58 protein-coding genes (1 of these 58 running past the window's edge) are annotated in these 55,598 nt (G+C 71.8%); 34 read left to right on the top strand and 24 right to left on the bottom strand.

Annotated elements, in window-relative coordinates:
* Positions 1–153 precede the first annotated feature (153 nt).
* The 5 genes from DJ010_RS18780 to DJ010_RS22800 all read right to left on the bottom strand — a co-directional run bounded on the left by DJ010_RS18780 (position 154) and on the right by DJ010_RS22800 (position 3,564).
* Positions 154–1,404, bottom strand: coding sequence for an MFS transporter (locus DJ010_RS18780; protein ID WP_146207401.1), 1,251 nt, complete (start codon positions 1,402–1,404; stop codon positions 154–156).
* The gene (locus DJ010_RS18785; protein WP_146207402.1) at positions 1,401–2,024 is read right to left on the bottom strand and encodes an ArsR/SmtB family transcription factor; all 624 of its coding nucleotides are present in this window, start codon (positions 2,022–2,024) and stop codon (positions 1,401–1,403) included. Before DJ010_RS18785 ends, DJ010_RS18780 begins: the two co-directional genes overlap by 4 nt.
* 70 nt (positions 2,025–2,094) lie before the next feature.
* The gene (locus DJ010_RS18790) at positions 2,095–2,670 is read right to left on the bottom strand and encodes a dihydrofolate reductase family protein (protein WP_109696656.1); all 576 of its coding nucleotides are present in this window, start codon (positions 2,668–2,670) and stop codon (positions 2,095–2,097) included.
* Between the two features lie 37 nt (positions 2,671–2,707).
* A complete protein-coding gene (locus tag DJ010_RS22795; RefSeq protein ID WP_245927707.1) occupies positions 2,708–3,196 on the bottom strand; it encodes a SigE family RNA polymerase sigma factor in 489 nt (162 codons plus the stop codon).
* Positions 3,193–3,564 (bottom strand): hypothetical protein, encoded by a 372-nt coding sequence (locus tag DJ010_RS22800; protein WP_245927708.1) that lies wholly within the window; start codon positions 3,562–3,564, stop codon positions 3,193–3,195. The genes DJ010_RS22795 and DJ010_RS22800 overlap by 4 nt, the downstream gene beginning before the upstream one ends.
* 377 nt (positions 3,565–3,941) lie before the next feature.
* Between DJ010_RS22800 and DJ010_RS18800 the strand changes: the two genes are divergently transcribed.
* Together DJ010_RS18800 and DJ010_RS18805 are read left to right on the top strand one after the other, a co-directional pair.
* A complete protein-coding gene (locus DJ010_RS18800; RefSeq protein ID WP_109696660.1) occupies positions 3,942–4,883 on the top strand; it encodes a VTT domain-containing protein in 942 nt (313 codons plus the stop codon).
* A complete protein-coding gene (locus tag DJ010_RS18805) occupies positions 4,847–5,293 on the top strand; it encodes a mycothiol transferase (RefSeq protein ID WP_245927709.1) in 447 nt (148 codons plus the stop codon). The genes DJ010_RS18800 and DJ010_RS18805 overlap by 37 nt, the downstream gene beginning before the upstream one ends.
* A gap of 6 nt (positions 5,294–5,299) precedes the next feature.
* Here DJ010_RS18805 and DJ010_RS18810 read toward each other — a convergent pair whose 3' ends face one another.
* Positions 5,300–5,902, bottom strand: a complete 603-nt coding sequence (locus DJ010_RS18810) for a M15 family metallopeptidase (protein WP_109696662.1) — start codon at positions 5,900–5,902, stop codon at positions 5,300–5,302.
* A gap of 90 nt (positions 5,903–5,992) precedes the next feature.
* On the opposite strand from DJ010_RS18810, the gene DJ010_RS18815 reads away from it, so the two are divergent.
* Together DJ010_RS18815 and DJ010_RS18820 are read left to right on the top strand one after the other, a co-directional pair.
* Positions 5,993–6,685, top strand: coding sequence for a response regulator transcription factor (locus tag DJ010_RS18815; RefSeq protein ID WP_109696663.1), 693 nt, complete (start codon positions 5,993–5,995; stop codon positions 6,683–6,685).
* Between the two features lie 10 nt (positions 6,686–6,695).
* The gene (locus DJ010_RS18820) at positions 6,696–7,781 is read left to right on the top strand and encodes a sensor histidine kinase (protein ID WP_281271149.1); all 1,086 of its coding nucleotides are present in this window, start codon (positions 6,696–6,698) and stop codon (positions 7,779–7,781) included.
* Here the strand turns inward: DJ010_RS18820 and DJ010_RS18825 are convergent.
* The 3 genes from DJ010_RS18825 to DJ010_RS18835 are packed head-to-tail and all read right to left on the bottom strand — an operon-like array spanning position 7,747 to position 10,030.
* On the bottom strand, positions 7,747–8,970 hold the full coding sequence (locus tag DJ010_RS18825) for an NAD(P)/FAD-dependent oxidoreductase (protein WP_109696667.1): 1,224 nt from the start codon (positions 8,968–8,970) through the stop codon (positions 7,747–7,749). The two genes, DJ010_RS18820 and DJ010_RS18825, sit on opposite strands and share 35 nt — an antisense overlap.
* A complete protein-coding gene (gene folE, locus DJ010_RS18830; protein WP_109696669.1) occupies positions 8,967–9,608 on the bottom strand; it encodes a GTP cyclohydrolase I FolE in 642 nt (213 codons plus the stop codon). Before folE ends, DJ010_RS18825 begins: the two co-directional genes overlap by 4 nt.
* Entirely contained in the window at positions 9,605–10,030 is a 426-nt protein-coding gene (locus DJ010_RS18835; RefSeq protein ID WP_109696671.1) for a hypothetical protein, read from the bottom strand. The genes folE and DJ010_RS18835 overlap by 4 nt, the downstream gene beginning before the upstream one ends.
* An 88-nt stretch (positions 10,031–10,118) precedes the next feature.
* Here DJ010_RS18835 and DJ010_RS18840 point away from each other — a divergent pair, with 88 nt between their 5' ends.
* Entirely contained in the window at positions 10,119–10,802 is a 684-nt protein-coding gene (locus DJ010_RS18840) for a helix-turn-helix transcriptional regulator (protein WP_109696673.1), read from the top strand.
* On the opposite strand, the gene DJ010_RS18845 is transcribed toward DJ010_RS18840, so the two are convergent.
* The 3 genes from DJ010_RS18845 to DJ010_RS22160 form a co-directional block, all read right to left on the bottom strand.
* Positions 10,795–12,099: an NAD(P)/FAD-dependent oxidoreductase gene (locus DJ010_RS18845; protein WP_109696675.1), complete on the bottom strand. Its 1,305-nt coding sequence runs from the start codon at positions 12,097–12,099 to the stop codon at positions 10,795–10,797. The genes DJ010_RS18840 and DJ010_RS18845 overlap by 8 nt on opposite strands.
* A complete protein-coding gene (locus DJ010_RS18850) occupies positions 12,096–12,680 on the bottom strand; it encodes a TraR/DksA family transcriptional regulator (protein WP_109696677.1) in 585 nt (194 codons plus the stop codon). Before DJ010_RS18850 ends, DJ010_RS18845 begins: the two co-directional genes overlap by 4 nt.
* Positions 12,681–12,829: 149 nt before the next feature.
* A complete protein-coding gene (locus DJ010_RS22160) occupies positions 12,830–12,985 on the bottom strand; it encodes a hypothetical protein (protein WP_158283063.1) in 156 nt (51 codons plus the stop codon).
* A 154-nt stretch (positions 12,986–13,139) separates the two neighbouring features.
* Between DJ010_RS22160 and DJ010_RS18855 the strand changes: the two genes are divergently transcribed.
* Genes DJ010_RS18855 through DJ010_RS18865 form a run of 3 tightly spaced genes read left to right on the top strand, consistent with a single transcriptional unit; the run spans position 13,140 to position 15,557 of the window.
* A complete protein-coding gene (locus DJ010_RS18855; RefSeq protein WP_109696679.1) occupies positions 13,140–14,468 on the top strand; it encodes an FAD-binding oxidoreductase in 1,329 nt (442 codons plus the stop codon).
* Complete coding sequence (locus DJ010_RS18860) at positions 14,465–14,845, top strand: VOC family protein (protein WP_109696681.1); 381 nt, start codon at positions 14,465–14,467, stop codon at positions 14,843–14,845. The genes DJ010_RS18855 and DJ010_RS18860 overlap by 4 nt, the downstream gene beginning before the upstream one ends.
* Before the next feature lie 43 nt (positions 14,846–14,888).
* Positions 14,889–15,557, top strand: a complete 669-nt coding sequence (locus tag DJ010_RS18865; RefSeq protein WP_109696683.1) for a methyltransferase — start codon at positions 14,889–14,891, stop codon at positions 15,555–15,557.
* Between the two features lie 22 nt (positions 15,558–15,579).
* Here DJ010_RS18865 and DJ010_RS18870 read toward each other — a convergent pair whose 3' ends face one another.
* The 5 genes from DJ010_RS18870 to DJ010_RS18890 all read right to left on the bottom strand — a co-directional run bounded on the left by DJ010_RS18870 (position 15,580) and on the right by DJ010_RS18890 (position 22,287).
* Positions 15,580–16,275, bottom strand: coding sequence for an HAD family hydrolase (locus DJ010_RS18870; RefSeq protein WP_109696685.1), 696 nt, complete (start codon positions 16,273–16,275; stop codon positions 15,580–15,582).
* The gene (locus DJ010_RS18875; RefSeq protein WP_109696687.1) at positions 16,272–17,282 is read right to left on the bottom strand and encodes an LLM class F420-dependent oxidoreductase; all 1,011 of its coding nucleotides are present in this window, start codon (positions 17,280–17,282) and stop codon (positions 16,272–16,274) included. The genes DJ010_RS18870 and DJ010_RS18875 overlap by 4 nt, the downstream gene beginning before the upstream one ends.
* Before the next feature lie 64 nt (positions 17,283–17,346).
* Positions 17,347–19,800, bottom strand: coding sequence for a GcvT family protein (locus DJ010_RS18880; RefSeq protein ID WP_109696689.1), 2,454 nt, complete (start codon positions 19,798–19,800; stop codon positions 17,347–17,349).
* A complete protein-coding gene (locus DJ010_RS18885) occupies positions 19,797–20,702 on the bottom strand; it encodes a choline kinase family protein (protein ID WP_109696691.1) in 906 nt (301 codons plus the stop codon). Before DJ010_RS18885 ends, DJ010_RS18880 begins: the two co-directional genes overlap by 4 nt.
* 4 nt (positions 20,703–20,706) lie before the next feature.
* Entirely contained in the window at positions 20,707–22,287 is a 1,581-nt protein-coding gene (locus tag DJ010_RS18890; protein WP_109696693.1) for an amino acid permease, read from the bottom strand.
* Positions 22,288–22,441: 154 nt separating this feature from the next.
* Between DJ010_RS18890 and DJ010_RS18895 the strand changes: the two genes are divergently transcribed.
* From DJ010_RS18895 to DJ010_RS18915, 5 genes are read left to right on the top strand one after another with little or no spacing between them, the layout of a single operon-like run.
* The gene (locus DJ010_RS18895) at positions 22,442–23,188 is read left to right on the top strand and encodes a FadR/GntR family transcriptional regulator (protein WP_211318883.1); all 747 of its coding nucleotides are present in this window, start codon (positions 22,442–22,444) and stop codon (positions 23,186–23,188) included.
* A 10-nt stretch (positions 23,189–23,198) separates the two neighbouring features.
* Complete coding sequence (locus tag DJ010_RS18900) at positions 23,199–24,563, top strand: glutamine synthetase family protein (RefSeq protein ID WP_109696695.1); 1,365 nt, start codon at positions 23,199–23,201, stop codon at positions 24,561–24,563.
* 11 nt (positions 24,564–24,574) lie between these two features.
* Positions 24,575–25,933: an aldehyde dehydrogenase family protein gene (locus tag DJ010_RS18905; RefSeq protein ID WP_109696697.1), complete on the top strand. Its 1,359-nt coding sequence runs from the start codon at positions 24,575–24,577 to the stop codon at positions 25,931–25,933.
* Between the two features lie 23 nt (positions 25,934–25,956).
* The gene (locus DJ010_RS18910; RefSeq protein ID WP_109696699.1) at positions 25,957–26,724 is read left to right on the top strand and encodes a 3-oxoacyl-ACP reductase; all 768 of its coding nucleotides are present in this window, start codon (positions 25,957–25,959) and stop codon (positions 26,722–26,724) included.
* A 2-nt stretch (positions 26,725–26,726) separates the two neighbouring features.
* The gene (locus DJ010_RS18915; RefSeq protein WP_109696701.1) at positions 26,727–27,437 is read left to right on the top strand and encodes a gamma-glutamyl-gamma-aminobutyrate hydrolase family protein; all 711 of its coding nucleotides are present in this window, start codon (positions 26,727–26,729) and stop codon (positions 27,435–27,437) included.
* 33 nt (positions 27,438–27,470) lie between these two features.
* On the opposite strand, the gene DJ010_RS18920 is transcribed toward DJ010_RS18915, so the two are convergent.
* Positions 27,471–27,824 (bottom strand): winged helix-turn-helix transcriptional regulator, encoded by a 354-nt coding sequence (locus DJ010_RS18920; RefSeq protein ID WP_109696703.1) that lies wholly within the window; start codon positions 27,822–27,824, stop codon positions 27,471–27,473.
* A gap of 65 nt (positions 27,825–27,889) precedes the next feature.
* Here DJ010_RS18920 and DJ010_RS18925 point away from each other — a divergent pair, with 65 nt between their 5' ends.
* Positions 27,890–28,828 (top strand): imine reductase family protein, encoded by a 939-nt coding sequence (locus tag DJ010_RS18925; RefSeq protein ID WP_109696705.1) that lies wholly within the window; start codon positions 27,890–27,892, stop codon positions 28,826–28,828.
* Between the two features lie 62 nt (positions 28,829–28,890).
* Here the strand turns inward: DJ010_RS18925 and DJ010_RS18930 are convergent, their stop codons facing one another.
* Complete coding sequence (locus DJ010_RS18930) at positions 28,891–29,622, bottom strand: SDR family oxidoreductase (protein ID WP_109696707.1); 732 nt, start codon at positions 29,620–29,622, stop codon at positions 28,891–28,893.
* 34 nt (positions 29,623–29,656) lie between these two features.
* Here DJ010_RS18930 and DJ010_RS18935 point away from each other — a divergent pair, with 34 nt between their 5' ends.
* Positions 29,657–30,259 carry a hypothetical protein gene (locus DJ010_RS18935; RefSeq protein WP_109696709.1) on the top strand — a complete coding sequence of 201 codons (603 nt, stop codon included), beginning with the start codon at positions 29,657–29,659 and terminating at the stop codon, positions 30,257–30,259.
* Between the two features lie 19 nt (positions 30,260–30,278).
* On the opposite strand, the gene DJ010_RS18940 is transcribed toward DJ010_RS18935, so the two are convergent.
* A complete protein-coding gene (locus DJ010_RS18940) occupies positions 30,279–32,132 on the bottom strand; it encodes an acyltransferase family protein (RefSeq protein WP_158283064.1) in 1,854 nt (617 codons plus the stop codon).
* A 71-nt stretch (positions 32,133–32,203) separates the two neighbouring features.
* Positions 32,204–32,623 (bottom strand): SRPBCC family protein, encoded by a 420-nt coding sequence (locus DJ010_RS18945; protein WP_109696713.1) that lies wholly within the window; start codon positions 32,621–32,623, stop codon positions 32,204–32,206.
* A gap of 40 nt (positions 32,624–32,663) precedes the next feature.
* On the opposite strand from DJ010_RS18945, the gene DJ010_RS18950 reads away from it, so the two are divergent.
* A complete protein-coding gene (locus DJ010_RS18950) occupies positions 32,664–33,656 on the top strand; it encodes a phosphotriesterase family protein (protein WP_109696715.1) in 993 nt (330 codons plus the stop codon).
* A 1,106-nt stretch (positions 33,657–34,762) separates the two neighbouring features.
* Here DJ010_RS18950 and DJ010_RS18955 read toward each other — a convergent pair.
* A complete protein-coding gene (locus DJ010_RS18955; protein ID WP_109696717.1) occupies positions 34,763–35,767 on the bottom strand; it encodes a TIGR03617 family F420-dependent LLM class oxidoreductase in 1,005 nt (334 codons plus the stop codon).
* Positions 35,768–35,840: 73 nt separating this feature from the next.
* On the opposite strand from DJ010_RS18955, the gene DJ010_RS18960 reads away from it, so the two are divergent.
* The 12 genes from DJ010_RS18960 (at position 35,841) to DJ010_RS19015 (ending at position 48,228) form a co-directional block, all read left to right on the top strand.
* Complete coding sequence (locus DJ010_RS18960) at positions 35,841–36,719, top strand: hypothetical protein (protein WP_109696719.1); 879 nt, start codon at positions 35,841–35,843, stop codon at positions 36,717–36,719.
* A gap of 73 nt (positions 36,720–36,792) precedes the next feature.
* Positions 36,793–37,449 (top strand): TetR/AcrR family transcriptional regulator, encoded by a 657-nt coding sequence (locus DJ010_RS18965; protein ID WP_211318884.1) that lies wholly within the window; start codon positions 36,793–36,795, stop codon positions 37,447–37,449.
* Entirely contained in the window at positions 37,446–38,357 is a 912-nt protein-coding gene (locus tag DJ010_RS18970; RefSeq protein ID WP_109696723.1) for an oxygenase MpaB family protein, read from the top strand. The genes DJ010_RS18965 and DJ010_RS18970 overlap by 4 nt, the downstream gene beginning before the upstream one ends.
* 92 nt (positions 38,358–38,449) lie before the next feature.
* Positions 38,450–39,148, top strand: coding sequence for a response regulator transcription factor (locus tag DJ010_RS18975; protein ID WP_109696725.1), 699 nt, complete (start codon positions 38,450–38,452; stop codon positions 39,146–39,148).
* Positions 39,145–41,742 (top strand): DUF4153 domain-containing protein, encoded by a 2,598-nt coding sequence (locus DJ010_RS18980; RefSeq protein ID WP_109696727.1) that lies wholly within the window; start codon positions 39,145–39,147, stop codon positions 41,740–41,742. The genes DJ010_RS18975 and DJ010_RS18980 overlap by 4 nt, the downstream gene beginning before the upstream one ends.
* Positions 41,743–41,806: 64 nt before the next feature.
* Positions 41,807–42,238 (top strand): Fur family transcriptional regulator, encoded by a 432-nt coding sequence (locus tag DJ010_RS18985; RefSeq protein WP_109696729.1) that lies wholly within the window; start codon positions 41,807–41,809, stop codon positions 42,236–42,238.
* A gap of 25 nt (positions 42,239–42,263) precedes the next feature.
* On the top strand, positions 42,264–44,534 hold the full coding sequence (katG, locus tag DJ010_RS18990; protein ID WP_109696731.1) for a catalase/peroxidase HPI: 2,271 nt from the start codon (positions 42,264–42,266) through the stop codon (positions 44,532–44,534).
* A 187-nt stretch (positions 44,535–44,721) separates the two neighbouring features.
* Complete coding sequence (locus DJ010_RS18995; RefSeq protein ID WP_109696733.1) at positions 44,722–45,396, top strand: hypothetical protein; 675 nt, start codon at positions 44,722–44,724, stop codon at positions 45,394–45,396.
* Between the two features lie 118 nt (positions 45,397–45,514).
* The gene (locus DJ010_RS19000) at positions 45,515–46,354 is read left to right on the top strand and encodes a sigma-70 family RNA polymerase sigma factor (protein WP_158283065.1); all 840 of its coding nucleotides are present in this window, start codon (positions 45,515–45,517) and stop codon (positions 46,352–46,354) included.
* A 58-nt stretch (positions 46,355–46,412) separates the two neighbouring features.
* Complete coding sequence (locus DJ010_RS19005; protein WP_146207403.1) at positions 46,413–47,072, top strand: PAS and ANTAR domain-containing protein; 660 nt, start codon at positions 46,413–46,415, stop codon at positions 47,070–47,072.
* A gap of 315 nt (positions 47,073–47,387) precedes the next feature.
* Positions 47,388–47,885: a DUF6328 family protein gene (locus tag DJ010_RS19010; protein WP_109696738.1), complete on the top strand. Its 498-nt coding sequence runs from the start codon at positions 47,388–47,390 to the stop codon at positions 47,883–47,885.
* Positions 47,886–47,961: 76 nt separating this feature from the next.
* Positions 47,962–48,228, top strand: coding sequence for a Rho termination factor N-terminal domain-containing protein (locus DJ010_RS19015; protein WP_109696740.1), 267 nt, complete (start codon positions 47,962–47,964; stop codon positions 48,226–48,228).
* A gap of 72 nt (positions 48,229–48,300) precedes the next feature.
* Here the strand turns inward: DJ010_RS19015 and DJ010_RS19020 are convergent, their stop codons facing one another.
* Both DJ010_RS19020 and DJ010_RS19025 read right to left on the bottom strand, forming a co-directional pair.
* Positions 48,301–48,849: a hypothetical protein gene (locus tag DJ010_RS19020; protein ID WP_146207404.1), complete on the bottom strand. Its 549-nt coding sequence runs from the start codon at positions 48,847–48,849 to the stop codon at positions 48,301–48,303.
* Entirely contained in the window at positions 48,849–50,705 is a 1,857-nt protein-coding gene (locus DJ010_RS19025) for a dolichyl-phosphate-mannose--protein mannosyltransferase (protein WP_109696944.1), read from the bottom strand. Before DJ010_RS19025 ends, DJ010_RS19020 begins: the two co-directional genes overlap by 1 nt.
* Positions 50,706–50,709: 4 nt before the next feature.
* Here DJ010_RS19025 and DJ010_RS21860 point away from each other — a divergent pair, with 4 nt between their 5' ends.
* From DJ010_RS21860 to rsmA, 6 genes are all read left to right on the top strand, one after another.
* The gene (locus DJ010_RS21860; protein ID WP_146207405.1) at positions 50,710–51,150 is read left to right on the top strand and encodes a hypothetical protein; all 441 of its coding nucleotides are present in this window, start codon (positions 50,710–50,712) and stop codon (positions 51,148–51,150) included.
* Entirely contained in the window at positions 51,147–51,989 is an 843-nt protein-coding gene (gene rsmI / locus DJ010_RS19030) for a 16S rRNA (cytidine(1402)-2'-O)-methyltransferase (RefSeq protein WP_245927711.1), read from the top strand. The genes DJ010_RS21860 and rsmI overlap by 4 nt, the downstream gene beginning before the upstream one ends.
* Positions 51,979–52,827 carry an alpha/beta fold hydrolase gene (locus tag DJ010_RS19035; protein WP_109696744.1) on the top strand — a complete coding sequence of 283 codons (849 nt, stop codon included), beginning with the start codon at positions 51,979–51,981 and terminating at the stop codon, positions 52,825–52,827. Before rsmI ends, DJ010_RS19035 begins: the two co-directional genes overlap by 11 nt.
* Before the next feature lie 12 nt (positions 52,828–52,839).
* Positions 52,840–53,688 carry a TatD family hydrolase gene (locus DJ010_RS19040; RefSeq protein ID WP_109696746.1) on the top strand — a complete coding sequence of 283 codons (849 nt, stop codon included), beginning with the start codon at positions 52,840–52,842 and terminating at the stop codon, positions 53,686–53,688.
* 289 nt (positions 53,689–53,977) lie between these two features.
* A complete protein-coding gene (locus DJ010_RS22955; protein WP_281271150.1) occupies positions 53,978–55,150 on the top strand; it encodes a resuscitation-promoting factor in 1,173 nt (390 codons plus the stop codon).
* A gap of 29 nt (positions 55,151–55,179) precedes the next feature.
* Positions 55,180–55,598, top strand: partial view of a 16S rRNA (adenine(1518)-N(6)/adenine(1519)-N(6))-dimethyltransferase RsmA gene (gene rsmA / locus DJ010_RS19050; RefSeq protein WP_109696750.1) — the 5' portion only. The gene runs 463 nt beyond the window's last position; only the first 419 of its 882 coding nucleotides appear in the window; it begins with the start codon at positions 55,180–55,182; the stop codon falls past the right edge of the window.

Raw genomic sequence — 55,598 nt, forward strand, 5'->3', positions numbered from 1 at the left:
GGACATTTCCTTAGTGACGACCTTCAGCACGGCGACCCTGGCTTTCGACATGCCCAGGAACTGTCGCCTATGTCCCGACTCAGGTGTCGCGTGTCAGTTGTCGCCTATGTCGTGAACCCAGACACCCTCAGCTCCACCAGCGCGGCTCTCCGATCAGGTCGGGGAGTCGCTTTCAACGGGGCTCGGCCGGATGTGAGCGAGCTCCGGTCGGGTCGCGAACCACAGGCACAGCGACGCCATCGCCGCTCCGAAGGCGATCGTGGTCGGCAACAGTCCCACCGCACCCGCGGCGAAGCCGAGGAGGGGCACCGACAGCGGCAGCAGAGCCATGTCTCCCAGGGCCGTCACGGACGAGACGCGCCCGACGTACGCCGGGTCGATCGTCGCCAGGAACGCTGACGACAACCAGACGGACGCCAATCCGGCGGTCACCCCGACCACGAACATGCCGGCCATCACTCCCGGCTTCCAGGACGCGCCGATGCACGCGAGCGCGAGCCCCTGCACGACCAGGACGCGGAATCCGGCGGCAGCGGAGCGCGCAGGTAGCCAGCGGATCGCGGCGAGGCTGCCGAGGATCGCGCCCGCGGCGAGGGCGCCGTCGGCCAGGCCGAGCCAGTGCGACCCCCACCCGGATCCCTCGACGCGCAGCGCGAGGCCCAGTGCGGTGATCGGCGTGACGAACACGTTGAGCGCCGTCAGCCCGACGACCAACAACCGGGCCGAGGCCGTGGCGCGCAGGTAGCGCACGCCGGCCGTGAACGACTGCCGCCACCGCGCTTCGGTGGCACGCGGCAACGGGTAACGCGGCCGGACGACGCAGCCGATGACGAGCGCGATCGCGAGGAAGGTGGTTGCGTCGAGCAGCATCGCGGCGACCGGGCCCCCGATCGCGACGACCACGCCGCCGACCGGTGCGCCGATCAGCCGCATCACCCGGCCGCTGACCTGGTTCCACCCCATGACCGCCCCTAGGTGCTCGGGCGCCACCAAGGACCGGATCAGCGCACTCCCTGAGGGGATCGTCAACCCGGCGGCGACGCCGAAGCTCAGGGCCACCGCCCCCAGCGTGGCCGCGCCGTCGAGGCCCGAGTGCCACGCCGCAGCGCCGGCGACCAGCACGACGGCGCGCGCGAGGTACCCCGCCAGGAGCACCCGGCGCGGATCGAACCGGTCGGCGACCACGCCACCGACGAGGACGAGCCCGGCCTGCGGCACCATCTCCGCAGCCAGGACCACGCCGGCGAGACCCGGCGACAAGGTGTGCGCTGCGGTCCAGGCAAGGGCGACGACCCAGACGGCGTCGCCGAACCACGAGACGGCGACACCCATCAGCCAGGTCAGCACCATCGGATCGCGCGCAGGTGTCGGCGAGGGACGATGGGTGACTGCCGCTGCGGTCACGGGTGCACCGCCTCGGTCGGGAAGGTGCGGACGACGACGCGGACGGGGCGCCGTTCGCGCTGGGGTCGCTCGGCGGCGTCACGAACGCACTCGTCGGCCCAGGCGACCATGACGTCCTGCAGGCGACTGCTGAGGTCGCGCAGCTGGGCGGCGGTCGCTCGCGTGGTCGTGTCCGCGGACGTCGCCGCGCGGCGCCACTTCTCGGGTGCGGAGGAGGCGCGCGTCATCCACTGCTGCACCGCGCGGACCTGGTGACGGAAGTTCTCGACCTCTGCCCGGTCGGCCACGAGCCGCCCCGGGGTGTCGGCCAGGAAGTCGTCAGCGCTCCAGCTCAGCTGTCGCGGAACGACGCGCCACCAGCTCTCCCGGGTGTCCCTGGCCAGCTCCGGTGCAGGCTCGACGAAGCCCTGCTGGTGCAAGGGCTTCAGATGGTGGCTCACGGACCCGACCGCGAGGCCGGTCCGCCCGGCGAGACCTCCCACGCTGGCAGGCCCCTCGAGGGCCAGGATCTCGTGCAGCCACCGGCGGGTGGGGTGGTGGAAGGCGATCAGCACGTCGACCAGCTCTGAAGGTCGGTCGTCCGGCAGGTGGTGCCGCTCCGCGGCGGGCTTCCGAGGCATGCCGCCCACCCTGACGTCGGGCGAGATCAACGCACAAGAGGTCTTGTATAACTGTCGACCAGTGGCGTGCTCAGTGACGAGTCGGGACGAACACCAACTCCTGGCTGCGCCCGTCGAACGTGCGGCTCGAGACGAGCTCGAGGTCGAAGTCCTCGGTGTCGTGGAAGACCCGGTCGGTGCCGGTGCGCCCGCTGATCACGGGAAAGATGGTCAGCTGGACGAAGTCCACGAGGCCTGCCGCCATCAGGGAACGATTGAGGGACAGGCTCCCGTGGGACCGGAGAGGCACGTCGTTCTCGGCCTTCAGACGCCGTACGAGGTCAGCGGCTCCGCCCGCGTGGATGGTCGCGTTCGGCCAGCCGCGCGTCTCGCGCAGTGTGGACGACACGACGGTGACCGGCGAGGCGAAGATCCTGCGGTTGGCCTCGTCGAGGTTGTCGGCACCGAGGTCCGCGAAGATGCCGGCCATCTCCCGGAAGGTGGTGGAGCCGAGCACGACCCGCACGTCCGAGTCGTAGGCCGCGAGCCTGTGCGCAAGGAACTCCGGTCCGTCCTTGCTCCAGTAGCCGCCCCAGACCCCGTCTGCCGCGTACGATCCCCAGCCGTCGACGGTGGAGAAGACGTCCCAGGTGTAGGTAGCCGTCACCGTTGCTTCCTTTCCGCTCTCTCGATGTACGTGTCGGTCACAGCTCGCAGGGCAGGACCGACCTCAGCTTGGACAGGCCGCGCGAGGCATGGCTCTTCACGGTTCCGGTCGACACGTCCAGCTCGGCGGCGGTCTGTTCGACGGAGAGGTCGAGCCAGTAGCGCAGCACCACCGCCTTCCGCTGCATCTCCGGCAGACCTCGGATCGCGGTGAACAGGTCGTCCTGACGGTCCTCGGGGTGGTCGGTGACGGCGATCGCGTCGGCCACGACGCCGCGGCTCACCTCGCGCCGCCAGCCTCGGCGCGACTCGTCGATGCAGGTACGGACGATGATCGTCCGCAGGTAGGACTCCTCACCGCCCTTGCGGGTGACGCGCGGCCACGCCACGTAGAGCTTCACGAGCGCCGTCTGCAGCACGTCCTCCCCGCGGTGGTGGTCACCGGTGATCGCGTGTGCCAGTCGCAGCAGATGTTGGTACCGGGCGCTGACGAACTCGCTGAACTCGGTGTCGCGCGTGCTCCTCACGGGCCGCAGGCTCCTTCGCAGACGGGCGTCCGCGCCTTGTCGTCCACCCACTCCTCGAAGGTGGTGCGGGGCAACGCCTTCGTGAAGAACCCGCCCGCCACGCGGGCCGAGTCCTCGACGAAGTCGAACTTCCAGACCTCCTCGTCGCCGCACCTCGCTCTGAACGCGACGTGGTCGTCCCCCTCGAGAACGACGAGCCCCGGCGTCGACGTCCAGTCCGCCGACCGATCGCCGAACGTGATGACGTACTGACGGTCCGGACCCGTCTTCACCACCTTCAGACGAGGAACGGCGTCCGGCGCGCAGACGTCGAACAGCGCGGCGCCCGGGACGCTCTGCCGTGTCGCAGCCGTCGCCGGGTCGGCCACGCTGGGTCCGAGGTCGCGAGGATTCGACGCTGTCGGCGACGCAACCAGGACGAACCCCACGGCACCGAGCCCCAGGCCCAACACGCCGACGGAGGAGATGACGGCCCGGTGGCGGTTCCGGGCTCGGTGTCCGGCGCGAAGGAGCCCTCCGCATCCGGAGACGCGCCCTCGTGCATCGGAATCGCTCTGTCCAAGTCGTCTCGCAGAACGTTCATGGGATCGCGTCCCCTCCCTAGGCAGCACTGGCACCCCTTGAGACGGATGCCCGTGCCTCGGCGGTTGTCACTGCTCAGTCCTCGCCAACGGATTAAACTGTACAACAGTGTACGAGATGTGGTAGTACTCAAACATATCTGTTCGAGTTGCCGGGAGGCGTCATGGCGAAATCGGTTCGGACGGCGCGCACCCGCCGGCCCGGTCGCTGGCTGTGGCCCGAGAGCTTCCGACCGTGGGACGGCACGGCCGCTCGCGCCGACCTCGTCCTGCTCGGCGGGTTCGCAGCCGTCATCCTGCTCGGCTTCGCCCTGCGGCCGGCCAAGCCGTTCCTCGTCGCTGAGCACCCGGTGGCGCTGCAGCTCGTCAGCGGTGACCTGCTCGCCACCGGGGCGGCTGCCGCGTTCGCCCGCGCGGGCGAGGTGCCGCTCTGGCTCGTGGTCGCCGCCGGCGTGGTCGGTACGGCGAAGCTCGACTGGCTCCTGTGGTGGGCCGGCCGGCGGTGGGGAGAGGGGATGATCCGGATGATCGCCGCTCCGCAGCAGGCGGCGCGCTACTCCGCGCGGGCCAGGAACCTGAGTCCCTGGGTCGTCCGCGTCGCGGTGGCCCTCGCTGTGCTCCCCGGGATCCCGACGCCGGTCGTCCTCGTCGTCGCCGGGATGGCCGGGATGCGGCTGGTCACCTTCCTGGCCCTCGACCTCGTCGCCGCCCTGCTCGTGACGAGCCTGGTGGCCGGACTGGGCTACGCGCTGGGGCAGCACGCGGTCGACCTGGTCCTGGTCATCGACCAGCACGCCTCCCGCATCAGCCTCGCCCTCCTCGTGCTCGCGTTCCTGGTTCCGTGGGTGCGGGCGCTGCTCCGGCGTCGGCGGCGCCGCCGCCGGGAACGGCCGGCTCTGTCGGGCACGCAGCCGGGAAGTGGGGTGGTGTCGAGGAAAGGGGCGCCGACGCGGGCGCTGTCGACAACGGTCGTGAACGCGCAGCCCGTCGGCCACAATGCCGTGTGGACATCATCGGTGAGACCTACGACGTTCATGTCGCGGACGAGCGAACCCAGCTCGAGGCGTTCGTGCGCACCTACCGCCGGGCGCTGCGCGCCTCGTTGACCAGCGTCAGCGAGGCGGAGGCCCGGCGCCGGCTGGTCCCGTCGAAGACCACGCTGCTGAGCCTGGTGAAGCATGCGACGTACGTCGAGCGGATCTGGTTCGGTGAGACCGTGACGGGGACGCCGCGCGCCGACCTCGGGTTGCCGCCGACGGTCGACGACTCGTTCGACCTCGACCCTGACGACACGATCGCGAGCGTGCTGGCCCGGCACGAGGAGGCGGTCGCCGCTTCCGAGAGCGCAGCGCGTCAGCTGGCGCTCGACGACGAGCTGACCGGACACCCGAGGATCGCCGCCGTGACCCTGCGGTGGGTCTATCTGCACATGGTCCGTGAGCTCGCGCAGCACGTCGGCCACGCCGAGATCCTCCGGGAGCAGCTGATCGCGCAGCGGGACAGCGGCGGACGCTGACGTGGGTCACCGCCGCGCCAGGCGGGGATCCCAGGTCGGGTCCGGATAGGTCGGGGGGCAACCCACCTCGGGCGCGTCGGGTCGCAGCTCGTAGTGCCACGGCTCGTTGTCGTAGACCCGGCACAGCCCGTACGACGCCCCGTGGTCCGTCAGCCACGCCTGCGCATCGGAGCCGCCGATGTCGACGGCGTCGCCCGACACGTGCGGGGAGGTGTCCGGGGTCGCGACCCAGCGGGCGGCTTCCTCCTCGGAGCCGTGCTCGGCGATCGCCTCGCGGAGCAGCTGTGCCTGGTAGCTCCTCGACCGCCAGCCGCTGTTGACCTGCAGCACCACGCCGTCGCGTCCCGCCTCCGTCCCGGCTTCCTGCAGGGCACCCCGCAGGTCAGGGTCGAGCCGGGCGATGGCTGGGTAGTGGTCGTCGAACACCGTCGCGCCGTCCGGGACGTCACCGTCCGCGGTGGTCCGGCCGTTCCCGCGATCCGCGCCCATGTCCAGGTCGAGCCCGAGCGAGGACGCTGAGGGGAAGGGCTTCAGCAGCACGAGGGCGAGCAGGGCGCTGAGCGCGAAGGCGGCGACGAGAGCGAACCGGCCGACAGGTTGAGAGAACATGCCGAGCAGTCAAGGGAGCGCGGCGTTGTCAGGGCGTATCCGATTTCGCATACGCCGGCGATATGTTCCCGGCCTAGCATCGTGGACACCATGCGCGTGCTGATCGTCGAGGACGAGCCCTACCTGGCCGACGCCATCCGCGACGGACTCCAGCTCGAGGCGATCGCCGCGGACGTCGCCCGGGACGGCGACGCGGCGCTGGAGATGCTGAGCGTCAACGCCTACGACATCGCGGTCCTCGACCGCGACATCCCTGGGCCCTCCGGCGACGAGGTCGCCGCGCACATCGTGGGCACGGGCAGCGGCATGCCGATCCTGATGCTCACTGCCGCAGACCGGCTCGACGACAAGGCGTCGGGGTTCGAGCTGGGCGCCGACGACTACCTCACCAAGCCGTTCGAGCTGAGGGAGCTGGTGCTGCGGCTCCGCGCTCTCGACCGGCGACGCGGGCACCACCGCCCTCCGGTGCGCGAGATCGCCGGCCTGAGGGTCGATCCGTTCCGGCGCGAGGTCTTCCGCGAGGGCCGGTACGTCGCGCTGACGCGCAAGCAGTTCGCCGTGCTCGAGGTGCTGGTCGCCGCCGAGGGCGGGGTGGTGAGCGCGGAGGAGCTGCTCGAGCGGGCTTGGGACGAGCACGCGGACCCATTCACCAACGCCGTGCGCATCACCGTCTCCGCGCTGCGCAAGCGGCTGGGCGAGCCGTGGGTGATCGCGACCGTCCCCGGGGTCGGCTACCGGATCGACGTCGGGACGTCGGCGGTGCAGGAGCAAGAGGGTGGCTAGACCTCCGGGCTTGAGCGCCCGTCTCAAGCTCACCCTGAGCTACGCCGGGTTCCTGATGGTCGCCGGCGTCCTGCTGCTGGCGGTGGTCTGGGTGTTCCTGCTGCGCTACGTGCCCGACGGCAACCTCGTGTCGGAGTCGCCCGGAAGCCGGCCCGCGCTCTTCGTCCCGAACCGGTCCGACCTCGAGCGGGCCTTCGTGCCCCGCGCCGCCGCTGCCCTCGGGTTCCTGCTGGTCCTCGGGCTCGTCGGCGGGTGGGTGCTCGCCGGACGGATGCTCGCGCCGCTCGCGCGGATCACCGACGCCACCCGACTGGCGGCGACCGGGTCGCTGTCCCACCGGATCCGGCTCCCGGGACGCAAGGACGAGTTCCGCGAGCTCGCCGACGCCTTCGACGGGATGCTGGCGCGGCTCGAGGCGCACGTGGCCGAGCAACAGCGGTTCGCGGCCAACGCGTCCCACGAGCTGCGCACACCGCTGACGGTCACCCAGACCCTGCTCGAAGTGGCGCGCAGCGAGCCGGGGCGCGACCCCGCCGAGCTGGTCGAGCGGCTGCACACCGTCAACGCGCGCGCCATCGACCTCACCGAGGCCCTGCTGGTCCTCAGCCGAGCGAACCAGCGCGCGTTCGCGGAGGAGCACGTCGACCTCTCACTCCTGGCCGAGGAGGCGACCGAGACCCTGCTTCCGCTCGCCGAGAAGGAGGGCATCGCGATCGAGACGAGCAGCGGCCCGGCGCCGACCGCCGGCTCGCAGCCGCTGCTGCTGCAGATGGTGACGAATCTCGTGCACAACGCGATCGTCCACAACCTTCCGGCCGCCGGGGTCGTGCGGGTGCGGACTACGACTGACAGCTCGGGCGTGCTGCTCACGGTGGCGAACACGGGGCCCGAGATCGCACCCGCGCTGGCGGCCACCCTGACCGAGCCCTTTCAACGCGGCGCTGAGCGTCGGCACTCCGAGCACGCCGGCGTGGGACTGGGTCTGGCGATCGTCGAGAGCATCGTCGGTGCCCATGACGGCACTCTGCTCATCGAGCCGAGGCCCGGGGGCGGGCTGCTCGTCAGCGTCCGCCTCCCGGCGTCGGCTCGCCGATGACGAGCTCGGCGAGCGGGACGGCAGGGTCGCGGAGCTCGTCGGTGGCCTCGCGCCCGACCCACGCCCGGATCGGTTCGATGGCGTCCCAGTCGTTGGTGTGCATGCCGGCCAGGACCCGACCCTTCCGGATCCAGAACGTCGTCGTGACGCGGGAGGCGAGATCACCACGGACCACGACCTCGTCGTACCCCTCGGGGCCCACGTGCCCGACGTGCTCCATGCCGAGGTCGTACTGGTCGGTGAAGAAGTAGGGCTGCCGGTCGTAGGGCTCGTCGTCGCCCAGCATGGTGCGCGCGGCGTGCCGGCCCTGGTGGATCGCGTTGTCCCAGTGCTCGACGCGGATCCGGCCGAGGAGCGGGTGGTCGTGGGTGGCGACGTCGCCCGCCGCGAAGACGTGTGGGTCGCTGGCGCGCAGCCAGCCGTTGACGAGGACACCGTGGTCGTGGACCAGCCCGGCAGTGACCGCGAGGCGGTCGTCGGGCACGGCGCCGATGGCGACGAGGACCAGGTCGGGCGAGAGCTCGTGGCCGTCGGAGAGCCGCACCGTCGTCCGGCCGCGGGAGTCGTCGATCGCGTCGACGGCCGTCCGTAGCCGGAGGTCGACGCCGTGCTCGCGGTGCAGGTCGGCGAACAGGCCGCCGAGCTCGGGACCCAGGGCGTTGCCGAGCGGGAGGCTGGTCGCCTCGACCACCGTGGCGGTGCCTCCCGCGGCGCGGACGGCGGCCGCAACTTCGAGCCCGATCCAGCCGGCGCCGACGATGAGCACGTGCTCGGTGAGGCGGTCGCCGAGGGCAAGCGCGTCGTCGAGAGTCCGGAGGTAGCGGACGTCGGCGCCGGACCGGTCGGCGAGCGGGAGGTGCCGGGGGGTGGCGCCGGTGGCGAGGAGCAGGCGGTCGTACGGCAGCCGCCGGTCGCCGATCAGGACGTGGCCGGTGTCGAGATCGATGCCGGCGACGGCGGTGCCGGTGAGAAGCTCGACCTGTTGCTCGTCGTACCAGGTGGCGTCGTGGACGAAGACCGAGTCCGGCTCGGCGCTGCCGAGCAGCAGGCCCTTGGAGAGCGGCGGCCTCTCGTAAGGCGGGTGCGGCTCCGCGCCGATCAACGTGATGTCGCCGGTGTGGCCCTGCGTGCGCAGCTCCTCGACGGCGCTGATGCCGGCGAGCCCGCCGCCGACCACCACGACCTTCATGACGCGCTCCTCGTGAGGGCGAGGAACTCCGCGCGGCTGCGGTGGTCGTCCCGCAGCCGGCCGAACAGCGCCGAGGTCGTGGTGCGAGCACCGGTCGCCCGCGCGCCGCGCAGGCTCATGCAGGTGTGCTCCGCCTCGATGACCACGCCGACGCCGCGCGGTCGCAGCACGCCCTCGAGGTGGTTGGCGATCTGCTGGGTCAGGCGCTCCTGGGTTTGGGGCCGGCGCGCGTGCAGGTCGACCATCCGGGCGAACTTCGACAGGCCGAGGATGCGATCGCCCGGCAGGTAGCCGATCTGGGCCCGCCCCACGAACGGCAGCACGTGGTGCTCGCACACCGACTGCAGCGGGATGTCCTTGACCAGCACCAGCTCGTCGTACTGCTGCTCGTTGGGGAAGGTGGTCAGCTCGAAGTCGGGCCCGCTGGTCATCTCGATGAGCGCGAGAGCCATCCGACGCGGCGTCTCGGCGAGGTTCTCGTCAGTCAGGTCCAGCCCGAGCGCGGTGAGCAGGTCGGCGGCCGCTCGCTCCGCCGCAGTGGCGTCGACCTCCGGACGCGGGCGGGTGGCCCGCGGCCGCCAGGACCGCCCCTCGGTCGTGGCGGCCGACGGTTCGGTGGGGACGGTGGCAGTGCTCACGCCGTCGCCCGGCCGCGGTCGAAGGCCAGGGCGGCGAGAGCGAGCGCACCGACGAGGAGGCCGAAGTCGCGCAGCGCGACGTCGTAGAAGTCGCCCATCGTCACCAAGTTGAGGATGATCCCGCCCAGCCAGCCGGCGACGAGGAGCGAGCCGAAGCGGGGTGCGACGGCGACCACGATCCCCGCGACCACCTCGATGACGCCGACGGCCAGCATCGCGTCGTGGGCGCTGCCGGGGACGAGGTCGTCGATCCAGGGCGCGAGGTACTGCTCCCAGTCGGTGAGCAGCTCGGCGAACTTGTCGAGGCCGAAGGCGATCGGCGCGACGGTGAAGACGGTGCGCAGGAGCAGGAAGGCCCGGTCGGGGCCGGACCGGGAGTGATGTGTCGTGAGGGGAGCGGCGGGGTCGGTGTCTGTGGCCATGGCCAATCCTTTCTAAAACAGAGGTATCTCTGCATTACACGCTCGACCAAGTCTTGTGTCAAGAGCGTTCTGTTTTAGACTTTCGACCATGGACCTCAGCGCACAGGCGTCCGGCATCGGCGCCCTGGCCGACGACACCCGCAGGGCGCTCTACGAGTACGTCGCCGCCGAGAGCGCGCCGGTCGGGCGCGAGCAGGCCGCCACGGCCCTGGGGCTCGCGCTGCACAACGTGAGCTTCCACCTCGACCGGCTGGTGGCCGAGGGGCTGCTCGAGGTGGAGTACCGGCGGCTGACCGGGCGGACCGGCCCGGGTGCGGGCCGGCCGAGCAAGCTCTACCGTCGCGCGGCCCGGGAGTTCGCCGTGTCCCTGCCGCCCCGGCGCTACGACCTGGTCGGCGACATCCTGGCAGCGGCGGTGACGCAGGCCGGTGAGGGCGTGCCGCTGGACGAGGCGCTCGCGGGGTCGGCACGGAGCGAGGGCCTCTCCCTGGCGCAGGAGGCTGCCGGCGCCGTACGTCCGGGGACCCTGTCCGTCCTCGCCGAGGTGCTGCGCAGCCAGGGCTTCGAGCCACAGATCGGCGACGAGGTGGTCGAGCTCGCGAACTGCCCGTTCGACGCGCTCGCCCAGAAGCACACCGACCTCGTGTGCGGTCTCAACCAGGCGTTCGTGCAGGGCGTCGCAGACGGCCTCGAGTCCGAGGTGACAGCCTGCCTGGAGCCCGAGCCGGGCCGGTGCTGCGTCAAGGCCAGGCCGACCGCTGCCCTCACCTGAGCGGGTCGAACGGCCGCAGAGCCCGCGGCTGGAGTCCCGTCGCGATCTGCTCCGCGAGCAGCTTGCCGGTCGCCGGGCCGAGGGCCACGCCCCACATCCCGTGACCGCCGGCGACGAAGACCCGCGACGAGCGCGTCTCCCCGACGAGCGGGAGGCCGTCGGTCGTGCACGGTCGCGAGCCGACCCACTCGTCGGTGCGGTGGTCGAGGTCGACACCGGGCAGCAGCGCGCGGGTCGCCTCGACGATCGCCTCGATCCGGCGCGGGTCCAGCGGCTCGTCCGCACGGCGGAACTCCATCATCCCGGCGACCCGGAGCAGGGGAACGTCGTCGTCCGCGAACGGACCCGGCGGCAGGGCCGCCGGCTCACTGAGCGGGGTGCAGGCGACCCGCTGGGCCGGGAAGTAGATCGGGCTGTCCGGCACCTGCTCGCCGGTGACCATGAACGAGTAGCCGCGTCCGGGGTGCACGACCCGTCGTACTCCGAAGGGACGAGCGAGCCGGCCGAGAGCCGCTCCGGTCGCCAGCACGACCGCGTCGTGGCGGCGCCGCCCACCGTCGCTGTCGAGGAGGCTGGCGCCCTCGCCGTCGGTCTCGACGCCGGCCACGTGGACCAGCTCGCGGAGCTTGCCGCCCCGCGCGACGACCGAGTGGGCGAGCGCCCGGACGAACGCCGGCGGGTGGATGTAGCGCTGGCCTCGGAGCAGCACGGCGGCGCCGATTTCCGTGCCGACCGCGGGCTGCGCCTGCTGGACCTGCGGACCGGTGAGGTAGTCGTAGCGGACGGGCTGGCCGGCGCGTTCGATGCGGTCGAGCTCCGCGATCAGGGTGCCGGCCTCGGCGGCGGTGCGGAAGCAGGCGAGGAACGGCCGAGCGCGGTGTGCGCGCGGCGTCGCGCCGGCGTCCGCGAGGTCCTCGAACGCGCGGATCGCCAGCTTGTTGATCGGCGCGTAGGCGGCCATGCCGCGGTCCCACCGGGCTTGCGTGCAGTGCCGGGCGAAGCCGATGAGGAAGCGCCACAGGGACGGGTCGAGCCGCGGCGGGACGTAGACGGGCGAGGTCGGGGTGAGTGCCGAGCGCACCCCGTAGCGGAGGACATCGGGCTCGGGCAGGGGAGCGGTGAGCGCGGGCGTCAGCCAGCCGGCGTTGCCCCACGAGGCGCCGCTCGCCGCCTGGTCGCTGTCGTAGACGGTGACGGTGAAGCCGCGCTCCTGGAGGAACCACGCGGTGCTGAGGCCGACGATGCCGGCGCCGACGACGGCGACGTCGGCGAAGTCGTGGTTGCTGGGCCGGGTCATCGCCCGCTCACCTCCGGCTCGTCGACGCGCCTGCGGACGGACGTGAGGTCGGCCGCGCACCAGGCGCAGACCGTCGCCCACGGCTTCTCGGTGAGCGTGGTCAGCGAGATCGGCTCGGCGCAGTCGGTGCAGGTTCCGTAGGTGCCCTCGTCGATCCGCGCGAGGGCGTGGTGCGCCGCGCGCAGGGTGGTGAGCAGCTGCGTGCGGTAGTGGAGGGTACGGCGACCGAGGTCCTGCGGCGGCGGCAGCGCCCGCAGCCGCAGGGTCACCGACTGGATCGTCGCGGCGAGCCGGCAGGGCGTGTCGACCGGCCATGCGACGGTGTCGTCGAAGCGCCGGCCGCCCCGGGTGGGGAAGACGGGCACGAAGAGGTCGACGCGCTCGTCCTCGGTCGGCCGGCGTGGCGGTGCGTTGGGCTTGCGCGGTGCGGACGGCTTGCGCGGTGCGACGGCGCGGGCGTTGCGGGAGAACCAGACGGACGCGAAGAGGGCGGTCCAGCTGCTGGCAGCGAGGGTGGTGGTGGGTTCGGAGAGCATGGCGATCTCCTCCTGGAGGTGGCGCGACGGAGGGCGCGTCGGCACGGAGCAGACCGTGCGGGCGGACGCGCGAGGGCGTCGCACGACGCTGACCTCAGACGCGACGGGTCGCGCGGGCGCGTCGTACGGACGGCGAAGCGAGGCACCTGCTCCCGCAGAGCGGTGAGCAGGCGTGAGCGCTCGGGCTCAGCGGGTCACGCAGGCGGTGCGCGGTCGACGCTGCGTCGCAGCACGTCGAGCCCGCGGACCCCGCGGGCCTGCTCGCTGAGCTCGATGGCCAGGAGCGCGGCACCCGAGGGAACGTGCGCCGGACCGGCGGTTCCCTGTCGCGTCTCGAAGATCGGTGCCATGTCTCGGACCATAGCAGCGAGGCGGTCACGGCGTGCCGTCCGCGGAGAGCCGGGACGAATCAGGCTGCCGGGTAGTCCGACCGCCGCACCACCGCTGATTTCCGACCGCGCTGTCGGTCCATGTCGGCAGGATGTCCACGGACAGGAGCGAGACATGGCAGAGAACGACGGCCTGCTGCGGCCGGGCGCCGACGGGTACGACGACGCGCGCCGGGTGTGGAACGCCATGGTCGACCGCCGTCCGGCTCTCATCGCCCGCTGCCGCGATGCGCAGGAGGTCGTCGCGGCCGTGCATCGCGCCCAGCGGGAGGGCCTCGAGATCGGGGTCCGTTGCGGTGGGCACAGCGTCGTCGGGCTGGCGGTGCCCGAGGGCGGGCTGATGATCGACCTGACGCCGATGGGCGCGGTCCGCGTCGACCCCGAGCGGAGACGGGCCCGGGTGCAGGGCGGTGCGCTGCTCGGTGCGCTCGACGCGGCTACCCAGCCGTCCGGGTTGGCGACCACTGCCGGCAACGTGTCGCACACAGGCGTCGGCGGGCTCACGCTCGGTGGCGGGATGGGCTGGCTGGCCCGCAAGCACGGCCTGACTTGCGACAACGTGGTGTCCTTCGAGCTGGTCACCGCGGCCGGCGACGTCGTCCGCGCGTCGGCCGAGGAGAACACCGAGCTCTTCTGGGGGCTGCGCGGGGGCGGTGGCAACTTCGGCGTGGTGACCGAGTTCGAGTTCCGTCTCCATGACACCGGCACCCGGGCGCTCAGCGTCGAGCTCGACTTCCCGGTCGGGGACGCACGGGAGGCGCTGGCGCGGTGGCGCGATCTCGGTGTGACCGCGCCGCGGGAGGCGACGTACGCCGCGACCGTGCTCGGCGGCACCGCGACGCTCGGCTTCGTGTGGGTCGGGAATCCGGACGAGGGCCGGCAGCACGCGGCGGGCCTGGAGGCGCTCGGTCGTCCCGCCGAACGGCGCGTGGCAGAGCTGTCCTACCTCGAGCTCCAGCGTCGGGAGGACACCCTCGAGGGTCACGCCCTCCGGCGGTACTGGAAGGGCCACTACTTCGAGGAGCTGTCCGACGGTGCGCTCCAGGCGCTGCTCGCGCACGATCCCGCCGTGGCGGCCAGCGTCCAGACCTACGGCGGTGCGATCGCGGACGTGCCCGACGACGCGACGGCGTTCAGCCAGCGCCGGACCGCCTTCGAGTACGTCGGCTCGGCCCGCTGGGTGGACCCGTCCGAGGACGCGGACCGGATCGCCGCGGCGCGCGTGAGCGCGGCCGCGCTGGCGCCGTACTCGAGCGGTGTCTACGTCAACGCGCTCGGCGACGAGGGGCCGGCCGGCGTACGGCGCGCCTACCCGGAGGCCAAGCTCGCGAGGCTGACCGCGCTCAAGGACGCCGTCGACCCCGCTAACGTCTTCCACCTCAACCAGAACATCGCGCCGAGCCGGCAACCGTCGGCGCCCGGCGGGACGGGAGATCGCCGATGAGCATTGCGCTGAACCACACGATCGTGCACGCATCGGACCGCGATGCCACCGCGACGTTCCTCGCCGAGATGCTCGGGCTCCCCGAGCCGCAGGAGTACGGGCCGTTCCGGGTCGTCGAGCTCGCCAACGGCGTGAGCCTCGACGTGATGGCGGACCGTGGGACGTTCCAGCCGCAGCACTACGCGTTCCTGGTGGGCGAGGACGACTTCGACGCCATCCTCGCCCGGATCGAGGAGCGCAGCCTCGCCCACTGGGCGGATCCGGCCCATCAGCAGGAGGGTCGGATCAACCACCACGACGGCGGCCGCGGCCTCTACTGGGAGGGCCCCGACGGCCACAACCTGGAGATCATCACCGTCCCCTACGGCGGCTTCTGAACTCCTGGGTCTGGTCCCCGACCGGGTTGGGTACCGGGGCGCCATGCTCCCTGCCGAGACCACCACCGACCACGACGCGACCGGATCGGAACAGGTCGCCGACTTCGGCGGCCTGGAGATCCGGTGGGACTCCCGCGTGCTGCGCCCGCGGCCGTGGACGACCGCGCAGAGCCATTGGATCGCCGCCCTTGCGGACGGCGGAGCGCCGGGCCCGATCCTCGAGCTGTGCTGCGGGGCGGGCCAGATCGGGCTGCTGGCCGCGTCGCTCACCGGCCGGGACCTGGTCCAGGTGGACCGCGACCCGGTGGCGGCCGACTACGCCCGCCGCAACGCGACCCTGGCCGGTGTCGCTGCCGACGTGCGGGTCGGCAGCCTGGCCGACGCCCTGGAGCCGGGCGAGCTGTTCGGCCTCGCGATCCTCGACCCGCCGTGGGTGCCCTCGGCCGACGTGCCGAACTTCCCCGAGGACCCGGTGGGCGCGATCGACGGCGGTCTCGACGGCAGCGACCAGCTGCTGCTCGGGCTCGGCGTGGCGCTGCGGCACCTGGCGCCGGGCGGCTACCTGGTCGTCCAGGTCGGCAGCCACGAGCAGGTCAGCATCGTCGAGCGGCTCGTCGACGGCATCCAGGGCGGGAGCTCGGGCTGGCGCGTGCTCGAGGTCCGCGACTACCTGCCGGGCGGCCTGCTGGTCGCGATCGGCGACCAGCGCTGACCGGTTGAGCCGGTCGGCCCGCTCAGCCGGACCGGCCGGGCGCCGACCACAGGCCGGCGTCGGTCCAGTCGATCTCCAGCAGGTCGGCGACCAGGTCCACGATCCGCAGCGCGCCGGCGTCCTCCAGCTCGGCGTGCCCGAACCCGCCGGAGCGTACGGCGAGACAGCCGATCCCCGCGCGCGAGGCGGACTCGATGTCGTAGACCGTGTCGCCGACGAAGACGGCCGACTCCACCCCGTCGAGCCGCCCGAGCGTCTCCTCGAGCAGGTCGGGGTGCGGCTTGGACTCGTCGACGTCGGCGGAGGTCAGCAGCGCGGAGATGGCCGCCCCGACGCCGAGGAGCTCCACCGCTTCCTTGCTGAACTCCGGGTCACCGGACGAGGCGAGCGCGACCGCGAACCCGTCGTCGGCCAGCCGCCGCACCAGCTCGGCCGCGCCCGGGAGCGGGAGCACCTCCGCACGGATCTCGGCGTACTCCTCCCGCCAGGCGTCGCGCAGGTCGTCGCCGTGCTTCTCCTCGACCTCGTCGCTCGTCACGGCCGCGACCAGCCGGTCGCCGCCCATCCCGATCGCGCGGTGGAGGCGCCAGATCGGCGGCACGTCGGTGATCCGTGCGAAGGCGCGGTGCCACGCGACGGCGTGGTGGTAGGTCGAGTCGACCAGGGTGCCGTCGATGTCGAAGAGGACGGCCCTGCCCTGCCCGGCCTGGCCGGTCATGCGGCCGATCCCGCCGACCCCGACGGGGCCGCCGCCCGCAGCTTCTCCAGCAGCGGGCCGGCCGCCTCGCTGAGGAACCGGTCCTGCCCGTCGTCGCCGACCTGCACGAGGGCGACGTCGGTGAACCCGGCCTCCCAGTAGGCGCTGACCGCCTCGACGATCGCGTCGAGGTCGGGGCCGCAGGGGATCGCGTCGGCGACGTCCTCGGGGCGCACGAACTGGGTGGCGCCCTCGAAGCCGGCGGGCGTCGGCAGGTCGGCGTTGACCGCCCAGCCGCCGCCGAACCACCGGAACTGCTCGTGCGCGCGCTTCACCGCGGTGTCCTCGTCGGTGTCCCAGCAGATCGGGAGCTGTCCGATCGCGCGGGCGTCCGTGCCGATCTGCTTCGCACCGTCGACCGCGTTCCAGTCCTCGACCAGCGACGACTTCGGCTCCACGCCGATGAGGTGGTCCCCGAGGGGCGCGAACGTCTCGATGGCCCGGTCGCCCGCGACGGCCATCCCGAGCTCGACGCCCTCGTCGGGCACGTCCCAGACGCGGGCGGAGTCGACCTGGAAGTAGTCACCGCGGAAGTCCACCAGCTCGCCGGTGTGCAGCGCGCGGATGATCTCGGTCGCCTCGCGCAGCATCAGGTGGCGGTCCTGGATCGCCGGCCAGCCCTCGCCGACGACGTGCTCGTTGAGGTTCTCGCCGCTGCCGAGCCCGAGGGTGAACCGGCCCTCGGCCAGGATCTGCAGGGTCGCTGCCTTCTGCGCCACGACCGCCGGGTGGTAGCGCATCGTCGGGCAGGTCACGTAGGTCATCAGGCCGACCCGGGACGTCGCCTGCGCCACGGCGCCCAGCACCGTCCAGACGTACGGGGCGTGCCCCTGCTCGACCAGCCACGGCGAGTAGTGGTCGCTCGCGACCTCGAAGTCGAAGCCGACCTCCTCGGCCGCCCGGGCGTACCGCACCAGCTCGCGCGGACCGCTCTGCTCGGTCATCAGGGTGTAGCCGAACTTCGTCATCGAACGCCTCCTCCGTCGTCCCTGGCGCGTTACCCGGGAGGCGTGGTGGCATTCCCTCGCCGGTTCAGCCCTTGACCGCCCGGCCCTCCGGGTCGACGAGCGGGCGGAGCGAGACCGAGATCGGGTGGGTGCCGGACCCCGACGCGACGTCGTACGACGCCGCCCGGACCCACGCGGCGTCGACCGGACCGCCGTCGGCGTCCCACAGGTAGGCGAGCCCGACCGCGCTGCCGACGGTGGCGCCCCAAGCGGCCGAGGTGACCTGCCCCGCCGGCACGCCGTCACGGCGGACGAGCTCGCCGCCCCACAGCATCGCGTCGGGGTCTTCGACGGAGAACGACACCAGCGTGCGCCGCGCGCCGGCCGCCTTCGCGCGCTCGAGGGCCTCGCGGCCGAGGAACGGGATGTCGGTGCGCAGCTTGCAGGCGAAGAGCAGGCCGGCGTCGACGGGCGTGTGGTCGGGCGTCAGCTCGCGGCCGAACGCGCGGTAGCCCTTCTCGAGCCGCAGCGAGTCGATCGCGTAGTAGCCGCCGTTCGCCACGCCGAGGTCGGCGCCCGCGGCCATCAGGTCCTCGTGGACGCCGACCGCGAACTCGGTCGGCACGTAGAGCTCCCACCCGAGCTCGCCGACGTAGGTGATCCGGGTGGCGCGGACCGTCGCGTAGCCCAGGTCGATCTCCCTGCTGGTGCCGAACGGGAACGCCTCGTTCGACAGGTCCGCGCTGCTGACCCGCGTCAGCAGGTCCCGCGACCGCGGCCCCATCACCCCGAGCACGGCGTACGACGACGTCAGGTCGACGACGGAGACGGCCGCTCCGGCGGGGAGGTTCGAGCGCAGGTGGTCCTGGTCGCGCTCGGTGGTGGCCGCGCTGCTGACGACGAGGTACTCGGTCGGGCTGAGCCGGGTGACGGTCACGTCGGACTCGTAGGTGCCGCGCGCGTTGAGGAGGCCGGTGTAGACGGTGCGCCCGGCCGGGACGGCGACGTCGGCGGTGCAGAGCCACTGGAGCGCGGTCTCGGCGTCGCGGCCGACGACGAGGTACTTGGAGAAGGACGTCTGGTCGAAGATGGTCACGCCGGTGCGGGTGTTCTCGTGCTCGGCCGCCACCCACGGCAGCCACCCCGGCTTCGACCAGGTGTAGTCGATGCCCGGGGGGGTGCCGGGCGGGGCGAAGAAGATCGGCCGCTCCCAGCCCATCTTGCTGCCGAACCGCGCGTCCGCCTGCTCCAGCACGTGGTAGAGCGGTGAGCGCCGGAACGGCCGTGCGGTCCGCATCTCCCGGTTCGGCCACGGGATCTCGTAGTGCAGGCCGAGCACCTCGGCCACCCGGTCGTGGAGCCAGCGGTTGTTGCCGTTGAACCGCGCGAACCGGCGGATGTCGACGGCCGTCAGGTCGGAGGTCGGCTCGCCCTCGACGATCCACTCGGCGAGCGCCCGGCCGGCACCGCCGGCCGACGCGATGCCGACCGAGTTGAAACCGGCACCGACGTAGAAGCCGCGCACCTCGGGCGCCGGGCCGAGGATGAACTGGTTGTCAGGGGTGAAGCTCTCGGGCCCGTTGTAGAACTTGCGGATCCCGGTCTCATGCAGCGCCGGGATCCGGTGAAGAGCGCTTTCCATCAGGACCGAGAAGTGCTCCCAGTCCTCCTCGAGCAGCTGGAACTCGAACGGGTAGGGGATCGCGTCCGGCGCCACCCACGGCTTCGCCTCCGGCTCGAACCCGCCGACGACGAGGCCACCGACCTCCTCCTTGAAGTAGGTGTAACCGTCGGGGTCGCGGAGGATCGGCAGGTCCGGCCGGACGCCGGCGAACGGCTCGGTGACGACGTAGAAGTGCTCGGCGGAGTGCAGCGGCACCGTCGCGCCGACCATCGCGCCGACCTGCTTGGCCCACTGTCCGGCGCAGTTGACGACGACCTCGGCCTCCACGTCGCCCGCATCGGTGCGGACGCCGGTGACGACGCCGTCCTCGACCAGCACGTCGAGCACCCGCACCCGCTCCCGGACCACCGCGCCGCGCTGTCGCGCCCCCTTGGCCAGCGCCTGCGTCAGGTCGGTCGGGTTGGCCGTCGCGTCGCCGGGGAGCCAGATCGCACCGACCACGTCGTCGACCTGCATCACCGGGTAGCGCTCCCTCGCCTCCTCGGGCGTGAGCAGGGTGCACTCCAACCCGTAGGCGTCCGCGCTCGCTGCGGTACGACGCAGCTGGGTCATCCGGTCCTCGGTGCGCGCCACGGTCACCCCGCCGCACCGCTTGTAGCCGGTCGACAGGCCGACCTCGGCCTCGAGCTCGGCGTAGAGCTGCGTGGAGTACTGCACCAGCCGGGTGCCGCTCTCCGAGGCCCGCAGCTGGCCCACCAGCCCGGCCGCGTGCCAGGTCGTGCCCGACGAGAGCCGGCCCTGCTCCAGCAGCAGGACGTCGGTCCAGCCCAGCCTGGTCAGGTGGTAGGCGACGCTGGTGCCGATCACGCCGCCACCGACGACGACGACCCTGGCGCGGGTGGGGAGGTCGCTCATGAGACTGCCTCCGTCAGCAGCTGCCGCAGGCGCGGGCTGCGGAACGTGGCCTCCGCCTTGTCGAACCGCTCCTGTCCCCACGCCGTGAAGTCGTAGTCGATCGGGCTGGTCGCCGCCTGGATGAAGCCCCAGAGCGACCAGCCGTACTCGCTGCACAGCGCCTGCAGGCGGACCTGCGCGAGATCGGCCCGGGACGGGGAGGAGCCGAGGTAGGCCTCGACCCAGGCGTCGATCTGCGCCTCGTCGAAGTCGCACTCGGTGGTGGTGTTGCCGAGCTCGAAGTAGGGGTCGTTGTTGCCGGAGTATTCGTAGTCGATGAGCCACACCCGGTCGCCGTCGTCGATGTAGTTGGCGGCGAGGAGGTCGTTGTTGCAGGGCGCCGCCGGCCGTCCGGACCGGCCGAGCACCCGTCGTACGTCGGCCCACGCGTCCGCGTGGTCGTCGTAGGTGGGCGGCAGCGCGAACCCGTGCTCGCGGACCGACGCCCGGTAGGTCTCCTGCCGCGCGAACATGTCGAAGGTGCCCGTGAACGCCGGGCCCGCGTGCAGCCGCCGGCAGGCGACGGCCGCCCGCCCGAGCACGGCGGCGTCCGCGAAGTCGGCGTTCTCCAGCGGGCGCCCCTGCAGGTACGAGATCACCAGCATCCCGAGGTCGGGGCGGTACTCCAGCACCTCGGCGCCGACGCCGGCCGCCGCGGCGTGACGGGTGTTCTCGTGCTCGGCGTCGCGGTCGATGCCGAGCAGGCCGGCGTCGCTGGAGGAGCACCGCACCACCAGGTCGAGCGGCGGTCCGTCGTCGGTGGTCCGCACCCGCAGGTTGTGGTTGGTCAGCCCGCCCGGCAGGTCCGAGGCGTGCCAGGACCGCCCCGCCAGCACGGCGAGGCGGTCCAGGTCGGACGTCACCCGGTCAGCTCTCGTCGAACGCCTTCACCACGGCCGGGTCGATGTTGGTGATCGGCCCCGTGAACCACTTCTTCGCCGAGGCGTGCCACCAGATCGTCAGCAGGATCAGGGCGCCCAGGGTGACCACCGGGGCGTAGTTGAGAAACTTGAGCTCGAACTCGTCGCGGAACGGATTCGCGGCAGGTGTCGTCGGCATCATCAGGTAGAGGGACACGATGACGATCTCGGCGACGGCGATCGGGTTCATCCACTTGTACTTGCTGCCGTTGGTCCAGGCTCCGGCCTCGAAAGAGTCGCCCTTGCGCCAACGCAGGTAGATCGGGATGGCGAACGAGGCGTAGAGACCGATGACCGCGATCGACGTGACTGCGTAGAACGCCAGCGGCACCGGTGTCCCGGCGACGTCGACCTCGATCAGCGCAGGCAACGTGAGGACGGCGGCGGAGATCGCGACGAGCAGGACGGCGTTGACCGGCACCCGGTTGGCGTTCACCTTCGCCCACAGGCCCGAGCCGGGAACCGCTCGGTCGCGGCTGAACGCGAAGGTCATCCGCGATGCCGAGGTCAAGCAGGCGGTGGCGCAGAAGAACTGCGCGGAGGCCGAGATGAACAGGACGACCGTCGCCCAGTTCTTGTCCAGGGCCGACAGGAAGATCGGCTGGACCCCGAGCCCCGCGAGCGCGTTGTCCGGGTTGCCGGCGGCGTCGTCCGGGATGGCGAACACCACGCAGAGCAACAGGATGTAGCCACCGATCGCCGAGTAGAGGATCGAGCGCCAGATCCCCTTCGCGGCTGCCGTCGACGCCGACGCTGTCTCCTCCGAGAGGTGCGCGCACGCGTCGAAGCCGGTGATCGTGTACTGCGTCAGCAGGAACCCGAACGGCACGATCGCGAAGAAGAACGCCAGGCTGCTCGTGCTGCCGTCGGCATAGCCCGAGCCGTTGTAGCGCTCGGTGAACACGTAGCTGAACGACTGGTGCTGGTCGGGGACGAAGATGAGGATCAGCACGATCGCCGAGGCCCCCGCCACGTGCCACCAGACGGAGATGTTGTTCATGACCGCCATCAGGTGGCTGCTGAAGATGTTGAGCAGGGCAGCCAGGGTGAGCACGACCACGAAGATGATGAACACCCGGGTGAGCGAGTAGTCCTCGGCCCAGCCCGCGGAGTACGTGCTGAGCGTCAGGTCGATGAAGGTCGCGCACCCGTACGCCACACCCGCGCTCACCGCGACCAGGCCGATGAGGTTGAGCCATCCCGTGTAGAAACCGGCGGCAGGGCCACCGAGCTTCGACGCCCACCAGTAGATGCCCCCCGACGTCGGGTAGGCCGAGACCAGCTCGCTCATCGTGAAGCCGATGAGCAGGATGAACACGCTGAGGATCGGCCACGACCAGGAGATCGAGATCGGGCCGCCGTTGTTGAAGCCGGCACCGAAGTTGGTGAAGCAACCGGCCAGGATCGAGATGATCGAGAAGGAGATGGCGAAATTGGAGAACCCGGACCAGGACCGGTTCAGCTCCTGCTTGTACCCGAGCTTGGCGAGATGCGCTTCGTCGTCGTTGTGGATCTTCGCGTCGGCCATGAGGACAACCTCCGTGTGAGCCAGACCATGGGCTGCCAGGACGTTAGACCCGGGCTGAGCGGCCTGTAAACAGTCTCGGGGAGATTTGGTCTGAACTCAGACCTATACTGCTCCGTCCGTTGACACCGCACCGCACCGCTCGAAGGATGAGCACGTGACCGAGGCCCCGCACCCGCAGCTGCCGGACGCAGTGCTCCGTCCTGTCCGCGGTCACCACGCGTTCGAGGCCTGCGTGGAGCAGCTGGCGACCGCGATCCGCCTCGGGGTCTATCCCCTCGGCTCGACGCTCCCCGCGGAGCGTGAGCTGGCCGACCGCCTCCACGTCTCGCGGGCCACGTTGCGCGAGGCGATGGCGGCGCTGCGCCAGGCGGGCCTGGTGGAGACCCGGCGCGGTCGAGGCGGCGGCACCGTGGTCACGCTGAAGCCGCGCACCCCGTCGGCGCGCAAGGCCGCCAGGGTCTCGGCGGCGGTGCGGGCCGACTGGCTCGACGTGCTGGAGTACCGCCGCATCACCGAGCCGGGTGGCGCCTACCTCGCCGCGCTGCGCCAGCGCGACGGCGACCTGGAGGAGGAGCAGCGCGACCAGCTGCACGCCGCCCTCGACGAGGTCGCCGGCGCCGACCGGCCGGCCGAGCACCGGCAGGCGGACTCGCGGCTGCACCTGACGATCGCAGCCCTCACCGGGTCGCCCCGGCTGGTCGCGGCGGTGACCGACGTCCAGCGGGTCCTCCACGAGATGCTGCTGGCGATCCCCGTGCTCGACACGAACATCGCCCACTCCGACCGGCAGCACGCCGCCGTCGTCCGGGCCGTGCTCGCGGGGAAGCCCGACCGGGCGCGCAAGGCCATGGAGGAACACTGCGACGACACCGCTGCGCTCCTGCGCGGGCTGGTGGGTTAGGAGACCAGCGATGCCCCGCAACGACAGGCACCTGACGCTTGAGCGCCTCACGGAAGCGATCGACGCCGGCGAGGTCGACACCGTCGTCGTCGCCTTCACCGACATGCAGGGACGGCTGCAGGGCAAGCGCCTGCACGGCCGGTACTTCCTCGACGTCGTCCTCGAGCACGGCACCGAGGGCTGCAACTACCTGCTCGGCGTGGACGTGGACATGAACACCGTGGCCGGCTACGCGATCACCTCCTGGGACCGGGGCTACGGCGACATGGAGTTCGTCCTCGACCTCGACACGATCCGGCTGCTCACCCACCTGCCCGCGACCGCGATGGTGCAGTGCGACCTGGTGTGGCCCGACCATGCTCCAGTCGTGCAGTCGCCGCGGGCGATCCTCAAGGCGCAGATGGATCGCGCCGGTGCCCTCGGCTACCAGGCGTTCGCCGGCACCGAGCTCGAGTTCATCGTGTTCGAGGACTCCTACGAGGCGGCTCGCGACGCGCGCTACCGCGACCTGACGCCGGCCAACCAGTACAACGTGGACTACTCGATCCTCGGCACCACCCGCATCGAGCCGCTGCTGCGCGACATCCGCAACACCATGTACGCCGCGGGGCTGGACGTCGAGGGCGCGAAGGGCGAGTGCAACTTCGGCCAGCACGAGATCGGCTTCCTGTACGACGACGTGCTGGTCACCGCCGACAACCACGCCGTCTACAAGACGGTCGCCAAGGAGGTCGCGGCCCTGCACGGGAAGTCGCTGACCTTCATGGCGAAGTTCGACGAGCGCGAGGGCAACTCCTGCCACATCCACCTGTCGTTGCGGGGCACCGACGGCGACATCGTCTTCTGGGACGACGCCGGCGGCGGCCGCACCACGCTCTACGACCAGTTCGTGGCCGGCGTGCTGGCGACGATGCCGGACTTCACCCTGCTCTACGCGCCCAACATCAACTCCTACAAGCGGTTCGCCGACGGGTCGTTCGCGCCGACGACGATCGCCTGGGGCGAGGACAACCGCACCTGCGCGCTCCGCTTGGTCGGTCGCGGCGCCGGCGCCCGGATGGAGAACCGGGTGCCCGGCGGCGACGTCAACCCTTACCTCGCCATCGCCGCGATGCTCGCCGGCGGGCTGCACGGCATCGAGAAGGGTCTCGAGCTGGAGCCGCCGCTCGAGGGCAACGCCTACACGTCGGGCCGGGCCAAGGTGCCGTCGACGCTGCGCGAGGCGCGCGAGGCGTTCCACTCCTCGGCGGTCGCGCGGGCGGCGCTGGGGGACGACGTCGTCGACCACTACACGAACATGGCCGACGTCGAGCTCGCGGCGTTCGACGCGGCCGTCACCGACTGGGAGCTCCGGCGGAGCTTCGAACGAATGTGAGAAAGGACAGCGTGACCAGCTACACCGTCATCAACCCGGCCACGGCCACCCCCGTGACCGAGGTGGCCCTGGCCTCCGTCGAGGAGACCGACGCTGCGATCGAGCGGGCCCAGGAGGCCTTCCTCTCCTGGCGCGACGTCGCGCCCGGGGAGCGGGCCCGGCTGCTGCGGTCCTTCGCCGCCGTCGTCGACACCCACGTCGAAGAGCTCGCGCAGCTGGAGGTGGTGAACTCCGGGCACACGATCGGCAACGCGCGGTGGGAGGCGGGCAACGTCCGCGACGTCCTCAACTACTACTCCGCTGCGCCGGAGCGCCTGTTCGGCCGCCAGATCCCGGTGCCGGGCGGCGTGGACGTCACCTTCCGCGAGCCGCTCGGCGTGGTCGGTGTGATCGTGCCCTGGAACTTCCCGATGCCGATCGCCGGCTGGGGCTTCGGCCCGGCGCTGGCTGCCGGCAACACCGTCGTGCTGAAGCCGGCCGAGCTCACGCCCCTGACGGCGGTCCGGCTCGGTGAGCTGGCGGTGGAGGCCGGGATCCCCGAGGGAGTCCTCACGGTGGTCCCGGGCAAGGGCTCGGTCGTCGGCGAGCGGTTCGTCACCCACCCGCTGGTCCGCAAGGTCTGCTTCACCGGCTCCACCGAGGTCGGCAAGCGGATCATGGCGGGCTGCGCCGACCAGGTGAAGAAGGTGACCCTGGAGCTGGGCGGCAAGAGCGCCAACATCGTCTTCGCCGACGCCGACATCGAGAAGGCAGCGGCCACCGCGCCGTACGCCGTCTTCGACAACGCCGGCCAGGACTGCTGCGCGCGCTCGCGCATCCTCGTCCAGCGCTCGGCGTACGACGAGTTCCTCGGCCGCCTCGAGACGGCGGTCGGGGGGATGAAGGTGATCGATCCTGCCGACGAGTCGAGCGAGATGGGCCCGCTGATCTCGGCGCGGCAGCGGGACTCGGTCGCCGGCTACCTCGACGGCGTCGAGGCCGCGTTCACCGGACCGGCTCCGCAGTCCGACGGGTTCTGGCTGCCGCCGACGGTCGTGCTGACCGACGACACCGACGCCCGGATCTGGCGCGAGGAGGTCTTCGGTCCGGTCGTCGCGGTGATGCCGTTCGACGACGAGGACGACGCCGTCCGGCTCGCCAACGACACGGAGTACGGCCTGTCCGGCTCGATCTTCACCCGCGACGTGGGCCGCGCGCTGAGGGTCGCGCGCGCTGTGGAGGCCGGCACCCTCAGCGTCAACTCGCACTCCTCGGTGCGCTACTGGACGCCGTTCGGCGGCTACAAGCAGTCCGGCCTCGGCCGGGAGCTCGGGCCGGACGCGCCGGACGCGTTCACCGAGGAGAAGAACGTCTTCATCGCGGACGACTGACAGGGACTGAGGGGAGAACGGACATGGCAGGACGTCTGGACGGGCGGGTCGCCGTCATCACCGGAGGGTGCTCGGGCATCGGGCTGGCCACCGTGCGGCGGTTCGTCGAGGAGGGCGCCAAGGTCGTGATCGGCGACGTCGACGACGGCCGCGGCACGGAGCTCGCCGCGGAGCTCGACGTCACCTACGTGCACGTCGACGTGACCAGCAAGGACGAGGTGGACGCGCTCTTCCGCACCGCCAAGGACACCTACGGCTCGATCGACGTCGCGTTCAACAACGCCGGCATCTCGCCGCCCGACGACGACTCGATCCTCGACACCGAGCTCGAGGCGTGGCGCCGGGTGCAGGAGGTCAACCTCACCAGCGTCTACCTGTGCTGCAAGGCCGCGCTGCCCTACATGCTCGAGCAGGGCCGGGGCTCGATCATCAACACCGCCTCGTTCGTGGCGGTGATGGGCGCGGCGACGTCGCAGATCTCCTACTCGGCCTCCAAGGGCGGCGTGCTGTCGATGAGCCGGGAGCTCGGGGTGCAGTTCGCGCGGCAGGGGGTGCGGGTCAACGCACTCTGCCCCGGGCCGGTCAACACGCCGCTGCTGCAGGAGCTGTTCGCCAAGGACGAGGAGCGCGCGGCTCGCCGGCTCGTGCACGTACCGATGGGACGGTTCGGCGAGCCGGAGGAGATGGCCAACGCCGTGCTCTTCCTCGCTTCCGACGAGTCCTCCTTCATCACCGCGTCCACGTTCCTCGTCGACGGTGGCATCTCGGGTGCCTACGTGACCCCGCTCTGACCGTGACCTCCCGACCGCTCATCGGGCTCAGCACCTACCGCGAGCAGGCGCGGTGGGGCGTGTGGGACCAGGCCGCCGACCTGCTGCCGACCACCTACGCCCGGTCGATCGAGGCGGCCGGCGGGGTGCCGGTTCTGCTGCCGCCGACCAAGCCGTACGACGCCGCGGCGGCCGCGGTCGTCGTACGACTCGACGGGCTGGTGATCAGCGGCGGCGCCGACGTCGCGCCGCAGCGCTACGACGAGGATCCCCACGACCGCACCACGAACTGGCGCGAGGACCGCGACGCCTGGGAGCTCGCCCTGCTCGCGGCAGCGGACGGCGCAGACCTGCCGGTGCTGGGCGTGTGCCGCGGGATGCAGGTGATGGCGGTCCACGCGGGCGGCAGCCTCGACCAGCACGTGCCCGACCTGGTCGGTCACGAGGGCCACAACCCTGCGCCCGGGGTGTTCGGCGAGACCGCGGTGTCAGTGGCGCCGGAGAGCCGGCTCGGGTCGCTGGTCGGCACCGACCTCACCGTGCACTGCCACCACCACCAGTCGGTGCGCGAGCACCCGGGCTTCACCGCAGCGGCCTGGGCAGGGGACGGGGTGGTCGAGGCGATGGAGGCCGCCGGCGACCGGCTCTGCGTCGCCGTCCAGTGGCACCCCGAGGTGGCGGCGGACGCGGGGTTGTTTAGGGGACTGGTCGAGGCGGCGTCGGCCCGCTCGTGAGCCCCGGACTCCCGTCCGGGCGCCTACTGGCGCTCAGCCTGCGGCGGGACGGTCGCTCCTGGCAGCGCGGAGGTGCTCGAGGTTCTCGTCACCCCATTGCGCCACCGGGCCGAGTGCTCGGTCGAGGGCGGCGCCACGGTCGGTGAGCGCGTACTCGACGTGCAGCGGGAACCCCGGCCGCTCGCGACGGACGACGATGCCGTCGCGCTGCAGCTCGCGCAGCTGCTCGGTCAGCACCTTCTCCGAGATCGGCCCGGCGCCGCGGCGCAGCTCGGCGAAGCGGCGGGGACCTTCGGAGAGGAGCCACATCAAGGTCGGCTTCCACTTGCTGCCGAAGACCGCGAATGCGACGTTGACGCCGCAGGAATCGTCGGGATCCCAGCCCATGGCGTGGCTCCTTACCTCGAAGTGCGTACTGGTCGACGGCCGCGACCGGTGCCACCGTCGTCGGCATGAACTCCCCGACCCGCGATCTTCATCCCCGAACCACCCGCCCTCTCTCCGACCGGACGACCAGTTCGGTGCGCCGGGTGGCCGTGCTCGGCCTGGGTGCGATGGGCATCGCGCTCGCTCGCGCGCTGGCAGCGGCCGGGCACGAGGTGACGGCGTGGAACAGGTCGCCGAAGGACCCCGTAGCGCTCGGGTTCGACACCGTCGGCATCCGGGTCGCGGCGGCGGTCGAGGACGCCGTCGCCGAGGCCGAGGCCGTTCTCGTCTGCGTACGCGACCACCATGCCAGCCGCGACGTGCTGGCCACGATCGCGTCGCAGATCGAGGGCGACGTGCCCGTGGTCAACTTGTCGAGCGGCACCTCGGACCAGGCCGTCGCCTCGGCGGCAGCCGCTGCCGACCTGGCTTACGTGACGGGGGCGATCATGGTGCCCACGCCACTCGTCGGCACCGAGGACAATCTGGTGCTGGTCGCCGGCCCGGCCGGTGCCGTCCGCTCGGCGGTGCCGGTCCTCGAGGGCCTCGGCGGCACCATCGACGTCCTCGGGGAGGACCACGCGCTGCCACCGGTCCTGGACATGGCGATGCTCGACATGTACTTCGCAGGGATGTACGCGTTCCTCCACTCCGCGGCGCTGGTGCGCCGGCACGGCATCGAGCCGACGGCGTACCTGCCCTACGCCCGAGGGCTGCACGCGACGCTCGGCGTGGAGCTCGACGGCCTGGCCGCCTCGTTCGAGAACGGCACGTACGACGGCGGCCAGGCGAGCCTGGAGATGTGCCTGAGCTTCCTCGAGCACATCGTGGCCACCAGCGAGGATGCCGGGGTCGACCCGGCACTGCCGTTGCTGGTCCGGGACGCCACGCGGCGAGCCCTGGCTACCTCGACGGGCGACACCGACTGGGACGTCGTTGCCGAGGGACTGGCGCACCCGGCCTGACGGTCGCACTCGTCATTGCGACCGCGGGTGGTGGACCTCGTTGGCAAGGACGACTGCGGGCATCACCAGATGACGCCGCGGTCGACGACGAGGTTCGCCCCGGTCACCGACCGGCTCGCGTCGGAGGCCAGGTGGAGCAGGTGCTCGGCCACCTCGACCGGCGGCATGAAGCCGGGCATCACCGACTGGCTCTTGGCGACCAGGCTCCAGTCGGTGTCCTCGGGCAGGCCGTGGGCGGCCGCCTGGATCATCGGGGTGTCGATGCCGCCGGGGGAGACGCAGTTGACCCGCACCCCCTTGCCGGCCAGCTCGACCGCGAGCGAGCGCATGCCGAGCAGGAGCGCGGCCTTCGACGCGCAGTACTGCGCGTTGTAGGGCTGGCCCATCACCGAGGAGATCGACGCCACCGACACCACGTTGCCGCCGCTCTCGACGAGCGCCGGCGCGAACGCCTGCGCCAGCAGGATCGGCGCCAGCGCGTTGACGTCGAAGTGCTTGCGGAGACCGGCCGCCGTCAGCTTCCCGAGCTCCGCGAACTGCTGGACCCCGGCGACGTTGCAGAGCACGTCGAGACCGCCGAGCTCCGCGAGCGCGGCGTCCACGAACGCGTCGCGGGCGGCGTCGTCGGCGAGGTCGCAGGCCACGATCCCGTCACCGGCGACCACGTCGGTGGCGACGACGCGGGCGCCCTCGGCGCGGAACAGCTCGGCGACGGTGCCGCCGAGACCGCCGGCCGCACCGGTGACGACGACGCGGCGGTCGGTGAATCTCTGCGCACGTTCGGGTTCGGTCATGGCAGGAGAATAGAACACGTTCTACTATCTCGGGGTGGAGAAGATCGACCTGCTGCTCTGGGACGACGACGCCGTGGCGGCCGCGACCGCACTGGCGCCCGACGAGGAGACCGGGCTGAGGTCGGCCCAGGTGTCGCTCGCGGCCGACCTGCCCGGGGCGACGCTGTTGATGGGCCGGGGCGCCGCGCTGCGCGGGCTGGTCGAGCTGTGGGTCGACTCCGTCGACGTCTGGCCGGACGTCGTACAACGGGTGCCGGGGGACGCCTACCTCGTCACCGAGTCGGTGCCCCAGCCGGTCGCGTCGGGGGACTGGCTGACCCACTTCACCTGGTTCCCGAAGCCGGGGCGGCTGACCGAGGAGGAGTTCTTCCACGGCTGGCACGTCGTGCACGCGCCCTCGTCGGCGCGGCTGCACCCGCTGCGCCAGGGCTACGTCCGCGACGCCGTTGCGCGCACGCTGACGCCGGGCTCGCCGCCGGTGCGCGCGATCGTCAGCGAGTACTTCGCCGAGGACGTCTACCTCGACCCCGGTCGGCTGTTCGGCAGCCCGGAGGAGCTGACCCGGACCGTCGAGGAGCTCCCGCTCTACGCCGACCAGGCCGACATCTCGAGCCGACCGCTGCGACGGCTCAGGTAGCTCAGGTAGCTCAGGCAGCTCAGGTAGCGGTCGCCGCCGACAGGATGAGGTCGACCATCGCCCGGTTGCCCTCGCTCGTCAGGTGCACACCGTCGGAGGCGAAGTACTCGTCGTGACCGGCGGCCGCGGTGTGGAAGTCCACCACCCGCACGTTGTCGTGCTTGCGGGCCGCGGTGGCGATCGCGTCGACGCTCGTGCTCTCCCAGGAGCGGTTGACGCGCGGGGTGATCAGGAAGATCCGCGCGTCCTCGTGCTCCTCGCAGAAGTCCAGCAGGTCCTCGGTGCTGATCGCCCCGTTGGTGCCGATGCCGAGGATGTAGTTGCCGCCCGTCCGGTTGAACTGGCTGTAGGACCGCGCGATGTCGAGGCCGGTCCACGACTGACGGCCCACCTCGGCGTTGATCGTCACCCGCGGCACCTCCTCGCCGAGCAGGGGCGCGATGTCGATCATGATCGAGTCGCCGATCGCCACCGTGTCCCGACCGACGAGGGGGGCCGACGGATCGGGCCGGACCGGGCGGTCGGCCCGGTGGCGGAACACGTGCGCGGCCCGCGGCTTCGGCGGCCCGGTGTCGCTGCCGACCGGTGCCGGACCGGTCACCACCGTGCTGGGACCGTGGTCCTCGGGGGGAGGGGTGTTGACGCCCGCAAGTGCGAGGCAGGCGAGCAGCGCCGGCGATACCGCGAACACGAACGCCGGGCGGCGCCACCGCCGCGGCAGCGCGAGGATCCGCGTGCGCAGCCGCCGGCCGACGTAGCGGATGCCGCGGCGTCGTACGGGCTGCTCGACGAAGCGGTAGGACAGCTCGGCGCACGCCAGGGTCAGCAGCACGACGGCAAGGCTGCGACCGAGATCGAACCGGCCGATGTCCTGTGCCGAGGAGAGCGCGACGAGCACGGGGTAGTGCCACAGGTAGATGGAGTACGACCGGCGGCCGATCGCGCCGACGGGGCCGGCGTCAACCCGGGCCGCGCAGCGCGCGACGTGGCTGGCCTGCAGCATCAGGATCATGCCCGCCGACGCGAGGGCCGCCAGCAGGATGCCGCCGCGGTAGGCGAACGCGGCGGTCTCCGGCAGGGACATGACGAGCAACAGCCAGGCGCCGGTCGCGCAGAGCAGCGCCGGCCACGCCCGCCGGGCCTCGAGCACGGCGGTCACGCGGCCGAGCTGGTGGGCCTGTCCGTCGCCGGCCGGGTGGAGGGTCAGCGCCAGCAGGGCGCCGATGAGCAGCTCGCCCATCCGGGTGTCGGTGCCCATGTAGGCGCGGTTCGGATCGACGGCGGCGTAGGTGGTCGCCATCAGCACGACCGAGAGGACGATGCCTCCGCCGACGACCGCGAGGATCGCGGTCCGGTTGCGCACGATCGTCAACAGCCCGAGCAGCACCAGCGGCCACACGACGTAGAACTGCTCCTCGATCGCCAGCGTCCACAGGTGCGCGAGCGGGGAGGGCAGCCCGAAGGAGTCGAAGTAGGAGACGTCGTCGAAGATCATCCACCAGTTGCTGGCGTAGAACAGTGCCGCGAGCCCGTCGCCACGGACCTTGGTCAGCAGCCCGGGGCCGAACAGCATCGTCGCGACCAGGCACACCACGACGACGGTGTAGGCGGCCGGGAGCAGCCGGCGGAGCCGTCTGCGCCAGAACCCGATGAGGTCGACCGTGCCGCGCTCCTCGACCTCGGTGAGCAGCAGCCGGGTGATCAGGTAGCCGGAGACGACGAAGAACAGGGTGACGCCCAGGAACCCGCCACCGAACAACGGAGCACCGAGGTGGTAGCCGACGACGGCGATGATCGCGAGCGCCCGGAGGGTGTCGAGCCCGGGGATCCGAGACGCCCGAGAAGCGGGGCGATTCGGACCTTCGGGGAGCATGGGCACCATGGTCCCTGCCCAACCCGGCGGAAGGTAAATCTTCGGCGAAATCGCCCCGGGTTTCTCCCGGATCAGCGCGGGACCTGGCGGACCAGGGCCTTCAGGAGGAACGTCGCGATCGCCTTGATCGCCACCTTCTCGACGAGCGGGAGCCGCTGGTCGGCGCTGATCGACCACGCGATCCGGGTGCCGCCGGAGGCCGGCGTCAGCTCCACGTCACCACGGTAGTTCTTGAGCGGCACCCCGCCGGTCGCCTTGTAGCCGAGCGCCGTGCCCGGCTCGAACCGGTCGACCACCTCCACGATCGCCGGCGCGGGACCGGGCGCGTCGATCCGTCGTACGGCGCCGACGCCGTTGCGCTCGGTGCTGCCCTCCTGCGTGAGGCGCACCTTGATGCCGGGACCCCAGGACGACATGCCCTCGTGGTCGGCGAGGAGCTCCCAGACCTGCTCGCGGGAGGCGTTGACGACGGCGGTGGCGGTGGCGCGCATGCGCCGAACAGTAGCCAGGGTTCGTGATTGGGTGTCCCCCATGTCCGCTATCGAGACCGTCCGGGGCCAGGTGGAGTCGAGCGACCTCGGCGTCACCCTGATGCACGAGCACATCTTCGTCCTCACGCCCGATGTCCAGGCCAACTATCCCGCCGGGTGGGGCGAGGAGGAGACCCGCATCGCCGATGCCGTCACCCGCCTGCAGAAGGCGTACGACGCCGGCGTCCGCACCATGGTCGACCCGACCGTGGTGGGGCTCGGCCGCTACATCCCGCGGATCCAGCGGATCATGGAGCAGGTGCCGATCAACCTGGTCGTGGCGACCGGCGTCTACACCTACAACGACGTCCCGCGGTACTTCAACTACCGCGGCCCCGCCCTCACCGAGGCGCTCGGCGTCGACGTGCCCGACCCGATGGTCGACCTGTTCGTCGGCGACATCCGCGACGGCATCGCCGGCACCGGCGTCAAGGCGGGCATGCTCAAGTGCGCCATCGACCACCAGGGCATGACACCCGGGGTCGAGCGGGTGATGCGCGCGGTCGCCAGGGCGCACCTCGAGACCGGTACGCCGATCACCGTGCACACCCACCCCGACTCGCAGTCCGGCCTCGAGGTGAAGCGGGTGCTCTGCGACGAGGAGGGCGTCGACCCCGGCCGGGTCGTGCTCGGCCACAGCGGCGACTCAGCCGACCACGACCACCTCTCCGCGCTGGCGGACGCCGGCTTCGTGCTCGGCATGGACCGCTTCGGCATCTACCTCGACACCACGATGGAGGCCCGCGCCGACACTCTGCTGGAGATGCTGCGCCGCGGGTACGGCGACCGGATGGTGCTCTCCCAGGACGCCTCCTGCCACATCGACTGGATCGATCCGGACGTGATGGCGTTCCTCCCGCAGTGGCACTACACCCACCTGTTCGAGGACGTCTTCCCCTACCTGCTCGAGCACGGCGCCACCCAGGACCAGATCGACACCATGCTCGTCGACGTCCCGCGGCAGTTCCTCGACCCCGCCTCGGTCGTCGAGTAGCCCGACCCGCTCCGGTCGTCGAGCCGCCTTCGGTCGTCGAGTAGCCCGAGCGCGCTAGCGCGAGGGCGTATCGAGACGCCTGCACCCGGGCGCCTACGTCGGGGTCGTGGGTACGCGTCAGGCGTCTCGATACGTCGCTCGCTGCGCTCGCTCCTACTCGACGACCGGAGGGCTCGCTCGTCTCCGGTCTTCGAGTAGCCCGAGCCGCCTTCGGTCGTCGAGTAGCCCGAGCGCGCTAGCGCGAGGGCGTATCGAGACGCCTGCACCCGGGCGCCTACGTCGGGGTCGTGGGTACGCGTCAGGCGTCTCGATACGTCGCTCGCTGCGCTCGCTCCTACTCGACGACCGGAGGGCTCGCTCTCCTCCTCGACGACCGGAGGGCTCGGTCGTCTCCGGTCGTCGAGTAGCCCGAGCGCGCTAGCGCGAGGGCGTATCGAGACGCCTGCACCCGGGCGCCTACGTCGGGGGCGCAGGCAGGCGTCAGGCGTCTCGGTACGTCGTTCGCTGCGCTCGCTCTCCTCCTCGACGACCGGAGGGCTCGGTCGTCTCCGGTCGTCGAGTAGCCGAGCGCGCTAGCGCGAGGGCGTATCGAGACGCCTGCACCCGGGCGCCTACGTCGGGGTCGTGGGTACGCGTCAGGCGTCTCGATACGTCGCTCGCTGCGCTCGCTCCTACTCGACGACCGGAGGGCTCGCTCTTCTCCGGTCTTCGAGTAGCCCGAGCCGCCTCCGGTCGTCGAGTAGCCCGAGCGCGCTAGCGCGAGGGCGTATCGAGACGCCTGCACCCGGGCGCCTACGTCGGGGTCGTGGGTACGCGTCAGGCGTCTCGATACGTCGCTCGCTGCGCTCGCTCCTACTCGACGACCGGCGGTAGCCCGAGCGCGCTAGCGCGAGGGCGTATCGAGACGCCTGCACCCGGGCGCCTACGTCGGGGTCGTGGGTACGCGTCAGGCGTCTCGATACGTCGCTCGCTGCGCTCGCTCCTACTCGACGACCGGCGGGCTCGCTCTCCTCCTCGACGACCGGAGGGCTCGCTCTCCTCCTCGACGACCGGGGGGATCGCTTTCCTCCTCGACGATCGGAGGTCTCGCTCTAATCCTCGACGACCTAAGGCGTGGCGATGTCGAGGCCGAACGTGGCGTCGGTCTGGTAGGGGATCGACAGGATGGCGCGGGAGGCCAGGCCCTCGAAGCGCTCGCGCACGGCGGCGCCGACCCGGTCCATCTCGCCGACGATCGCGAGCGTGTGGAGCACCTCGTCGTCGACGAGGTCGCCCAGCTCGGCCCAGCGGTCGGTCTTGGTGAACGCGTGCGCCTCGGCGTGCAGGTCACCCCAGCCGTGGTGGTCGAGGACCGGCCTGTAGGCGGGGGTGGAGGCGTAGAAGCCGATCTGGCGCTTGGTGCCGGCGATCCCGGCGGCCAGCCCCTCCTCGGTGCGGCCGGTCGCGACCATCGCCATCGCGGTGACGGTGAAGACGCGGTCGGTCTCGGCGGTCGCGCGGCCGGCGGCGAGCTGCGGCGCGATGACCTCCTCCAGGTAGCTCCGCGACAGGAGCGGGTGGCACATGAACCCGTCGGCGACGGCGCCGGCCGCCTCGATCATCCGCGGGCCGACGCCGGCCAGCCAGATCTCCGGCGACGGCGTCGGGAGCGGGCCGGGGTTGAAGAGCGGGGGCATCAGCGTGTGCGTGTAGAAGTCGCCCTGGAAGTCGAGTTTCTCCCCGGTCTGCCAGGTGTGCCAGATCGCGCGGAGCGCGGCGACGTACTCCCGCATCCGTGCGGCCGGGCGCGACCACGGCATCGAGAACCGCCGCTCGATGTGCGGCTTGATCTGCGACCCCAGACCCAGGACGAAGCGACCGCCCGACAGCCGCTGGAGGTCGTAGGCCGGGTAGGCCATCGCCATCGGAGACCGCGCGAACGCGAGCGCGATCGACGTCCCGAGCCGGATCCGCTCGGTGCCGTCGGCCGCGAGCGCCATGTAGACGAACGCGTCGTGGGCCCCCTCCGGCACGTAGAGCGCGGAGCGTGGCGAGCGCTCCTCGACGGTGCGGGCGACGTCGGCGATCCCGGCCGGGTCGCCGTGGTAGGTCAGGTCGATGTCGACGGGCATGGCGCCTCCTCGGGTGCAGAGTAGAACACGTTCTAGGCCTGGCGGCGACCGTCCGCGTGGCACGATGCACGGCATGCGCACCGGGCGACCTCTCCTCGCCCTCGTCCTCGCCCTCGTCCTGGTGCTCGCGTGGCTGGCGGGTTGCGCGTCCGACCCGGAGGACCCAGGCGACTCGGGCGAGCCGACGTCGCCCAGCGCGAGCGGGTCGTCCGCTCCCTCCTCGGTCTCCCCGTCCGGGAGCGAGGCCACGTCGTCCCCGCCCGCGACGCCGCAGTCCACCCGCTACCGGCCCGACCCGGCGGAGGTCGACGCCGCTGCGAAGCGCACCGCCGCCCGGGCGGTCGAGGAGCTGCGCTGGGTTCGACAGGTGACCTACACCCAGTACTTCGGCTACCTGCCGCCGAGCGCGAGCATCCTGGTCGAGGCCGACTTCGAGAAGCGCGGCGGCACGACGTACGACGTCCGGATCAGTCGGCAGGGACCCGGCTGGCAGGTCGACTCGGTCACGCCGGCGGAGCCGGTCCCGCCGCTCGCCGACCCCTCGCGGCTGATCCGCCGGGTGCTCGACAGCGACCGGATCAGGCTGCCGTGGGCCGGCCGTGCCGACGTCGCGTCGGGACGGATCGCCGAGGAGGTGCTGCGCTCGATGCTCGCGGTGGCCGAGCAGCACGAGATCACGATCAGCGTCCTGGTCTCCGCCCATCCCGAGCTGGTCTTCGGCACCGACCGCCGCAGCCGGCACCCCGACGGGTTCGCCTACGACATCGGGAGCATCGACGGCCGGCTGGTGGTCGATCCCCGCAACCGGGCGGCGGTGCGGGACGTCATGCGGCTCGCGACCGACACCGGCGCCGACCAGGTCGGTGGGCCCGAGGACCTCGACGGGGGCGGCAGCCAGTACTTCGCCGACCTCACCCACAGCGACCACGTGCACGTCGGCTTCGACGGCTGACGGGTTACCACGCGTCCGTTGACAGGATGAGAGAATGAGTGCTTAATTCTCTCATGACCTCAGGATGGCGCGCGTGGTGAAGCGCGGCCTGCTCGTGGTCGGCGGCCAGCCCGACGACGACGGCCGCGACGCCAGCCGGGGCGCCATCCTCGACGGCGCGATCGCGGCGTTCCTCGACGTCGGTGTCCGGCGCACCAGCATGGGCGACGTCGCCCGCCGGGCGCGGATCTCCCCAGCCACGCTGTACCGCAAGTTCGCCGGCAAGAGCGGCCTCGTCGAGGCGGTCTGGCTGCGCGAGGCGCGCCGGTTCCTCGCCGACATGGACGACACGCTCGAGGAGGTACGACGCGCCGGGGGCGATGCCGAGGACCAGGTAGTCACGCTCGCCTTCGCCGTCGTCGACGCGATCCGGCGCAACCGGCTGCTGGCGCGGCTGATGCAGACCGAGCCCGAGCTGATCCTGCCGCTGATGACCACCCAGGCCGGCCCGGTCCTCGCGCTCGGCCGTGACTACGTCACCGGCGTGCTGCGCCGGCTCCAGGACGAAGGGCTGCTGGCCGACTTCGACGCCGAGCCGGTGGCCGAGGTGCTCGCCCGGCTGTCGCTCAGCCTCGCCCTCACCCCCGAGACCGTGCTGCCCCTCGACGACGACGAGAAGTCGCGCGCCCTGTTCCGGGCCCACATCGTGCCCGCCCTCGGCATCACCAAGGAGACCAGGAGGACCCGATGAGCATCGAGCACCCGCACCCCGACCTGGTCGCCGACCCGACCGCCGGCGAGGAGGCCGCGCCGGAGATCCACGCCGACGCCGCAGCAGTGCGTGCCGAGGAGATCGCGCTGCTCCGGCGCAAGGTCGACGGCATCTCCGTATTCCTGGCCGGCCCGTCCAACGTCGTCCTCCAGCTGGCCTGGCCCGAGGTCGGCTACGGCGTGGTGGAGAGCAAGGTCGACAGCGGCAAGGTCACCCAGCACCCCTTCAAGCGGTTCCGGACGACGATCGGCTACCTCTCCATCGCCCTGCTCGGCAGCGACGAGCAGCGCACCGCGTTCCGCAAGGCCATCGACGGCCAGCACCGCCAGGTCCGCTCGACCCCCGACAGCCCGGTGAAGTACAACGCCTTCAACCGCGACCTCCAGCTCTGGGTCGCCAGCTGCATCTACTACGGCACGATCGACATCTTCACCCGGATGCACGGCCCGCTCACCCCCCACGAGGAGGCCGTCGTCCTCCGGGCGGGCGCCCGGATCGGCACCACCCTCCAGGTCCACCCCGACGACTGGCACCAGACGCCGGCGGACTTCTGGCGCTACTGGGAAGAGGGGCTCGCGCGGTGCCACATCGACGACCGGGTCGGCAGCTACCTCGTCAGCCTGATGAAGGTCGAGATCATGCCGAAGCCGGTCGCGCGGCTCGCCGGCCCGGCCAACCTCTGGTTCAACAACGGCTTCCTGCCGCAGTCGATCCGTGACCAGCTCGGGCTGTCGTGGAGCGACGCCGACCAGCGGCGGCACGACCGGATCCTCCGTGGCCTCGGGCGGGTCACCCGCCGCGCACCGCACGTCGTCCGAGCGTTCCCGATGAACGCGATGGCGTGGAACCTCGAGGTCCGCAGGCGGCTCGGCCGGCCGATGGTCTGAGCGACCGGGGCGACCGGGGCGACCGGCAACCTGCACAGGATCTTCACGAGTCGTCCCGGGGTCCCGCCCGCCGCGGCTCCTACGCTCGGAGCGTGACCAGTGCCCGCCGGATCCTCGTCGTCGAGGACGAGCCCGTCATCAACGGCGCGCTGACGGACCGGCTGACGGCGGAGGGGTACGACGTCGCGCAGGCCTACGACGGACCGGCGGCGGTCGAGGCGTTCGCCGACCGGGAGCCGGACCTGGTCGTGCTCGACGTGATGCTGCCCGGGTTCGACGGCTACGAGGTGTGCCGGCGGATCCAGGCGGTGCGGCCGGTGCCGGTGCTGATGCTCACCGCCCGGGACGACGAGACCGACGTGCTGGTGGGGCTCGGCGTGGGCGCCGACGACTACGTCACCAAGCCGTTCCGCATGCGGGAGGTGGTGGCCCGGGTGGCCGCACTGCTGCGGCGCGTCGACCGCGCTGCCGAGCTGGCCGGAGGCGCGGCCGGCGGCGTGGCCGACCTCGGTGGCCTGCGCGTCGACGCGGGCGCCCGCCGGGTGTGGGCCGACGGCGAGGAGGTGCACCTGACGCCGACCGAGTTCGACCTGCTGCTGTGCCTGGCGGGCGAGCCGGGCGTCGTACTCTCGCGCGAGCGGCTGCTCGCCGAGGTCTGGGGCTGGCCGGGCGCGTCCGGCACCCGCACCGTCGACAGCCACGTCAAGGCGCTGCGCGCCAAGATCGGCGCCGGCCGGGTCCGCACCGTGCACGGCGTCGGCTACGCGCTGGAGCCCGGCGGTGCGCCGTGACCGTCCGCGCCCTCGACCAGGTCCGCTCGGTCAAGGTCAAGCTCGGTCTGCTCGTCGCCGCCAGCGTGGTCGTCGCGGTCGTGGTCGCGACGATCGGCGAGGCCGGGGGAGTACCGGTCTGGCTGAGCATCCCGGTCACCGTCGCGCTCGCGCTCGCGGTGACCCAGCTGCTCGCCGTCGGGATGACCTCGCCGCTGCGGGAGATGACGGCCGCAGCCCGGCGGATGGCCGCCGGCGACCACGCCGTCCGGGTGACCGCGACCTCCCGCGACGAGGTCGGCGCGCTCGCTGACGCGTTCAACCGGATGGCCGAGGAGCTCGCCGCGGTCGACCGCCAGCGCCGCGAGCTCGTCGCCAACGTGAGCCACGAGCTGCGCACGCCGCTGGCCGCGCTCAACGCCGTCCTCGAGAACCTCGCCGACGGCGTCGCGCAGCCCGACCCCGCGACGCTGCGCGCCGCGCTGGCGCAGGGAGAGCGGATGGCCGGCCTCGTCGGCGACCTGCTCGACCTCTCCCGGGTCGACGCCGGCAAGGCGCCGCTGGTGCAGCAGCCGGTCGACGTACGACGCCTGCTCGAGGACGCCGCGGCCGAGGCACGGGTCGCCGGCCGCGACGTGACGTACGACGTGCGCGTCGACCCGTCCTCGCTGTCGGTCGAGGGCGACCCCGCCCGGCTGCACCAGCTGGTCGCCAACCTGCTCGACAACGCGTCGCGGCACAGTCCCCGCGGGGGCGTCGTCGCCGTCCGTGCCCGCGCGACCGGCGACCGCTGGCTGCTCGAGGTCGCCGACGAGGGACCGGGCGTGGCGCCCGAGGACCGGGACCGGGCGTTCGAGCGGTTCGGCACCCTCAGCGACACGGGCCAGGCCGGAGGTGGCGGCACCGGGCTCGGCCTGGCGATCGCGCGGTGGGTCACCGACCTGCACGGCGGCACCATCCGCTTCGTCGACCCCGAGCCCGGGCGGCTCGGCGCCCGGGTGCACGCCGACCTCCCGCTCGTGCCGTCCCCGTCCCGCACCGCGCCCGAGGAGGTCCCCGTGCCCGAGCCCGCCGCGCCCCGCGTCGTCGTACCGACTCAGCCGCCTCAGCCGCCCCCGCCTGTGCCGGCGCTGCCGCCTGTCCCCGCTCCGGCAACGCCGGCCCTGACCGACTCGGTCTTCGGCGACTTCTGGCCGGAGCGCGCGCTGCCCGGCAACCTCCGCGTGCTGCTCGGCGCCCTCGGCGTCGGGGTGCTGGCCGGGATCGTGCTGCCCTACCGCGACCCGGGGCTCGGCTGGTTCGTCGTGCTGGTGGCGGCCGGTGCGGCGCTCCTGCTGTCGAGCCGCAACCGCCGCGACCCGTTCACCCTCGCCTGCGCGGCGCTGTGCCTGCTGCTGGCGACGGTCGTGGTCGTCCGCGACGCCGAGTGGATCGCCGTGCTGTGCCTGCTGGCAGGGGGCGCGCTGTGCGCGGTCGGACTGGTGGGCGGCCGGACGGTGCCGACGTTCCTGTTGTCGGTGGTGGCGTGGCCGTTGTCCGGCCTGCGTGGCCTGCCGTGGCTGGGCCGCACGCTGCGGCTGGTGACCGGCCTCGGCAACGGAGCCGCGCTCGCCCGGACCGTGGTGTTCTCGCTGCTCGGGCTGCTCGTGTTCGCGCTGCTCTTCGCCTCGGCGGACGCGCTGTTCGCCGAGTGGGTCGGCGCCGTCGTACCCGACCTCGACGCGGAGGCCCTGGTCCTGCGGCCGTTCGTCGCGTTCTTCGTCGGCGGCGTGGTGCTCGCCGGCTGCTACCTCGCCCTCAACCCGCCCGCCGCCGGCGCCGCGCCGGGCGAGCGGCGCCCGGTCGCCCACCGGTTCGAGTGGCTCGCGCCGGTGCTGGTCGTCGATGCCGTCTTCGTGCTGTTCCTGGTGGCGCAGGCCGCGGTGATCTTCGGCGGCCACGGCTACCTCGAGCGCACCACCGGTCTCACCTACGCCGAGTACGTCCACCAGGGCTTCGGTCAGCTCACCGTCGCCACCGCGCTCACCCTGCTCGTGGTGTGGGCGGCGACCCGCAAGGCCCCGCGCGAGACCCCTGCCGACCGCGCCTGGATCCGGGGCTCGCTCGGCGTGCTCTGCGCCGCGACCCTCGTCGTCGTCGCGTCCGCCCTCTACCGGATGGACGTCTACCAGGACGCCTACGGCTTCACCCGGCTGCGGCTGCTGGTCGACGTCTTCGAGGCCTGGCTCGGCCTGCTCGTCCTCGCGACGATGGCCGGCGGCCTCGCCCTCCGCGCCGCCTGGCTGCCCCGCTTCGGCCTGCTCACCGGCGTCACCCTCCTGCTCGGCCTCGCCGCCCTCAACCCCGACGCGTGGATCGCAAAGCAGAACCTCGACCGGTACGACGCCACCGGCGAGGTCGACTGGACCTACCTCGCCGGCCTCTCCGACGACGCCCTCCCCGTCCTCCGCGACCTCCCCGCCGACCTCGAGCGCTGCGCCATCGACCTCGCCGGCCGCCACGAGGACGACTGGCTGGAGTGGAACCTCGGCCGCGCCCGCGCCGCCGCCTTCGCCGACCGCCACGCCGACGACTGGGAGCACCGGCTCGACTGTCCGGGGCAGACCACGGACTAGGTCGGTCGAAACCGCTCGGCGCGCCAGTCTTGAACCATTCAAGAAAAGGCGGTAGGAAGGACGCATGACGACGGCGCCCGACTACGAGCAGATGCTCCGGGGTGCCGACCTGCGCGTGACCCGGCCGCGGGTCGCCGTGCTCGGGGCCGTGCACGCCCTTCCCCACGCCGACACCGATGCGATCATCAGCGCGGTCCGCGCTGACGACATCGGTGGCGACGTCTCGCACCAGGCGGTGTACGACGTCCTGCGCGCGCTCACGTCGGCGGGACTGATCCGGCGCATCCAGCCGTCGGGGTCGGTCTCGCGCTACGAGGCGCGGGTCGGCGACAACCACCACCATCTCGTGTGCCGCTCCTGCGGCGCGATCTCCGACGTCGACTGCGCCGTCGGGGAGATGCCGTGCCTGACCGCGGCCGACGACCACGGCTTCGTCATCGACGAGGCCGAGGTCATCTACTGGGGCACCTGCCCCGACTGCTCTGCCCGTTCGTAACTCTCGCCACCTCGGAAGGAAGCACATGACCGACGACACCCCCCGTCCCACCGACGGGAGCCCGCAGGGAACTGATCGGAAGGCCGACAGCGGCTGCCCGGTCGACCACGCCGGCGTGACCAGCGGCGGGAGCGAGAGCGAGAACCCGGCGCTGGACTCGCCCACGCCCAAGGCGCACGCACCGCGGACCAACAAGGACTGGTGGCCGGACCAGGTCGACCTGACCGTCCTCCACCAGCACGGTGACGCCTCCAACCCGCTCGGTGGCGGGTTCGACTACGCCGCGGAGTTCGCCAAGCTCGACGTCGAGGCGCTCAAGTCCGACGTCGCCGCCGTCCTCCGCGACTCCCAGGACTGGTGGCCGGCGGACTTCGGCCACTACGGCGGCCTGATGATCCGGCTCAGCTGGCACGCCGCCGGCACCTACCGGATCTACGACGGCCGCGGCGGCGCCGGCTCGGGCGACCAGCGGTTCGCGCCGCTCAACAGCTGGCCGGACAACGGCAACCTCGACAAGGCCCGGCGCCTGCTGTGGCCGGTGAAGAAGAAGTACGGCCAGAAGATCTCGTGGGCCGACCTGCTGGTCCTCGCCGGCAACGTCGCGCTCGAGGACATGGGTTTCGAGACCTTCGGTTTCGGCTTCGGTCGCGAGGACGTCTGGGAGCCCGAGGAGATCTTCTGGGGTCCCGAGGACACCTGGCTGGGCGACGAGCGCTACAGCGGCGAGCGCGACCTCTCCGAGCCGCTCGGTGCGGTGCAGATGGGCCTCATCTACGTCAACCCCGAGGGTCCCAACGGCAACCCCGACCCGCTTGCCTCGGCCCGCGACATCCGTGAGACGTTCCGCCGGATGGCGATGAACGACGAGGAGACCGTCGCCCTCATCGCCGGTGGTCACACCTTCGGCAAGACCCACGGCGCCGGCGACGCCGACCTGGTCGGCCCGGAGCCCGAGGGCGCCCCGATCGAGCAGCAGGGCCTGGGCTGGAAGAGCGCGCACGGCAGCGGCAAGGGCGCCGACGCGATCACCTCCGGGCTCGAGGTCACCTGGACCGACAAGCCGACGCAGTGGAGCAACCGGTTCTTCGAGATCCTGTTCGGCTACGAGTGGGAGCTCACCAAGAGCCCGGCCGGTGCGCACCAGTGGGTCGCGAAGGACGCCGAGGCGATCATCCCCGGCCCCGCCGCGGACTCGCCGAAGCGGCTGCCCACGATGCTGACCAGCGACCTCGCCCTGCGGTTCGACCCGACGTACGAGCAGATCTCGCGGCGCTTCCTGGAGAACCCCGAGGAGTTCCGGCTGGCGTTCGCCAAGGCCTGGTACAAGCTGCTCCACCGCGACATGGGCCCGGTCGAGCGCTACCTCGGCCCCTGGGTCGCCGAGCCGCAGATCTGGCAGGACCCGGTGCCGGCCGTCGACCACGAGCTGGTCTCCGACGCCGACGTCGCCACTCTCAAGGCCAAGATCCTCGAGACCGGCCTGACCGTCTCCCAGCTGGTCTCGACCGCCTGGGCCTCGGCGGCGAGCTTCCGCAAGACCGACAAGCGCGGCGGCGCGAACGGCGCCCGCATCCGGCTCGCCCCGCAGAAGGACTGGGACGTCAACAACCCGGCCCAGCTGGCCACCGTGCTCGAGAAGCTGGAGCAGGTGCAGCAGGAGTTCAACGCGGCCGGCGACGCGAAGATCTCGTTCGCCGACCTGATCGTCCTGGGCGGCGCCGCAGCCGTGGAGAAGGCCGCCAAGGACGGCGGCGTCGACATCACGGTGCCGTTCCGCCCCGGTCGCACGGACGCGACCGAGGAGCAGACCGACGTCGAGTCGTTCTCGGTGCTCGAGCCGCGGGCCGACGGGTTCCGCAACTACGTCCGCCCCGGTGACAAGGTCGCCCCGGAGAAGCTGCTGATCGACCGGGCCTACATGCTCGGCCTCTCCGCCCCGGAGATGACCGCGCTGGTCGGCGGCATGCGGGTGCTCGGCACCAACTACGACGGCGCCGCGCACGGCGTGTTCACCGAGCGTCCCGGCACCCTCTCCACCGACTTCTTCTCCACCCTGCTCGACATGGGTGTGGAGTGGAAGCCGTCGGAGTCGACCGAGGGCGTCTACGAGGCCCGCGACCGGGCGTCGGGTGAGGTCGTCCGCACCGGTACGGCGGTCGACCTGGTCTTCGGCTCGAACTCGCAGCTGCGCGCGCTGGCCGAGGTCTACGCCAGCGACGACGCCCGCGAGAAGTTCGTCGCCGACTTCGTCGCCGCCTGGTCGAAGGTGATGGAGGCCGACCGCTTCGACGCCTGACCAACCGTAGGACGCCGGTCCGCCCTGGGTCTGTTGCTCAGGGTGAACCGGCGTCTACGCTTGTCAGAAGTGAGATCGACACGATTTCGCCGAAACCTCAATAACCTCACCAGGCACATCCGTCTGTCCTAATCTGCGATGTCGGCACTCCGACTGCACTCGGGCGATGAGCCAAAAGGGGCACAAGTTGAGCTGGAACCAGATCACCGCGGCAGCGACCGTCACGCCTGCCCTGGTCCCGGTCGAGGGCGGCGAGCTCCTCGACGAGTGGTCAGGTCTCCTCGAGAACGCGCCGTCCTTCCCCGCCGAGGGCGAGGAGGAGCGGCGCGAGCGGCTCGAGGAGCTGGCCACGGCGACCCTCAGCATCACCGTCTGCGGCGACGTGGAGGCCACCGTCACCGTCGACCTCCCGTGCGACGTCATCGAGGAGCGGCCCACCATCTTCGGGGCCGTCGACGGTGAGCCGGAGCCGCTCGCCTGGGTGATCGCCCGCCTCGAGTCCCTCGAGCCCGTCCCGCTCGGCTCCACCCAGCTGACGTCGTTCTCGATCGCGATCCCCAGCCACGTCGGCCCGGGCTTCTACCCGCTCGACGAGCTGCGGCAGCGCGCCCACTCCGACGAGGTCGCGTGGTGGGAGGTCGACGACTTCCACCTCAGCCCCGAGGCCCAGGGCGGCGAGTCGACGTACTACCTCGACGACGAGGCCATCACGGGCGCCTGGGTCGCCACCACGGGCGCGTCCGTGGCCTTCGACCTGCCGATGGCGTCCGTCGTGAGCGAGGTCCGGGTCACCGGCACGATCTCCTGGAACGACCCGGCCACCAGGCCGGCGCTGCTGGGGCAGCACACCGACGCGGGATAGGTCGGAAAAAACATTTGCAGGTTTGGTTTGGCGCTCGGAAGGGCGGGGTAATCGACCCCTGAACGCTTGCGTGGCCCAGCCAACCGCCACGACAGTTCTCGACCTCGGAGTCAGAGACGTGTCAGCAACGTTTGCCCCACCTGTCCATCGCTCGTTCCAGCCCGCAGACCCTGGGGAGCTCGCTCCCGACGATCGCAAGCAGCGCACTGCCGAGCTCATCGCTCGGGCCGCTGAGTGCGAGGGCGAGGAGCGGCTGACGATCCTCGACGAAGTGATCGTCATCAACATCCCGGTCGCACGTGCGCTCGCGGCGCGCTACCGCAACCGTGGTCAACCGATCGAGGAGCTGGAGCAGGTCGCCTGCCTGGCCCTCACCAAGGCGGTCCGCGCCTACGACCCCGCACGAGGGGACGACCTCCTCGTGTTCGCCGTGCCCAGCATCCTCGGGGAGCTGAAGCGGTACTTCCGCGACTCGACGTGGACGGTTCGTCCGCCGCGCCGGATCCAGGAGCTTCGCCCCCGTCTCGCCGAGGCGGAGGCCGAGCTGACCCAGCGGCTGGGGCGCACGCCCCTGCCGAGCGAGGTCGCGGAGGCGGTCGGGTGCACCACCGACGACGTCATCGAGGCGCACGAGTCGAAGACCTGTGCCTCGCCGGACTCGCTCAACGACGGCCCGCCGGGAGACGACGGGTTCGCGTGGATCGAGCGGCTGCCGACCGAGGAGCTCGGGTTCCGGCAGGCCGAGGCCGTGGCGGTGCTCGCCCCGGCTTGCCGGAGGCTCAAGGTGCGCGACCGGCGGATCCTCGAGATGCGGTTCTACGAGCAGAAGACCCAGCAGCAGATCGCCGACGAGCTCGGCGTGACGCAGGTGCAGGTCTCGCGTCTGCTCCAGCGCATCCTCACGGACCTCCGCAAGTCGATCACGGGTCGGCGAGGGCAGCCTGCCAAGGCCGCCTGACGGCGACTCCCGACGTTCCCGCTCGGTCCGGGCACAGTTAAACTTCGTGCCTGTGAGCGTGGACGAGAGGACGGACCCGAGAGCCGGTCGGCAGACCGGTCGGTTCGTGTACGACGTCCGCAACGACGTGTGGGAGTGGGACGACGACGTCTACGTGATGCACGGCTACCAGCCGGGCGAAGTCGTCCCCACCACCGCCCTCTTTCACCAGCACAAGCACGAGGGTGATCGCGACCGGGTCCTGCGGACGTTCCGGCACGCCATGGAGACCGGCGAGCCGTTCAACATCTACTACCGGATCCGCGCGAAGGGCACCGAGCGTCGCGTGGTGGTGGTCGGCGAAGGGGACCGTGGCTCCGACGGTCACGCCGACAAGCTGGTCGGGTACTACCTCGACCTGACGCCCGAGTTCGCCGCGGAGACGGCCGCCGCTGCCGATGCGGCCGTCGCCGCGGCTGCTCGCGCGCGCGACACCATCGAGCAGGCCAAGGGCATCCTCATGCTCGGCTACGGGCTCGACCCGGACGCCGCCTTCGCGATGCTGAAGTGGTGGTCGCGCAACCGCAACGTCAAGGTCCGTGAGATCGCCGAACGCCTGATCGAGGTCGCTCGCGCCGGCCAGATCAGCCACCCCGGCCTGCGGACCCTGCTCGACACCCTGATCCACGACATCACGGACGGCCGGCCGACCGGCCCCTCCGGCACCAACGACGACTGAGACCCGAGAAGGATCCCGTCGGCCAGAGCGGCCGGCCGGCGGCCTGTCCCTCGTCGGACGATCGGGAGCACGTCGTCCGAGGGTGGTGGGAGCCGTGCCCTGGGAGGGTTGCGTAGGGCTCAACACATCCACGACCCCCACCGGTTCTTCGTCGTTCGCCCGTCGCGGTACCCGGGCCATGACCCCGCATTCGGGGTCGACCACCCGTTGACGGCCGACGAATTCCCGTGAATGGATCCCGGGCGTGTCGGGTACCTGTGTGACATGAGCTCACCGGACGCACCGCGTCCGGGCGAGACCCCGGACCGAGGTTCTGTGGCTGCTGCGTACGTACGCCGGAACGCGGCAGCCACAGAATCTCCGCGGGACGAGGACGAGTCCTCGCACGAGCGGCTGACCCGCAACTGGAACGAGCTGCTCCAGGAGCTCCGGGTCACCCAGACCGGCGTCCAGATCCTCACCGGCTTCCTGCTCACGGTCCCGTTCACCGACCGGTTCACCGAGCTCGAGGACCACCAGGTGCGGATCTACCTCACCGTGCTCATCGGCGCGACGGTGACCACCTGCATGATCGTGGCCCCGGTGGCGTTCCACCGGGTGCTCTTTCGGCAGCGCGAGAAGGACTGGCTGGTCGTCGCCGCCAACACGTGCGCCCGGATCGGGCTGATCCTGCTCGGCATCGTGTCCTCGGGCGTCGTGCTGCTGGTCTTCGACGTCGTGGTCAGCACCACCGCCGGCATCATCGCCTCGGCCCTCGTCCTGGCGACCTTCGCCGCGGTGTGGTTCGCCACCCCGTTCTTCGCCCGGCGCTGAGCGGGGTGCGGCGCGGCACCGTGGGTACTGCCCCTCGGCGTCTGCGAGAACGCCCGCGAGTACAGGAGGCCATCCCATGCCCGGTCGGAAGACACCCGGTCCCAGCGTGAAGGACGACGAGACCTACGAGGCCCTGCGCCGCGACGGCGCGAGCAAGGAGAAGGCGGCCCGGATCGCCAATGCGCAGGCCGCAGGGGACGACCCGGGCCGCAAGGGCGGCAAGGCCGGCTCCTACGACGACTGGACCGTCGACGACCTCCGCGAGCGCGCGGCCGAGATCGGCATCGACGGCCGCTCGAGCATGAACAAGGCCGAGCTCATCGACGCCCTGCGCAACCACTGACGCCGCAGGCGACGGCGTGTCCGCGGTGTCCGCGGTGTCTGCGGTGTCCGCGGTGGCCGCCGGAGGCTGAGGTCACGGGGCGCAGTGGTCGGCGAGCCAGGTCCCGAACGGGGCCTCGCTGTGCTCCTCCTCGGCCTGCCCCTCGTCGGCGTGCTCGTGGTCGTGCCCGCTGCCGACGTCGGCAGGTTCTGACGGCGCGACCGTCGGCGTGAACGACGGGTCGACACTGGCCCGCACGTCGTCGAGCACCGCGGTCAGCTCGGTGTAGCCCGCCGGGTCGAGGCTCTCCGGGACCCCTAGCGCCTGCAGGCTGCCGACGACCGAGATCACGGCGTCCGCAGCGGGCTGCACGGGGTCGGCGGCCCACTGGCTCTGCACCCGCACCAGCTCCAGCCAGCCGCGGCACCAGGCCTCGTCGTCGACCACCGACAGCTCGGTCTCCGACGGGTCCTCGGCGATGGGGCTGGTGGAGCCGTCGGCGGACCCGCCGGAGCCGGCGTCCCCGCTGCCGCCGTCGCCACCGCCGCCGTCGTCGCCGCACCCGGTGAGCGCCAGCGCCAGGCAGAGCGCGCCGGCCGTCGCGGTCACCCTGGTCAGGGTCCGTCCCGTCAGTCGTCGCATCACACCCACCTCGAGAACCAGATCCGGTCGAGCCACTCGCTGCTCGTCAACAATCCGTTGGTCCAGATCGGCCAGAACCACGCGTAGTTCACCAGCACGAGCACGACGAACGCGCCGCTGACCACGACCCCGATCGTGCGCCGGGTCGACGGCAGCCGGGAGGGCCCGATCAACGTGCCGATCGAGAGCGTCAGGGCGATCACGATGAACGGCAGGATCGCGATCGCGTAGAAGTAGAAGATCGGGCGGTCGTCGTACTGCATCCAGGGCAGCCAGGTCGACAGCGTGCCGACCACAGCGACGCCGTACCTCCAGTCCCGGGCGCCGATCCACATCACCAGCGAGAACAGCAGCGCGATGCAGCCGCCCCACCAGATCATCGGTGTGCCGATCAGCAGCACCTGGCGGATGCAGTCGCTGCCCTCGGGCGCGTCGCAGTCCTCGTCCCGCGGCAGGTCCTGCTGGTCCTCCGTCAGCACCCGGTCCGCCGGCTGGATGTCGTTGGTGACGGCGACGCCGACCGGGCGGTTGATGAGCAGCCAGCTCGACGGCTTTGAGGCATAGGTGTGCTTCGAGCAGTTCAGGAAGTGCGTGTGGAAGGTGTAGACGTCCTGGTGGTAGTACCAGAGCGACCGGAGCGACTGCCAGGCCTCACCGACGCCGCTGGCGTCCTCCTCGTCGGCCGTCGGCCAGTGCTTGCTCTTGTCGAGGTCGGTGGCGATGTAGGAGTCGTCGTCCTCCGCGCAGTGCCCGTGGCCGGTGTACTGGCGGTACTGCGTCGCGCTCAGGTGCTCCTCGTACTCGCCGGCGTTGGCCAGCCAGCCGCCCCAGGTGGCGATGTAGGTGACCAGCGCGACGACGACCAGGGAGAGGAACGCGGGCACGCCGTCGACCAGCGCCGACCTCGCGACCGCCCACCGGACGCCGAAGCTGCGCCGCGCCCCCGCCGACCAGAACCACACCAGCAGCCCGAACGCTGCGAGCGGGTAGACCGCCACCCACTTGGTGCCGGCTGCGAGACCGAAGCAGACGCCGCCGGCGACGAGCCACGGCCGCAGCAGTACGGCGCGCACCGGCCCCCAGCCGTCGTACGTCCCCTCGCCTGCGGTGGTCGAGCCGCTCTCGGTGGTCGAGCCGAAAGCGGTGGTCGAGCTTGTCGAGACCCGGGCGGCGAGCCGCCGCCGGAAGTGGTCGCGGTCGGCAATCGCGCAGTGGATCCCACAGAGGATGAAGAACGCGACGAAGATGTCGAGCAGCGCGAGCCGGGAGAGCACGAAGTGCAGCCCGTCGAACATCAGCAGCAGCCCGCCGATGCAGCCGAGCATCGTCGACCCGGTCATCCGGCGCAGCAACCGGCACATGACCAGCACCATCAGCGCGCCCACGACGGCCGAGGCGATCCGCCACCCGAAGGGGTCCATGCCGAACGCCTTCTCGCCCAAGGCGATCAGCCACTTGCCGACCTCGGGGTGCACCGCCATCGACGGGTCACCGGTCCACACGTCGGTGACGTGCCCGGCGAGGATGTCGTCGTCGATCTTGTTCTCGGTGTTGCCGTCGACGTCGGTCAGGTAGGTCTGCGCGTACCCGTTGTTGAGCAGCGACCACGCGTCCTTGGCGTAGTAGGTCTCGTCGAACGCGAACCGCTTCGGCGTGCCGAGGTGATACATCCGCAGCGCGAAGGCCAGCAGCGTCACCGCCAGTGGCGCCAGCCAGCCCGTCACCCGCTCGGTGGGCCGCAACCCCGCCAGCACCCCCCGTGCCCGTTCGACCGCCGACGGCACCGGCCGCCCCACCGCCGTCCGCGACAACCCCGACCACCGCTCGGCGGTCTGCTCGTCCTCGGTCGCGGTCACGAGCGTGAACAATACGACCCTGTCCTCGGTCGTCGAGGAGACCGAGCGCTCTGGCGCGAGGTCATGTCGAGACGTAGCGACCTCTCCGGAGGTGGTGGGGACGGCCGACGGTCGGGTTGCGGCGTCTCGATACGTCCTCGCCTGGCGGCTCGGACTACTCGACGACCGAGTGGCGGCTGGCGGTCGGGTTGCGGCGTCTCGATACGTCCTCGCCTGGCGGCTCGGACTACTCGACGACCGAGTGGCGGCTGGCGGCCGGGTTGCGGCGTCTCGATACGTCCTCGCCTGGCGGCTCGGACTACTCGACGACCGAGTGGCGGCTGGCGGTCGGGTTGCGGCGTCTCGATACGTCCTCGCCTGGCGGCTCGGACTACTCGACGACCGAGAGGTGGTCGGCGCGCTCGGACTACTCGACGACCGAGAGGCTGACAGAATCGTCGCGTGACCTCTGCGGGCGTGCTGGTGCTGGCGGCGACGCCGATCGGGCGGGTGGGGGATGCGCCGCCGCGACTGGCGGAGGAGCTCGCGGGGGCGGACGTGGTGGCGGCGGAGGACACCCGGCGGCTGAAGCGGCTGGCCTCCGAGCTCGGGGTCGAGGTCGGCGGGCGCGTGGTGTCGTACTTCGAGGGCAACGAGGCGGCGCGGACGCCGCAGCTGCTCGAGGCGCTGGAGGCGGGGCAGCGTGTGGTGCTGGTGACCGACGCCGGGATGCCGTCGGTGTCGGACCCGGGCTATCGGCTGGTGGCGGCGGCGGTGGGCGCCGACGTCCACGTCACCGCGGTGCCGGGCCCGAGTGCGGTGCTGACCGCGCTGGCCGTGTCCGGCCTGCCCGTCGACCGGTTCTGCTTCGAGGGCTTCCTGCCGCGCAAGGCGGGGGAGCGCGGGCGCCGGCTCGCCGAGCTGGCGACCGAGCCGCGCACGATGGTGTTCTTCGAGTCCCCGCACCGCACCGCGGCCACCCTCGCGGCGATGGCCGAGGCCTTCGGCGCCGACCGGCCCGCGGCGGTCTGCCGGGAGCTGACCAAGACCTACGAGGAGGTACGACGAGGCCCGCTCGCCGAGCTCGCCGACTGGGCCGTCGAGGGCGTCCGGGGCGAGATCACCCTCGTCGTCGCCGGCGCGCTACCGGCGACCCGCAACACTGATCCGGAGAGCCTGCGTGCTGCGGTGGACCAGCTCGTCGAGGACGGGATGAGCCGCAAGGACGCGGTGGCCGACGTTGCCCGGACGACCGGACTTCCGAAGCGGGAGGTCTACCAGGTGGTGCACACAGATGACGACTGAGCAGGCCCGCACGCGGATCAGTGCCGTCGAGCGCGAGGGGCTGGTGTTCGACGTGCTGGACGACGGCCCGGTCGACGGCGAGCCGGTCGTGCTGCTGCACGGCTGGCCCGAGCGGGCGACCGTGTGGCGGGACGTGGCACCGCTGCTGCACGCGGCGGGCTACCGCACGCTCGCCATGGACCGGCGCGGGTTCGCGCCGGGCGCCCGCCCCGAGCGCCGCCGCGACTACCGGCTGCCCGCCCTGGCGGCCGACGTCGCCGCGCTGATCGACGAGATCGGGGGCAGCGTCCACGTCGTCGGTCACGACTGGGGCGCCGCGACCGCCTGGATGACCGCGGGCACCTACCCCGACCGCGTCCGCACCCTCACCGCGGTCTCGGTGGCCCACCCGGCGTCGTTCCTCAAGGCGATGGTGCGCTCCGACCAGGGCCTGCGGTCCTGGTACATGCTGCTCTTCAACCTGCCCTACCTCCCCGAGGCGCTGATCCGCCGCGGCTGGGCCGAGCCGCTGCTCCGTCGGGCCGGCATGGACGCCGACGGCGTCGACCGCTTCCGCAGCGAGATCGTGGAGGACGGCGGCTTGTCGGCGTCGTTGGGCTGCTACCGGGCGATGTTCCTGGGCGACCCGCGCGACGTGCGGTTCCGCGTCTCGGCGCCGACGACGATGGTGTGGAGCACCGGCGACGCCGCGCTCGCCCGCTGGGGTGCCGAGCACAGCGAGGAGTGGGTCGACGCGCCGTTCGAGCTGGTCGTCCTCGACGGCGTCTCCCACTGGATCCCCACCGAGGCGCCCGAGGCGCTGGCCGAGGCGATCCTCGAGCGCGTCGCCGGCGGATGACAGGCTGACCGGGTGACCGAGCCCGACCTCCCGCCCGCACCGGAGCCGCTGCCACACCCCGTCGTCGACAACCACTGCCACCTCGACATCGCCCGCGGCCCGGCCGGCACCGCGCCGTTCGACGCCCGCGAGGCGATCGACGCGGCCGCCGCCGTCGGCGTGCGACGCATCGTGCAGATCGGCTGCGACCTGCGCGGCGCCGCCTGGGCTGTCGAGGCAGCCCAGGAGCACCCCGAGCTGGTCGCCGGCGTGGCGCTGCACCCCAACGAGGCGCCACGGCTCGAGGAGGCCGGCGAGCTCGATGCCGCTCTCGACACCATCGCCGCGCTCGCCGCCTCGCACCCGCGGGTGCGGGCCGTGGGGGAGACCGGCCTCGACCACTTCCGGACCGGGCCCGAGGGCCGGGCGGCGCAGGTGCGGTCGTTCGCCGCCCACATCGAGCTCGCGAAGCGGCTCGACAAGACGCTCGTCATCCACGACCGCGACGCGCACCAGGAGGTGCTCGACGTGCTCGACGCCGAGGGCGCGCCGGACCGCTGGGTCATGCACTGCTTCTCCGGCGACGCCGACTTCGCCCGCGCGTGCCTCGATCGCGGCGCCTACCTCTCCTTCGCCGGCACGGTGACGTTCAAGAACGCGGCGCCGCTGCGCAACGCGCTCGTCGTGACCCCCCGTGACCGGATCCTGGTCGAGACCGACGCGCCGTACCTCACCCCGCACCCCTACCGCGGCCGCACCAACGCCTCCTACCTCGTGCCGCTGACGATGCGCACCATGGCCGAGGTCCGCGGCGAGGACCTCGGCGAGCTCTGCGCGGCCGTCGACACGAACACCGAGACCGCTTTCGGAGGCGGCTGGTAAGTGGCCGGTAGTTCCGGGCACCGTGCTAGCAAAAGCTAGCAAAGTGCACGCTCAGGGAAGCAAAATCCGGGTGAGCCGAGTCACGCGCTGAGCGTGGAACGGGCTCCGCGAGTTTGCAATCGGCCGCTTGCTCCTGTTCTGGTGGAGATCAGACAGCCGGGAATCGGGTAGCAACACCTGGCCAGCAACGGCAGCGGCCGCCGTACGTATGAGGTACGGCGGAGCGCCGGTCTCCGAGGGGGAAGTCGCTGGCCGCCCGTGGCCCGGGGAGCACCACGTTCGGAGAATCGTGCCCCTTGACGAGCACCAGCCCCAGTCCCTGAAGACCCGCGCCGCCGCCCTGACCGCCCGGGCGACGCGCAGCAGGGTCGCCCTCATCGCAACCATCGCCATCGTCGTCGTCGCCGTCAGCGGCGCGACCTTCGGCTACCGGTCGATGGCCACCCCGGTGACCTTGTCGGTGGACGGCCAGGAACGCGAGGTCCGCGTGATGGCCGACACCGTCGGTGAGGTCCTCGAAGCCGAGGGCATCGACCTGACCGAGCACGACGTCGTCCAGCCGGACCCCGACGAGGAGATCTCCGACGGCGACCGCATCGCGGTGCGCTTCGGTCGCGAGGTCGAGCTGACCGTCGACGGCAGGACCAGCACCCACTGGGTGACGGCGACCGACGTCGACGGCGCGCTGACCCAGATCGGCGCGCTCTACCGCGGCGCCCGGCTCTCGGCGAGCCGCGGCACCGAGATCGACCGTGGCGGCCTCGAGCTCGCCGTGGTCACTCCCAAGACCCTGAAGGTGACGCTCGCGGGCAAGAAGCCGAAGAAGGTCACCGTGCCGGCGCGGACCGTCAACGACGCGCTGCGCGCGCTGAAGGTCGACGTCGACAAGCGCGACCAGGTGTTCCCGAAGCGGAGCACCGAGCTCGAGGACGGCGACAAGGTGCGCTGGGTCGACATCGAGGTGAAGACCAAGCGCGTGAAGAACGAGTCGTTCTCCGCCGCGACCATCACCCGCGAGGACTCCTCCTCGCCCGAGGGCACCGAGACCGTCGTCCGCGAGGGCGAGGCCGGCATGCGCAACGTGGTCTACAAGATCCGCACCCGCAACGGTGACGTCGTGAGCAAGAAGGTCGTCACGGCCAAGGTCACCGACGAGCCGGTCGCCGAGATCGTCGAGGTGGGCACCCAGGAGGTCGCCACCACCAACTACGCCGGCGGCAGCACCGTGTGGGACGCGCTGGCGCAGTGCGAGTCGGGCGGCAACTGGGCCATCAACACCGGCAACGGCTACTACGGCGGCCTGCAGTTCAACCTCGGCACCTGGCGTGCCTACGGCGGCTCCGGCTACCCGCACCAGAACAGCCGCGAGGCGCAGATCGCCGTCGCCGAGCGGCTCCGTGCCGCCACCGGCGGCTACGGCTCCTGGCCGCACTGCTCCGCGCAGCTCGGCCTGCCGCAGTGACGCACTGCTGAGGCACTAGCCTCCTTCGCATGAACACCTCCGCCGGTCCCGAGCGGTCGATCAGACTCCTGGGGCCGGCGGAGGTGCGTTCGCTCGCGGCGGCGCTCGACATCCGGCCGACCAAGCAGCGCGGCCAGAACTTCGTGATCGACGCCAACACCGTGCGCCGGATCGTCCGCGAGTCCGGGGTCACCGGCGACGACGTCGTCGTCGAGGTCGGACCCGGGCTCGGCTCGCTGACGCTCGCGCTGCTGGAGACCGGTGCCTCGGTCACCGCGGTCGAGGTCGACCCCGTCCTGGCCGAGGCGCTGCCGGGCACGATCGCCGAGTTCGCGCCGGACGAGACCGACCGCGTGCGCGTCGTACTCGCTGACGCGCTGCAGGTCACCGACCTCCCCGGGCCTGCGCCGACCGCGCTGGTCGCGAACCTGCCCTACAACGTCTCCGT

The organism is Nocardioides silvaticus (assembly GCF_003160695.1).
GTDB lineage: Bacteria > Actinomycetota > Actinomycetes > Propionibacteriales > Nocardioidaceae > Nocardioides > Nocardioides silvaticus.

Bases quoted from the DNA above. Each gene is read 5' to 3' on its own strand.
- DJ010_RS18785 (WP_146207402.1), bottom strand. From the start codon at position 2,024: ATGCCTCGGAAGCCCGCCGCGGAGCGGCACCACCTGCCGGACGACCGA.
- DJ010_RS18800 (WP_109696660.1), top strand. From the start codon at position 3,942: ATGGCGAAATCGGTTCGGACGGCGCGCACCCGCCGGCCCGGTCGCTGG.
- DJ010_RS18810 (WP_109696662.1), bottom strand. From the start codon at position 5,902: ATGTTCTCTCAACCTGTCGGCCGGTTCGCTCTCGTCGCCGCCTTCGCG.
- DJ010_RS18815 (WP_109696663.1), top strand. From the start codon at position 5,993: ATGCGCGTGCTGATCGTCGAGGACGAGCCCTACCTGGCCGACGCCATC.
- DJ010_RS18825 (WP_109696667.1), bottom strand. From the start codon at position 8,970: ATGAAGGTCGTGGTGGTCGGCGGCGGGCTCGCCGGCATCAGCGCCGTC.
- DJ010_RS18835 (WP_109696671.1), bottom strand. From the start codon at position 10,030: ATGGCCACAGACACCGACCCCGCCGCTCCCCTCACGACACATCACTCC.
- DJ010_RS18840 (WP_109696673.1), top strand. From the start codon at position 10,119: ATGGACCTCAGCGCACAGGCGTCCGGCATCGGCGCCCTGGCCGACGAC.
- DJ010_RS18845 (WP_109696675.1), bottom strand. From the start codon at position 12,099: ATGACCCGGCCCAGCAACCACGACTTCGCCGACGTCGCCGTCGTCGGC.
- DJ010_RS22160 (WP_158283063.1), bottom strand. From the start codon at position 12,985: ATGGCACCGATCTTCGAGACGCGACAGGGAACCGCCGGTCCGGCGCAC.
- DJ010_RS18855 (WP_109696679.1), top strand. From the start codon at position 13,140: ATGGCAGAGAACGACGGCCTGCTGCGGCCGGGCGCCGACGGGTACGAC.
- DJ010_RS18860 (WP_109696681.1), top strand. From the start codon at position 14,465: ATGAGCATTGCGCTGAACCACACGATCGTGCACGCATCGGACCGCGAT.
- DJ010_RS18865 (WP_109696683.1), top strand. From the start codon at position 14,889: ATGCTCCCTGCCGAGACCACCACCGACCACGACGCGACCGGATCGGAA.
- DJ010_RS18870 (WP_109696685.1), bottom strand. From the start codon at position 16,275: ATGACCGGCCAGGCCGGGCAGGGCAGGGCCGTCCTCTTCGACATCGAC.
- DJ010_RS18875 (WP_109696687.1), bottom strand. From the start codon at position 17,282: ATGACGAAGTTCGGCTACACCCTGATGACCGAGCAGAGCGGTCCGCGC.
- DJ010_RS18880 (WP_109696689.1), bottom strand. From the start codon at position 19,800: ATGAGCGACCTCCCCACCCGCGCCAGGGTCGTCGTCGTCGGTGGCGGC.
- DJ010_RS18890 (WP_109696693.1), bottom strand. From the start codon at position 22,287: ATGGCCGACGCGAAGATCCACAACGACGACGAAGCGCATCTCGCCAAG.
- DJ010_RS18900 (WP_109696695.1), top strand. From the start codon at position 23,199: ATGCCCCGCAACGACAGGCACCTGACGCTTGAGCGCCTCACGGAAGCG.
- DJ010_RS18910 (WP_109696699.1), top strand. From the start codon at position 25,957: ATGGCAGGACGTCTGGACGGGCGGGTCGCCGTCATCACCGGAGGGTGC.
- DJ010_RS18920 (WP_109696703.1), bottom strand. From the start codon at position 27,824: ATGGGCTGGGATCCCGACGATTCCTGCGGCGTCAACGTCGCATTCGCG.
- DJ010_RS18925 (WP_109696705.1), top strand. From the start codon at position 27,890: ATGAACTCCCCGACCCGCGATCTTCATCCCCGAACCACCCGCCCTCTC.
- DJ010_RS18930 (WP_109696707.1), bottom strand. From the start codon at position 29,622: ATGACCGAACCCGAACGTGCGCAGAGATTCACCGACCGCCGCGTCGTC.
- DJ010_RS18940 (WP_158283064.1), bottom strand. From the start codon at position 32,132: ATGCTCCCCGAAGGTCCGAATCGCCCCGCTTCTCGGGCGTCTCGGATC.
- DJ010_RS18945 (WP_109696713.1), bottom strand. From the start codon at position 32,623: ATGCGCGCCACCGCCACCGCCGTCGTCAACGCCTCCCGCGAGCAGGTC.
- DJ010_RS18950 (WP_109696715.1), top strand. From the start codon at position 32,664: ATGTCCGCTATCGAGACCGTCCGGGGCCAGGTGGAGTCGAGCGACCTC.
- DJ010_RS18955 (WP_109696717.1), bottom strand. From the start codon at position 35,767: ATGCCCGTCGACATCGACCTGACCTACCACGGCGACCCGGCCGGGATC.
- DJ010_RS18960 (WP_109696719.1), top strand. From the start codon at position 35,841: ATGCGCACCGGGCGACCTCTCCTCGCCCTCGTCCTCGCCCTCGTCCTG.
- DJ010_RS18970 (WP_109696723.1), top strand. From the start codon at position 37,446: ATGAGCATCGAGCACCCGCACCCCGACCTGGTCGCCGACCCGACCGCC.
- DJ010_RS18985 (WP_109696729.1), top strand. From the start codon at position 41,807: ATGACGACGGCGCCCGACTACGAGCAGATGCTCCGGGGTGCCGACCTG.
- katG (WP_109696731.1), top strand. From the start codon at position 42,264: ATGACCGACGACACCCCCCGTCCCACCGACGGGAGCCCGCAGGGAACT.
- DJ010_RS19015 (WP_109696740.1), top strand. From the start codon at position 47,962: ATGCCCGGTCGGAAGACACCCGGTCCCAGCGTGAAGGACGACGAGACC.
- DJ010_RS19020 (WP_146207404.1), bottom strand. From the start codon at position 48,849: ATGCGACGACTGACGGGACGGACCCTGACCAGGGTGACCGCGACGGCC.
- DJ010_RS19035 (WP_109696744.1), top strand. From the start codon at position 51,979: ATGACGACTGAGCAGGCCCGCACGCGGATCAGTGCCGTCGAGCGCGAG.